At 39.2% G+C, this 57,671-nt stretch carries 53 protein-coding genes (2 of these 53 running past the window's edge); 26 read left to right on the top strand and 27 right to left on the bottom strand.

The genetic code is table 11. From position 1 onward, the window contains the following. Window positions 1-214 carry the end of a glycosyltransferase gene (locus IV514_RS08975; protein WP_206484682.1) on the top strand. Its footprint begins 884 nt before the window's first position, so 214 of the gene's 1,098 nt are visible here — the last part of the coding sequence; the start codon falls outside the window, past its left edge; it ends in the stop codon at window positions 212-214. Between the two features lie 32 nt (window positions 215-246). Beyond that, window positions 247-1,536: an oligosaccharide flippase family protein gene (locus IV514_RS08970; RefSeq protein ID WP_206484681.1), complete on the top strand. Its 1,290-nt coding sequence runs from the start codon at window positions 247-249 to the stop codon at window positions 1,534-1,536. Between the two features lie 251 nt (window positions 1,537-1,787). On the opposite strand, the gene pssE is transcribed toward IV514_RS08970, so the two are convergent. Both pssE and pssD read right to left on the bottom strand, forming a co-directional pair. Continuing rightward, window positions 1,788-2,234: a PssE/Cps14G family polysaccharide biosynthesis glycosyltransferase gene (gene pssE, locus IV514_RS08965; RefSeq protein ID WP_206484680.1), complete on the bottom strand. Its 447-nt coding sequence runs from the start codon at window positions 2,232-2,234 to the stop codon at window positions 1,788-1,790. Then, a complete protein-coding gene (gene pssD, locus IV514_RS08960) occupies window positions 2,231-2,725 on the bottom strand; it encodes a PssD/Cps14F family polysaccharide biosynthesis glycosyltransferase (protein WP_206484679.1) in 495 nt (164 codons plus the stop codon). The genes pssE and pssD overlap by 4 nt, the downstream gene beginning before the upstream one ends. 400 nt (window positions 2,726-3,125) lie before the next feature. Here pssD and IV514_RS08955 point away from each other — a divergent pair, with 400 nt between their 5' ends. The 3 genes from IV514_RS08955 to IV514_RS08945 are packed head-to-tail and all read left to right on the top strand — an operon-like array spanning window position 3,126 to window position 5,823. After that, window positions 3,126-4,058, top strand: a complete 933-nt coding sequence (locus tag IV514_RS08955) for a hypothetical protein (RefSeq protein ID WP_206484678.1) — start codon at window positions 3,126-3,128, stop codon at window positions 4,056-4,058. A 45-nt stretch (window positions 4,059-4,103) separates the two neighbouring features. Continuing rightward, on the top strand, window positions 4,104-4,946 hold the full coding sequence (locus IV514_RS08950; RefSeq protein ID WP_206484677.1) for a glycosyltransferase: 843 nt from the start codon (window positions 4,104-4,106) through the stop codon (window positions 4,944-4,946). After that, on the top strand, window positions 4,930-5,823 hold the full coding sequence (locus IV514_RS08945; protein ID WP_206484676.1) for a glycosyltransferase: 894 nt from the start codon (window positions 4,930-4,932) through the stop codon (window positions 5,821-5,823). Before IV514_RS08950 ends, IV514_RS08945 begins: the two co-directional genes overlap by 17 nt. 22 nt (window positions 5,824-5,845) lie before the next feature. On the opposite strand, the gene IV514_RS08940 is transcribed toward IV514_RS08945, so the two are convergent. Then, window positions 5,846-6,121, bottom strand: a complete 276-nt coding sequence (locus IV514_RS08940; RefSeq protein ID WP_206484675.1) for a DUF6170 family protein — start codon at window positions 6,119-6,121, stop codon at window positions 5,846-5,848. 168 nt (window positions 6,122-6,289) lie between these two features. Between IV514_RS08940 and ribE the strand changes: the two genes are divergently transcribed. The 4 genes from ribE to IV514_RS08920 all read left to right on the top strand — a co-directional run bounded on the left by ribE (window position 6,290) and on the right by IV514_RS08920 (window position 8,747). Continuing rightward, on the top strand, window positions 6,290-6,754 hold the full coding sequence (gene ribE, locus IV514_RS08935; protein ID WP_206484674.1) for a 6,7-dimethyl-8-ribityllumazine synthase: 465 nt from the start codon (window positions 6,290-6,292) through the stop codon (window positions 6,752-6,754). Between the two features lie 32 nt (window positions 6,755-6,786). Next, window positions 6,787-7,203, top strand: coding sequence for a transcription antitermination factor NusB (nusB, locus tag IV514_RS08930; protein ID WP_206484671.1), 417 nt, complete (start codon window positions 6,787-6,789; stop codon window positions 7,201-7,203). Window positions 7,204-7,312: 109 nt separating this feature from the next. Continuing rightward, window positions 7,313-8,281: a thiamine-phosphate kinase gene (thiL, locus tag IV514_RS08925; RefSeq protein ID WP_206484669.1), complete on the top strand. Its 969-nt coding sequence runs from the start codon at window positions 7,313-7,315 to the stop codon at window positions 8,279-8,281. After that, window positions 8,271-8,747 (top strand): phosphatidylglycerophosphatase A, encoded by a 477-nt coding sequence (locus IV514_RS08920; RefSeq protein ID WP_206485298.1) that lies wholly within the window; start codon window positions 8,271-8,273, stop codon window positions 8,745-8,747. Before thiL ends, IV514_RS08920 begins: the two co-directional genes overlap by 11 nt. A gap of 95 nt (window positions 8,748-8,842) precedes the next feature. Here the strand turns inward: IV514_RS08920 and serA are convergent, their stop codons facing one another. The 4 genes from serA to IV514_RS08900 form a co-directional block, all read right to left on the bottom strand. Beyond that, window positions 8,843-10,072 (bottom strand): phosphoglycerate dehydrogenase, encoded by a 1,230-nt coding sequence (serA, locus tag IV514_RS08915; protein WP_206484667.1) that lies wholly within the window; start codon window positions 10,070-10,072, stop codon window positions 8,843-8,845. A 90-nt stretch (window positions 10,073-10,162) separates the two neighbouring features. Continuing rightward, window positions 10,163-10,819, bottom strand: coding sequence for a ribose-5-phosphate isomerase RpiA (rpiA, locus tag IV514_RS08910; RefSeq protein ID WP_206484665.1), 657 nt, complete (start codon window positions 10,817-10,819; stop codon window positions 10,163-10,165). Between the two features lie 78 nt (window positions 10,820-10,897). Continuing rightward, entirely contained in the window at window positions 10,898-11,485 is a 588-nt protein-coding gene (locus IV514_RS08905) for a 5-formyltetrahydrofolate cyclo-ligase (RefSeq protein ID WP_206484663.1), read from the bottom strand. Window positions 11,486-11,521: 36 nt separating this feature from the next. Next, window positions 11,522-13,060: a peptide MFS transporter gene (locus IV514_RS08900; protein ID WP_206484661.1), complete on the bottom strand. Its 1,539-nt coding sequence runs from the start codon at window positions 13,058-13,060 to the stop codon at window positions 11,522-11,524. Window positions 13,061-13,407: 347 nt separating this feature from the next. Here IV514_RS08900 and galU point away from each other — a divergent pair, with 347 nt between their 5' ends. The 8 genes from galU (at window position 13,408) to galE (ending at window position 22,962) form a co-directional block, all read left to right on the top strand. Continuing rightward, a complete protein-coding gene (gene galU, locus IV514_RS08895; protein WP_206484659.1) occupies window positions 13,408-14,313 on the top strand; it encodes a UTP--glucose-1-phosphate uridylyltransferase GalU in 906 nt (301 codons plus the stop codon). Between the two features lie 55 nt (window positions 14,314-14,368). Continuing rightward, window positions 14,369-15,988 (top strand): glucose-6-phosphate isomerase, encoded by a 1,620-nt coding sequence (gene pgi / locus IV514_RS08890; protein ID WP_346776909.1) that lies wholly within the window; start codon window positions 14,369-14,371, stop codon window positions 15,986-15,988. A 122-nt stretch (window positions 15,989-16,110) separates the two neighbouring features. Next, window positions 16,111-17,016, top strand: a complete 906-nt coding sequence (cysD, locus tag IV514_RS08885) for a sulfate adenylyltransferase subunit CysD (RefSeq protein ID WP_206484657.1) — start codon at window positions 16,111-16,113, stop codon at window positions 17,014-17,016. An 81-nt stretch (window positions 17,017-17,097) separates the two neighbouring features. Then, window positions 17,098-18,507: a sulfate adenylyltransferase subunit CysN gene (gene cysN / locus IV514_RS08880; RefSeq protein ID WP_206484655.1), complete on the top strand. Its 1,410-nt coding sequence runs from the start codon at window positions 17,098-17,100 to the stop codon at window positions 18,505-18,507. A gap of 109 nt (window positions 18,508-18,616) precedes the next feature. Further along, the gene (locus IV514_RS08875) at window positions 18,617-20,335 is read left to right on the top strand and encodes an SLC13 family permease (RefSeq protein WP_206485296.1); all 1,719 of its coding nucleotides are present in this window, start codon (window positions 18,617-18,619) and stop codon (window positions 20,333-20,335) included. Between the two features lie 24 nt (window positions 20,336-20,359). Further along, a complete protein-coding gene (gene cysC / locus IV514_RS08870; RefSeq protein ID WP_241242260.1) occupies window positions 20,360-20,959 on the top strand; it encodes an adenylyl-sulfate kinase in 600 nt (199 codons plus the stop codon). Between the two features lie 11 nt (window positions 20,960-20,970). Further along, entirely contained in the window at window positions 20,971-21,921 is a 951-nt protein-coding gene (locus IV514_RS08865) for a DHHA1 domain-containing protein (protein WP_206484652.1), read from the top strand. A 30-nt stretch (window positions 21,922-21,951) separates the two neighbouring features. Then, window positions 21,952-22,962, top strand: coding sequence for a UDP-glucose 4-epimerase GalE (galE, locus tag IV514_RS08860; RefSeq protein WP_206484650.1), 1,011 nt, complete (start codon window positions 21,952-21,954; stop codon window positions 22,960-22,962). A gap of 69 nt (window positions 22,963-23,031) precedes the next feature. Here galE and IV514_RS08855 read toward each other — a convergent pair whose 3' ends face one another. Then, window positions 23,032-24,252 (bottom strand): HDOD domain-containing protein, encoded by a 1,221-nt coding sequence (locus tag IV514_RS08855; protein WP_206484648.1) that lies wholly within the window; start codon window positions 24,250-24,252, stop codon window positions 23,032-23,034. Window positions 24,253-24,498: 246 nt separating this feature from the next. On the opposite strand from IV514_RS08855, the gene putP reads away from it, so the two are divergent. Continuing rightward, window positions 24,499-25,983 (top strand): sodium/proline symporter PutP, encoded by a 1,485-nt coding sequence (gene putP, locus IV514_RS08850; protein ID WP_206484646.1) that lies wholly within the window; start codon window positions 24,499-24,501, stop codon window positions 25,981-25,983. 92 nt (window positions 25,984-26,075) lie between these two features. On the opposite strand, the gene IV514_RS08845 is transcribed toward putP, so the two are convergent. The 8 genes from IV514_RS08845 to IV514_RS08810 all read right to left on the bottom strand — a co-directional run bounded on the left by IV514_RS08845 (window position 26,076) and on the right by IV514_RS08810 (window position 34,497). Continuing rightward, window positions 26,076-26,789 (bottom strand): DUF3379 family protein, encoded by a 714-nt coding sequence (locus IV514_RS08845; protein WP_206484644.1) that lies wholly within the window; start codon window positions 26,787-26,789, stop codon window positions 26,076-26,078. Then, complete coding sequence (locus IV514_RS08840) at window positions 26,782-27,351, bottom strand: sigma-70 family RNA polymerase sigma factor (protein ID WP_206484642.1); 570 nt, start codon at window positions 27,349-27,351, stop codon at window positions 26,782-26,784. The genes IV514_RS08845 and IV514_RS08840 overlap by 8 nt, the downstream gene beginning before the upstream one ends. Window positions 27,352-27,477: 126 nt before the next feature. After that, window positions 27,478-29,073, bottom strand: coding sequence for a BatD family protein (locus IV514_RS08835; RefSeq protein ID WP_206484640.1), 1,596 nt, complete (start codon window positions 29,071-29,073; stop codon window positions 27,478-27,480). 62 nt (window positions 29,074-29,135) lie between these two features. Then, window positions 29,136-31,004, bottom strand: a complete 1,869-nt coding sequence (locus IV514_RS08830; RefSeq protein ID WP_206484638.1) for a VWA domain-containing protein — start codon at window positions 31,002-31,004, stop codon at window positions 29,136-29,138. Continuing rightward, window positions 30,997-32,019 carry a VWA domain-containing protein gene (locus IV514_RS08825; protein ID WP_206484636.1) on the bottom strand — a complete coding sequence of 341 codons (1,023 nt, stop codon included), beginning with the start codon at window positions 32,017-32,019 and terminating at the stop codon, window positions 30,997-30,999. Before IV514_RS08825 ends, IV514_RS08830 begins: the two co-directional genes overlap by 8 nt. Beyond that, window positions 32,016-32,543, bottom strand: a complete 528-nt coding sequence (locus IV514_RS08820; protein WP_206484635.1) for a DUF4381 domain-containing protein — start codon at window positions 32,541-32,543, stop codon at window positions 32,016-32,018. Before IV514_RS08820 ends, IV514_RS08825 begins: the two co-directional genes overlap by 4 nt. After that, window positions 32,531-33,532, bottom strand: coding sequence for a DUF58 domain-containing protein (locus IV514_RS08815; RefSeq protein WP_206484633.1), 1,002 nt, complete (start codon window positions 33,530-33,532; stop codon window positions 32,531-32,533). The genes IV514_RS08820 and IV514_RS08815 overlap by 13 nt, the downstream gene beginning before the upstream one ends. Before the next feature lie 8 nt (window positions 33,533-33,540). Continuing rightward, entirely contained in the window at window positions 33,541-34,497 is a 957-nt protein-coding gene (locus IV514_RS08810; RefSeq protein ID WP_206484631.1) for a MoxR family ATPase, read from the bottom strand. A gap of 265 nt (window positions 34,498-34,762) precedes the next feature. Here IV514_RS08810 and fadI point away from each other — a divergent pair, with 265 nt between their 5' ends. From fadI to IV514_RS08795, 3 genes are all read left to right on the top strand, one after another. After that, a complete protein-coding gene (gene fadI, locus IV514_RS08805) occupies window positions 34,763-36,067 on the top strand; it encodes an acetyl-CoA C-acyltransferase FadI (protein ID WP_206484629.1) in 1,305 nt (434 codons plus the stop codon). Then, window positions 36,067-38,205, top strand: coding sequence for a fatty acid oxidation complex subunit alpha FadJ (fadJ, locus tag IV514_RS08800; RefSeq protein WP_206484627.1), 2,139 nt, complete (start codon window positions 36,067-36,069; stop codon window positions 38,203-38,205). The genes fadI and fadJ overlap by 1 nt, the downstream gene beginning before the upstream one ends. A gap of 211 nt (window positions 38,206-38,416) precedes the next feature. After that, window positions 38,417-38,617, top strand: coding sequence for a hypothetical protein (locus tag IV514_RS08795; protein WP_206484622.1), 201 nt, complete (start codon window positions 38,417-38,419; stop codon window positions 38,615-38,617). 202 nt (window positions 38,618-38,819) lie between these two features. Here the strand turns inward: IV514_RS08795 and IV514_RS08790 are convergent, their stop codons facing one another. From IV514_RS08790 to IV514_RS08780, 3 genes are all read right to left on the bottom strand, one after another. After that, window positions 38,820-39,107 carry a hypothetical protein gene (locus tag IV514_RS08790; protein WP_206484620.1) on the bottom strand — a complete coding sequence of 96 codons (288 nt, stop codon included), beginning with the start codon at window positions 39,105-39,107 and terminating at the stop codon, window positions 38,820-38,822. Between the two features lie 135 nt (window positions 39,108-39,242). Then, window positions 39,243-43,796, bottom strand: coding sequence for an EAL domain-containing protein (locus IV514_RS08785; RefSeq protein ID WP_206484618.1), 4,554 nt, complete (start codon window positions 43,794-43,796; stop codon window positions 39,243-39,245). 143 nt (window positions 43,797-43,939) lie between these two features. Beyond that, window positions 43,940-46,732: an insulinase family protein gene (locus IV514_RS08780; protein ID WP_206484617.1), complete on the bottom strand. Its 2,793-nt coding sequence runs from the start codon at window positions 46,730-46,732 to the stop codon at window positions 43,940-43,942. A 169-nt stretch (window positions 46,733-46,901) separates the two neighbouring features. Here IV514_RS08780 and sixA point away from each other — a divergent pair, with 169 nt between their 5' ends. Then, on the top strand, window positions 46,902-47,369 hold the full coding sequence (sixA, locus tag IV514_RS08775) for a phosphohistidine phosphatase SixA (RefSeq protein WP_206484615.1): 468 nt from the start codon (window positions 46,902-46,904) through the stop codon (window positions 47,367-47,369). Between the two features lie 11 nt (window positions 47,370-47,380). Here the strand turns inward: sixA and smrB are convergent, their stop codons facing one another. Further along, entirely contained in the window at window positions 47,381-47,929 is a 549-nt protein-coding gene (smrB, locus tag IV514_RS08770; RefSeq protein WP_206484613.1) for an endonuclease SmrB, read from the bottom strand. 79 nt (window positions 47,930-48,008) lie between these two features. On the opposite strand from smrB, the gene prmB reads away from it, so the two are divergent. The 4 genes from prmB to IV514_RS08750 are packed head-to-tail and all read left to right on the top strand — an operon-like array spanning window position 48,009 to window position 52,021. Then, window positions 48,009-48,950: a 50S ribosomal protein L3 N(5)-glutamine methyltransferase gene (gene prmB, locus IV514_RS08765; RefSeq protein ID WP_206484611.1), complete on the top strand. Its 942-nt coding sequence runs from the start codon at window positions 48,009-48,011 to the stop codon at window positions 48,948-48,950. A 2-nt stretch (window positions 48,951-48,952) separates the two neighbouring features. Next, window positions 48,953-50,044, top strand: coding sequence for a chorismate synthase (gene aroC / locus IV514_RS08760; protein ID WP_206484609.1), 1,092 nt, complete (start codon window positions 48,953-48,955; stop codon window positions 50,042-50,044). An 18-nt stretch (window positions 50,045-50,062) separates the two neighbouring features. Then, the gene (locus IV514_RS08755) at window positions 50,063-51,235 is read left to right on the top strand and encodes an MFS transporter (RefSeq protein WP_206484605.1); all 1,173 of its coding nucleotides are present in this window, start codon (window positions 50,063-50,065) and stop codon (window positions 51,233-51,235) included. 45 nt (window positions 51,236-51,280) lie between these two features. Continuing rightward, entirely contained in the window at window positions 51,281-52,021 is a 741-nt protein-coding gene (locus IV514_RS08750) for a transporter substrate-binding domain-containing protein (RefSeq protein ID WP_206484604.1), read from the top strand. Window positions 52,022-52,049: 28 nt separating this feature from the next. Here IV514_RS08750 and lipA read toward each other — a convergent pair whose 3' ends face one another. The 7 genes from lipA to mrdA all read right to left on the bottom strand — a co-directional run. After that, window positions 52,050-53,018 carry a lipoyl synthase gene (lipA, locus tag IV514_RS08745; protein ID WP_206484603.1) on the bottom strand — a complete coding sequence of 323 codons (969 nt, stop codon included), beginning with the start codon at window positions 53,016-53,018 and terminating at the stop codon, window positions 52,050-52,052. Next, the gene (gene lipB / locus IV514_RS08740; RefSeq protein ID WP_206484599.1) at window positions 53,008-53,667 is read right to left on the bottom strand and encodes a lipoyl(octanoyl) transferase LipB; all 660 of its coding nucleotides are present in this window, start codon (window positions 53,665-53,667) and stop codon (window positions 53,008-53,010) included. Before lipB ends, lipA begins: the two co-directional genes overlap by 11 nt. A gap of 59 nt (window positions 53,668-53,726) precedes the next feature. Beyond that, window positions 53,727-53,990, bottom strand: coding sequence for a DUF493 family protein YbeD (gene ybeD, locus IV514_RS08735; RefSeq protein WP_206484598.1), 264 nt, complete (start codon window positions 53,988-53,990; stop codon window positions 53,727-53,729). Window positions 53,991-54,162: 172 nt separating this feature from the next. Continuing rightward, window positions 54,163-55,359 (bottom strand): serine hydrolase, encoded by a 1,197-nt coding sequence (locus tag IV514_RS08730; protein WP_206484597.1) that lies wholly within the window; start codon window positions 55,357-55,359, stop codon window positions 54,163-54,165. Between the two features lie 165 nt (window positions 55,360-55,524). Further along, window positions 55,525-56,307, bottom strand: a complete 783-nt coding sequence (locus IV514_RS08725; protein WP_206484596.1) for a septal ring lytic transglycosylase RlpA family protein — start codon at window positions 56,305-56,307, stop codon at window positions 55,525-55,527. 11 nt (window positions 56,308-56,318) lie between these two features. Beyond that, window positions 56,319-57,434, bottom strand: a complete 1,116-nt coding sequence (gene rodA / locus IV514_RS08720; RefSeq protein WP_206484595.1) for a rod shape-determining protein RodA — start codon at window positions 57,432-57,434, stop codon at window positions 56,319-56,321. Then, a protein-coding gene (mrdA, locus tag IV514_RS08715) for a penicillin-binding protein 2 (protein WP_206484593.1) crosses the window boundary here: on the bottom strand, window positions 57,434-57,671 show its end. The gene runs 1,790 nt beyond the window's last position; the window shows 238 of its 2,028 coding nt (coding positions 1,791-2,028); its start codon lies beyond the right edge, outside the window; it ends in the stop codon at window positions 57,434-57,436. Before mrdA ends, rodA begins: the two co-directional genes overlap by 1 nt.

Raw genomic sequence — 57,671 nt, 5'->3', positions numbered from 1 at the left:
AATAGCTTTAGGACGGCCTGTAGTGTCATTTGATTGCCCAACAGGGCCAAGAATGTTACTCGGTGATGATTCACCCGCTCTTGTAGCGTTTCCTGATACGGATGCGCTAGCAAATGCCATGCAATTACAACTAGATTCGCCTTTCTGTCCGCTTGTTGATTTAAGTGAATTTCATACACGCCAGTCTGCAAAAAACTATCTGAGCCTTCTATAGGTGAAAGGTTTAGTCGAATTAAATGAATTACCATGAGTGATAGATTAAGCAACATGCCAGCAAATGACGATAAGCAAGAGCAGAAACGGGTATTTAAAAACGCCGGCGCTTTGTTTGTTATTCAAATCGCTAATATGGTGCTGCCGTTTATCATGTTGCCATACCTCACCCATGTACTTGGTGCTCAATACTATGGACTAGTCGCTTTTGGCTTAGGGATAGCGCAATTAGGCTTTGTTATTACTGATTATGGATTCTCTTTATACGCCCCAGTAGCCTTAAGTAAAATCAGAGGCGATGTAGTAAAGATTAACAAGGTTGTCGGCGCTATCTATTGCTGCAGGATCTTACTGTTCATGCTCGTGTCCGCTGCAATATTCCTATATGCATTGAATACTCAGCAATATGCTGAACATCGGGAACTATTACTACTAAGTATTTTAATTCTAGCTGGCACAACCTTGCAGCCAGTCTGGTTCTTTCATGGTATTGAAAAAATGGGATATATAACTTTATTCTCATTACTTTCACGCTTGAGTTTTTTGTTACTGGTCGTGTTTTTTGTGTCAACTAAAGAAGATTACGTATACGTAGCACTATTTAATGGTGTCACTTATTGTGTTGCAGCATTGTTAGGGTTGACTCTAATTTACAAATTGGGATATCGCCCAACTTGGCCAGGTTGGCAAAGCGTATTGGAAACCTTTAAGACCTCAATGGAGTTTTTTTGGTCTCGCGCCGCGGTTAGTACATATACAGCGGCGGGGACAGTTTTCTTAGGGCTTTGGGGAACGAGTGTTCAAGTTGCCTACTATTCTGCTGCTGAACAACTATACAAAGGAGCGCAAGCTTTTTTCTCTCCCCTGTCTCAGGCTATCTATCCTAACATGCTTAAAAATAGAAATTTTTCCCTTTTATTTAAAGTAATGAAATGGGCGGTTTTATGTTGTCTAATAGGTGTATTGATAGGATCTGTTATTGGTGAGCAGGTTATTGAACTTTTATTCGGTATAGAATTTGTCAATGCTAATTCAGTATTACTCATTTTTTTAGTCACCTTAATGTTTACTACGCCCTCTACTATGCTAGGTTATCCTTTGTTGGGAGCGTTAGGGAAGGTCAACTTGGCGAACAGAAGCGTATTTTTAGGTGCCGCATTGCAATTATCTTTACTGAGTTTTTGCTATTGGTTCGATTATACTGCCGCATATTCTGTCGCGATATGCGTCTTATTGGTAGAGATTCTGGTATTTAGTCTACGGGCTTATTGGGGGAGTAAGTACCTACGTGCCAATGCAAACTCGCTGCTAGATAATAATTGACTTTGACGAAGCTTTTCTGTTCAGTTTCTGGTGTTAGTGTAACATTTAAATGATTTTTAGTATTTTAATGTGATCTACAATAATCAAATAAGACACTTTAGTACTGGAATATAATCCAATGATTGAGGTGTTAAATGACAAAACAAATAAACAGAACTTCTTTTATGGCTGAATTTAAACAAGAAGCCGTAACATATCGTACAAGGTTATAGCGTTCCTAAAGCGGCAATCTCTGTAAGTGTCATGATAAACTATTTTATGATTTCAAGTATTTTCTCATAACCACAAAAGTTATTTTTCTGATATGGAGTGAATTGGTTATTAACTGATTTTAACACGAACTCCTCAAGTCGCTGTAGATCAGTGCAGACACAAGCATAGTTATTTTTGATGACAAAATCAGCTAAATCTTGCTGATGGTTATCTATTCGATCAAAATTAGGCACAATCAGAGTTGGTTTTGCCATTTCTAATAAATTAAATACAGAACCTGCACCGGCATGAGTGATAACTAAGTCAGCCTTATTTACTTCATCTTGTACGTGAGCAGTGTATTTGAAATAACGATGGTTGTCAGGAAGATATGTCCCTTCAGAGATCTGATTGACAATGTGATACTTTTTTGGTGATAACTGCTCATTTACAGCCTTAAATAAAGCATTGTAATGAGTATGACCTACGGTAACAAAAATATTCATAATCTACCGAAGAAGCGGCTCTTAGGATAATGTTTTTTTAATGATTCATGTTGAATAAAAAACAAATTAGCAATGTGATACATAACCTTTCCTGCAAGAGATGGCGTAAAAACACGAGACCATGACTCGAAGTAGACAACTTTAATGTTAAACAACCGACAAATTATTCCTGGTACAACAGCAACCCCAGGACCTGTTGAAATCATAGCAATCACCCGGTAATTAATCATTATGCGAGTTATTTGGGCTAGTGACCAAAAAAAATACAGGATAAAAATGATAATATTTTTAAAATGAGAAAATTTGTCACGTGCTTCTACACAATAAAATTGGCGAATAAAGTTATTATCCTTTGTTTCAACGTCAGTTAAAGCTATAAACGGTATACTTTTTAGTTCTTCAGGTGCGCCATTAATAAAGCGAGTCATCTGTGCTGCATGACCTCCTTTTCCATATACCATAAGTATCACTTCGGGACGATTTTTTAACATTAAAGGATTAATACTCCCATCCATTTTTTATTTATATAATTAAAATTATTAAAGCTAAAGATATCTTAAAATACTTTGAGCTACATTCTAAATAGAATTATCTAATGCTTGAAGGAATTGCATTCTACATTAAAGAAAAATAGCAGGAAACATTTATCGATGAAATAACTCAGATTAATCACGGATAACGAATTTTAATCCTAATGAATGTATAGTCAAAATAAGCACCTACAGTACATGATGTTACCTCAAATACTGCGTTGTCTAAAGTGTTATGGACAAAAGATAAATCAAATGATATTGATACTTTCAAAGAAAAATTAATTCGCATGTCGCGTACTTTGATCGTGAAGGAATGAATTACCAACAAAGTACTCATTAAATAGGTAATGTTTTTAATATGAGAAAAATTTTTGTAGCCAGTATGCTGGTGTTGTTGGCGCTTATGTCCGCTTGTAATAATAAGGATACCAACAATTGTACTGATATTACTCCTGTTACTAATTCTGAAACTTATTTTTGGCAAGGGTTAGATGCACAGTTTGCTGAAAGTCCTACAACAGGTAATAAAGTCGCAATTGCTTGTCACAATTGTTATATCAACGACAGCGCTGATGTTTTAGATACTTATCAGGTAATTGAAGCGGCGATTGAAGAACGGGTAGATATTATTGAGTTGGATATCGTTATTCCTAATGGACGAAGCAAACAAGCTATGGTGAGCCACGAACTAGCTTCGAAACAAGTTTCATTTGAGAAGATAGTTGATAACAGTTTATTAAGACAGTCAGACGTAAATATTTTTCTTGAAGTAAAAGGAAAAATAAAAAATAAACAAAGTATTAGAAATTTTTTAGATGTGCTAATGAAATACAAAAGCGAAGGCGGGGAATATGAATATTTTAATCAAAATAGGATGTTTGTATTACGTAGCTTTGAATATGAAACGACACTTTATAACATCAGAGAAGTGTTAACTGAGCGAAAGTATCAAGAAATCATTTCCTTTATCAAACTCAGTCGTATTCATTATGTGAAAGCACAAGATGCCATGTTAGCTGAGATAGAGCAGGCACATGAATGTGGTATGAGCATGGTTGAATTAGATTATCATTTGGGGGAGGAGCAAATTAATGTATTAAATGATTATGCTGAATCGTTAGGACTAGGGGTTAGTGTGTATACTTTCGATGAGTATAATTATAAAGAAGGTGTATCAGCACTTAAAAATAATATTGAGGTGATGACTGTAGATAGCTCGACTCTCATAGAAGATGCTAACCTATCAAATTCATTAATTGAGAAAGTGCGACAGCTCATTCTTCAAGAGTAATGAAAGTTACTACCTTGTCATTAATCTTGTGCGTATAATAGCGGCATGAAAAGTATAATAATTCCTGCATTTAACGAAGCACAACTGATCACTCAAACACTCTCTTATTTGTTGCACGACAAAGCATTACAATATGCTCATATTATTGTGGTGTGTAATGGTTGTGTTGATAAAACGTTTGCTGTCGTCGAACGTTTTATTGTTGAGCAGTCTGCTCTATTAAAACAACAGCACATTCGCTTAAATGTGTTAGAAACTGTCAAAGCATCAAAAATATCTGCTATTAATTTAGGTTTAACTCAAGTTGTTGAATTTCCTGTTGTGTTATTAGATGCAGATATTTTGGTTTCTGGACAGAATATTACTCAATTGGTTGAGCAACTAAAAACTGAAAACCTTCATTGCGCTGCTCCTAAGTTACATTTTCAATATGAAAAAAGTTCATGGTGGGTTAAAGCATATTATCGAGTGGCAAAGCGTTCTCAATACAATGAAAAACATCGACTATCCAATGTGATTGCTTTATCTCAAGCGGCGGTTCAACAACTTACGCCATTACCAGATGTTATTGCTGATGACGAATATATTCGCCGACAATTTCATCATCATGAATATAAGATATTAAGTAATATTTCGTTTGAATTTATATGTCCTAAAAACCTAAAAAACTTACTTGCGGTGTTAACGCGCGTTGAACGAGGTAATTTTCAGTTGGCAAAATTAGGTTATTTTGATAAGTCAGCTGCGGAACTGAGCGGATTTAATCAGGTGAATGCTTGGTTAATACCAATATTTATTGCTTGTAAGCTATATGCCAAAATTATGGCGAGATTACAATATCAATTAGGTTTTGTTTTCCAATGGGAGCGAGATGAGTCAAATCGATAATACCCAAACGAGCGGTGATTTGCCGCTTATTTCTATTTATATGCCCACGAAAAATAGGCTAGCTTTGCTAAAGCGCGCAATCAATTCTGTTTTCGCTCAGACTTACCCTAATATTGACATTCATATTGTTAATGATGGTTCTACTGACGGCACTAAAGGCTATTTGAATGAATTGGCTCAGCGCCATGATAATGTTTATGTCGTACATAATGAGACCAGTATTGGCGCCTGCGCTGCAAGAAATATTGCCATTAATAATGCTAAAGGTGAGTTTATCACAGGCTTAGATGATGATGATGAATTTTTGCCCGAGCGTCTAATTCGTTTACATGCAGCTTACAATGACAATTATGCCTTTGTTTGCTCTAGTATGTACTGGGATTACGGTAAGAAAAAACGTTTGATTGATGCAAAACAAGGCATTATTACACTCGCACATCAGCTCAGTTATAACGAAGCAACAACTCAAGTATTAGTCAAACGGGAAAGAGTGATCGCCGTTGGCGGTTTTGATGAAAATTTTGTTGCTTGTCAAGACTACGACTTATGGACACGTTTAATAATTACTTATGGCCCTGCATACCGTATTGGTCATGCAAGTTATATTGTAAATGATACGGCAACAACTGAGCGTATGATTGGTGATCCGAAAAGTGTCAAAGGCTACGATCAGTATTTTGATAAACATGCACATTTGATGACGAGCATAAATAAATGCAACCAAGCGTTTATGCGGTTACGACGATTAAGACAGCCGATGCCATTAAAAATGCTAATTAAACAAGTGGGAAGTGGGCATATGCAAGCAAAAATTAGGTATTATTTATCTTCTAATTTTCAATTCATTAAGCGCGTGCATCGTTGGCTTTATAAGTAATAATTATTTACTGCATCTTGCATTACTTTATATATTTTCGACAGATCAAATACTGAAGCGGTTTATTAATAAAATAGTGTACCAATAACATAATAACGGTTGCTGCCGCTAAATTTGTCCACTCTTGCCTCGCTAAGAACAAAAACGGCGGTACTAGCATTATTAATTTCAGTAAGTTAAGTATTAATTTTTCAGGCGCGGTGAACTTTTGTTGTGCTTTTGCGATGACTTCTTGGCGCTCTTTGATTGATAAGTTGGCTAATTCAGGAATATTTTTAGAAGAAAAGTAAATGGTCATAATGTTCAAGATAATCTTTTTTGCTTATTTTAACGCAAGCCATGACTAACATCATCGCTTTTTTGTTTTTCCCTCGCTAGGTACTTTGAATATTTCCTGACAAACCAGTACCTAAATTGAGCTTTTTTTGGTAGAATCGCGACAATTTTTATCGATAGGTCTATTTACATGAACGTAATTGAAGGTTCTTTTGTTGCTCAAGGCAAAAAATTTGCCATTGTAGTGTCTCGTTTTAATCATTTTATTGTTGATAGCTTATTAGAAGGGGCTATTGATACCCTTAAACGCCATGGTGATGTTGCTGATGCTGATATTACAGTGATCAAAGTACCTGGTGCTTATGAGTTGCCATTAGTTGCTAAAAAAGCTGCGAAAAGTGGTAAATTTGATGCCATTATTGCCATCGGTGCAGTTATTCGTGGTGGCACACCGCATTTTGACTTTGTTGCTGGCGAATGTAACAAAGGGCTTGCACAAGTATGTTTAGATTCAGAAATCCCTGTCTCATTTGGTGTGATCACCACAGATTCTATAGAGCAAGCGATAGAACGTGCTGGCACTAAAGCCGGTAATAAAGGCGGTGAAGCAGCACTTGGTGCATTAGAAATGGTTAATGTGCTATCTCAGCTATAATCTAGCTAGCAAATTTTAATTAGGATGTTTTTGTGAAACCATCACCTAGAAGAAAAGCCCGTGAACTTGCTGTTCAAGCAGTTTATTCATGGCAAATGAGCGACAATTCAGTCACAGATGTTGAAACGCATTTCTTAACAGAAAATGCGAAACGTCGTTTTGAAATTGAATATTTTCAAAAATTATTCCGTGGCGTTACGAGTCAAGTGGGTTCAATTGATGCAGCGATTGAACCTCATGTTGATCGTCCATTAGGCGATATTGATCACATTGAAAAAGCAATTATTCGTGTGGCTATTTATGAACTAAGTGATTGCTCAGATGTGCCTTATCGTGTGGTAATTAATGAAGCGATCGAATTAGCGAAACTTTTTGCCGCTGATGACAGTCATAAGTTTGTTAATGGTGTACTTGATAAAGCGGTTAAATTGATTAGACCTAACGAATAGCCCGTTGATTGCTTAGAAATATGAAAGGCGCCTGACAAAGAGCGCCTTTCTAGTTTTTAATGACTAATGAGTTTGATTTTTATTCAGTTAATAAGCGAATAGTTTTACCATGAAAGAGTTTGAACTGATCCGAAGTTATTTCACTGAACAAGTGGTTAAGCGTAAAGATGTTGCCTTAGGTATCGGCGATGATTGCGCGCTATTGATAGCGCCAGAGCGTCAGCATATTGCAGTTACTACTGATACTTTAGTTGCTGGTGTGCACTTTCCCGAATTTACCAATGCGAAAGCAATAGGTCATAAGGCCATTGCCGTTAATCTTTCTGATTTGGCTGCTATGGGTGCTGAACCTGCATGGATTTCATTGGCCTTAACCTTGCCCGAAGCCGATGAAGACTGGGTAGGAGAATTCTGTGAAGGTGTTTTTGAGCTATGCGAATTTTATAATGTGCAATTGATTGGCGGTGATACCACCCAAGGACCATTAAGCATTACCGTAACGGCTCAAGGCACAGTACCATTTGACAAACAAATCACCCGTACCGGTGCAAAACCGGGTGATTGGTTATATGTAACAGGTGAAATTGGCGACGCCGCATTGGCGCTTAAACATTATTACGGTGAATTAGAGCTACCATTTGACACTTATACCTTAGTGAAAAAACGTTTAGACTATCCTTCGCCTCAGGTACTAGCTGGACAAACCTTAAGGGAATATGCAACTGCAGCAATCGATTTGTCTGATGGCTTATTGGCAGATTTACAGCATATTTGTACTAGCTCTAATGTGGGAGTTAACTTAGTGCTTGATCAGTTACCCATTTCAAATGCACTTTATGACACTCTCGGAGCTGAACAAGCGATTGAATTAGCCCTGCAGGGCGGCGATGATTACGAACTCTTGTTTACCGTATCTGAAGATAAGAAAGTTGGCATGGAGACAGCCTTGGCAGATGTCGGACAAACGATAACTTGTATCGGTCAGTTAAATCATTCTGGTAAAATCACCACCACATTAAATAGCCAACCGACACAAATTAATAGTAAAGGTTTTGAGCACTTTGACAATGACCAATGATCATCATACTCAATTACCGTTTAAGCTGAGCAATCCCATACAGTTTCTTGCCTTAGGTTTTGGCAGTGGACTTGCGCCAAAAGCCCCTGGCACCTTTGGTACACTTGCGGCAGTACCTGTTTTTTTTATGGCTAGTCTGTTATCTGCACCATGGTATATTGCATTGGTTATTGTGATGATGGTTACAGGTGTTTATATTTGTCGATACGCAGCTGATGCCGTACAAGTTCATGATCACCCTGCAATTGTCTGGGATGAATTTGTCGGCTTTTTGATCACCATGATCTTAGTGCCTGTCAGTGTCAGTTCAGTGTTGGCTGGCTTTGTACTCTTTCGTTTTTTCGATATTGTTAAACCGTGGCCTATTTCTTGGTTGGATAAACATTGTCATGGTGGATTTGGGATCATGATTGATGATGTGGTCGCGGGCCTATTTGCTTTGGTTTGTATGCACTTGCTTTTTTAACCATTTGTTTAGTTAACAACTAGATCAGGTGAGTCACCACACAAAAAAGCCGAGATAGTAATCTCGGCTTTTCTTTTCCAGCGTTGTTTATTAGGCTAATGTAGAATACGCGCTTTAATCGTACCTTCAATCGCTTTTAATGCTTTTAATGCCGTTTCACTATGATCGGTTTCCACATCAATAACAACGTAACCAATTTGATCATCGGTTTGTAAATATTGTGCGGCAATATTGATATCATTATCAGCAAATGCCAAGTTAATTTTAGTTAAAATACCAGGTTGGTTATGGTGAATGTGCAATAGACGGCTTGTGCCTGAATGTCCTGGCAAGGATACTTCAGGGAAGTTGACCGCTGAAAGTGTAGAGCCATTGTCGGAGTATTTTGCAATTTTGCTGGCAACTTCAAGTCCGATATTTTCTTGCGCCTCTTTTGTACTACCACCAATGTGTGGTGTAAGAATGACATTATCAAATTCACGTAGTGGCGAGATAAATTCTTCATCGTTACTTTTTGGCTCTACAGGGAATACATCGATTGCCGCGCCTGCCACCTTTTTACTGCTAAGCGCCTCAGATAATGCGTCAATATCAACAACAGTACCACGCGAAGCATTAATGAAAATGACGCCATTTTTCATCACATCAAACTCTGCAGCGCCCATCATATTTTTAGTTTGTGGTGTTTCTGGTACATGTAAACTCACCACATCAGATTCTTGCAATAATGAGGTTAAGCTAGGCGCCTGGCTAGCATTGCCAAGCGGCAGTTTAGTTTCGATATCGTAGAAACGTACTTTCATACCGATAGTTTCTGCCAAAATACCCAATTGAGTACCAATGTGTCCGTAGCCGATAATGCCAAGGGTTTTACCTCGAGCTTCTACCGAACCTGCGGCTGATTTATTCCATACGCCGCGGTGAGCTTGGGCGCTTTTTTCTGGGATCCCGCGTAACAATAATAGTAGTTCACCAATCACTAACTCCGCAACAGAACGCGTATTAGAAAACGGCGCATTAAATACTGGTATGCCGCGCTGCTGTGCTGCTTTGGTGTCAACCTGATTCGTGCCAATGCAAAAACAACCAATTGCGACTAATTTTTTCGCGTGACTTAAGACATGACTGGTAAGCATAGTGCGGGAGCGGATGCCAATAAAGTGCACATCAGCAATTTTTTCAATCAGGTCTTCTTCTGATAGTGAGGTTTTTAGGTACTCAATATTTGAGTAACCTTGAGATTTTAACTCTTCTAAGGCGCTTTGATGAACGCCTTCAAGTAACAAGATCCTAATTTTTTCTTTCGCTAATGATTTATTACTCATGTGCTTATTCGCTCTCGCTAATATTGTTTAGATGGCTAGATATCCAAAATAAGTTTCTAAACTACCATATAGTGCATAAACTCTAAAGTGTTATTTTACGACTTTTGCACCGTTTTTAGTGCCTAATACCAGAATATCTGCACCGCGATGGGCAAATAGTCCATTGGTAACAACCCCTACAATGGCATTAATCTTAGCTTCCAGTGCTGTTGGATCAATTATGTCTAAGTTATGCACATCCAGAATGACATTACCATTGTCGGTAACAACCCCTAGACGATACTCAGGATCACCACCCAATTTAACAAGCTCTCTTGCCACATAACTACGTGCCATTGGGATCACTTCTACTGGTAGAGGAAACTTGCCAAGTACAGGAACTTGTTTACTTTCATCACAGATACAGACGAAGGTTTTAGCGACAGCTGCGACGATTTTTTCACGCGTTAGTGCTGCGCCGCCGCCCTTGATCATAGCCATGTGCTCAGTGATTTCATCTGCACCGTCAACGTAAACGTCAATTTCACTGACACTATTTAAATCAAAGACTTCGATACCAAGAGCTCTTAACCGCTTTGTTGACTCTTCCGAGCTAGAAACAGCCCCTTCAATTTTGTGCTTCATCGTCGCTAAAGCATCAATAAAATGATTAACAGTGGAACCTGTACCAACACCGACTATGGTATCTTCTTGTACAAACTCCAATGCCTTAAGTGCTGCTGCTTTTTTCATTTCGTCTTGAGTCATGACCATTCCTAATTAAGAGGTTACGTTAATATGAACAGCGCTATTATAGCAGGCTAATTTTTACCAGTGTGATTATATTTAACTAAATTGATAGCAAGTGGTAGGCGTGATAATTTGCTTTAATGGGATGTCCCAATTCTCTGTAGGGATTGCAGGTAGCTCTTGGCAATCATGAGCTAACCCAATGATTTTAGGCTCTGGTGCTGTGAGCTTGGCAAGTGTTCTATCGTAATATCCCCCGCCCATACCTAATCTGGCGCCTGTGCGGTCAAAAGCCACTAATGGCGTAAAGATGATATCGAATGAGGTTGGTGGACAAACTTGGCGTATATCAAGTTTTGGTTCACTAATGCCATATTTATTGATGACCATCTCAGTGCTTGCCTGATAATGCAGAAACAGTAAATGTCCCTTACTAAATGGATGTAGCACAGGAATATACGTGGCAATATCTTGGGACCAACACCATTGAATAAACTCGGCTGTATTAAGTTCGCCGTCATTGGCTAAGTAAATTGCTACTTTTTTTGCACAAGCAATAGCATTAATACCTTGCAGTTGTTTAACTAACAACTGAGATGCTTGTTGTTGAAACTCTGGTGAGAGTGCGCTACGGGCTTGACGAATTTGTTGTCGCAGTGCTTGTCTGTTGTGATGGTTATGCATAAAAAAAGCGGTGGCACTGCCACCGCTGGGTTCATATTAGATATTTAGCGTTGCCGCTTCTTGTTCATCAGCATGTGCTGGTTTTTTATCTTCGGCTAGGTTTTCCCAGATACGAGATTTAAATGCAAATAGTAAGATAACGATACCAATACCAATGCTGAATAAGCTGATTTGTATGTATAAGTTTGGTAATTGATCAACACGGTTTGGATCAAAATTACCGGCTAATAAGCCCGAAATAATATTACCGATAGAGTAGGTTAATACAAAAACCCCCATCATTTGACCGGCGAATCGACGTGGCGATAACTTACTAACGGCACTTAATGCTACTGGGCTTAAACAAAGTTCACCAACGGTATGTAAGAAATAGGTGGCTACTAACCAATATGGCGCGACTTTCATTCCTGACGCTGCGTACTGTGCGGCAAAAAACATCACAATAAAACCACTGGCCATGATCATCAAACCAACTGCACATTTGATGCCGTAAGATGGGCTAACAAAGCGCTTACCTAAGTTGATCCAAAGCGCAGCAAAAAAAGGCGATAGCAATACGATGAACATTGAATTGAGTGATTGAAACCAGCCTGTGGGGATTTCAAAACTACCGATAAGGCGATCAGTATAATCACGAGCGAAAAGGTTCATTGATGAGCCGGCTTGTTCAAAACCAGACCAAAAACATGCGGAGGCAATACACACTAACAATAAGGCGCCTAAGCGTTTCATCTCGTTAGGTGTTAAATTACCAAACATATAAATTGATGCATAATATAGGATAAACATAATGGTAAAACTAACAGCAACATACTGAGCTACAGAAACAGGGTCGATAATTATTGCCCCATTGATCGCCATTGCGGTTACTGTCACTATCATAATTAACACTGCACCAATGGCTGTCCAACTAACTTGCTTACCTTTTTTCGTTAATGGAGCTGCTGGCTGGTCACCAACACCGTGTAATTTACCGAGTGTTTTACGGTATTGCACTAAACCAATTGCCATACCGACAGCCGCTGCACCAAATGCCCAGTGCCAGCCAAAGTTTTCTTGATCTTCCATTAAGTATCCACAGATTGTGTAACCTAATACCGACCCTAAGTTAATACCCATATAATAGATGGCATATCCGGAATCACGGCGTTTGTCTTCTTCAGAATAGAGTTGTCCAACCATAGCGCCGATATTCGGTTTTAATAAACCTGTGCCTAAAATGACGACAATCAAACCGATGAAAAACGTTTTATCGCTTGGAAATGCTAGGATAATATGTCCACACATAATGATAATGCCACCGTACCAAACGGCGCGTTGACCACCGAGTAAGCGGTCTGAAATCCAACCGCCAGGTAAACCCATAAAGTAGACACTACCGGTATACAAGCCATAAATGGCGGCGGCTGAAGCTACGGTTAAACCTAAACCACCATCTTGTAAAGTTGCTGTCATAAAGAGTACTAATAGCATGCGCATGCCGTAGTAACTCATGCGTTCCCACATTTCTGTTAAGAACAATGTTTGAAGACCTTCGGGTTGACCGAAAAATGTCTTAGCGCTTTGCGTTGTCATATAATTTTCCTTACTGGGGCGCACTGAATATTGAGCATTATTATTCTTTTTATAAATTAGATAAGACTGATAATCAGGTTCAATTGGCGCAATTTAATTTTACCTGCGGCATTTATACCTTTGTAAGGCGTGAAGTGCAAGTTCAGTGTGTTGAAAGCTTGATTGTAGGCGTTAGTTTTCTTGTACATCTGAGAAACGGGATAATATTGAACAGCTGTGTTGCAAACTTGTAATATACTTTGAGAGAAAAAGCACCAAATACTGGTTTTCATAAGGACATTAATAGTATCATTCATGTAAAATTTATACCTCGTAAATATCTATAAAAATACGATTAAGGGAGTAAAATGACGAAAAAAATTACCAAGGCGGTTATTCCTGTTGCCGGCTTAGGAACACGAATGTTGCCAGCAACCAAAGCGATTCCCAAAGAAATGTTACCGATAGTCGATAAACCACTGATTCAATATATTGTTAATGAATGTATTGATGCAGGGATTAAAGAAATTGTCTTGGTAACCCATTCATCGAAAAATGCCATTGAAAATCATTTTGATAAGTCATTCGAGTTAGAAACCACTTTAGAAAAACGCGTTAAACGACAATTATTGGAAGAAGTACAAGCTATCTGCCCAAAAGGGGTGACGATTATGCATGTACGCCAAGGGGAAGCTAAAGGATTAGGGCATGCGGTATTAAAAGCAAGGCCAATAGTCGGTAATGAGCCCTTTGTTGTTGTGTTACCTGATGTGATTTTAGATGAAGCTAGCGCCAATCCAAGAACAGAAAACCTTGCGGCTATGTTACGTCGCTTTGATGAAGTTGCCCACAGCCAAATTATGGTTGAACCGGTGCCGATGGAAAAAGTCAGTAGTTATGGTGTGGTCGATTGCGAAGGCCATGCTTTAGAAGCGGGACAGTCCAAAGTGATGACGGCGGTGGTTGAAAAACCTGCTCAGGATGAAGCACCATCAAATCTTGCTGTGGTTGGTCGTTATGTATTATCTGGTGCTATTTGGGATTTATTGGAGTTTACCCCGCCTGGAGCAGGGGATGAAATTCAATTAACGGATGCCATTGCCAGCTTAATGAAAGTTGAGACGGTGGAAGCATTTCATATGACAGGAAAGTCACATGATTGTGGTTCTAAACTTGGTTATATGAAGGCTAATATTGAGTATGGCTTACGTCATCCTGAACTTGCTACCGAGTTTAAACAGTATTTACGTGAAATTGTTGGTAACAATGCATAAGGGACTATGTTTAAGAGAAAATGTTTAAGGGACTATACTTAAGGGATAATGCATAGTGGAAAACCTAGCAAATATTATTGCACTAGCCAATAAGGCAAAAAACCGCGCTATATCCCCTTTATTTAACGATCCAAGCCGAGTAGAAAAAATGTCAGTCACTTGTGCTGATATTTTTTTAGATTATTCCAAGCAAAATATTATAGAGAGTGAATTAACCGCATTGGTTGATTGGGCTAACCACGCTGGTTTGTCTGAAAAAATTACCCAGATGTTTAACGGCGTGAAGATCAACCGTACCGAGAATCGTGCAGTTTTACATACAATATTAAGAGCGTCTGAGCAGGATAAAAAAACAACTTTAGGCAGAGAAATAGCCTCAGAGGTTATTGCCACCGAGCAAAAAATGGCTGGCATAGTTGATGATGTTTATCAAGGTAAACGCTTGTCTTTATCTGGGCAAAAATTTACTGATGTGTTAGCGATAGGTATTGGTGGTTCTTACTATGGTATTAAGGTGGGGTTATCCGCATTAAAGCCATATCAAAACCCTGAACTAGATGTTCATGTGTTGGCAAATGTTGATGGCGGCGCAGTACAAGAAAAACTGAACCAGCTAAACGCTGAGACTACCCTAGTTGTAGTAATCTCTAAAACCTTTACCACTCAAGAAACCTTACTTAATGCTCAAACAGTAAAAGCGTGGATGTTAGCGAGCCAGGTGACAGAAGATATTATCGCTCAGCAATGGCTGGCAGTGAGTACCAACATTGATGCAGCAACGCAATTTGGTATAGCAAAAGACAATATTCTCCCGATGTGGGATTGGGTAGGTGGCCGATTTTCTCTGTGGTCAGCGGTTGGTTTACCACTAGCTTTGGCTATTGGGAACGATAATTTTTCAGCGATAAAGCGTGGTGCTAATACAATGGATCAGCATTTTCTCAATGCTCCATTGAGCGACAATATGCCAGTGTTGTTAGCCTTGCTAGGGATCTGGAATCGCAATGGTTTAGGGTATAGCAGTTTAGCTATTTTGCCTTATGATCACTCTTTGCGCTCATTACCCGGCTATTTGCAACAAACAGATATGGAAAGCAATGGTAAGTCGGTATCGATTCAGGGAGAAAAACTTGAGTGGAAAACCGCTCCTGTCGTGTTTGGTCAAGAAGGCACCAATGGCCAGCATGCATTTATGCAATTAATGCATCAAAGTGAAGATATTATTCCCTGTGACTTTATTGTTGCCATGCAAAGCCAGACTGATTTAGCTAAGCATCATAACGTACTGGTGGCTAATTGTTTTGCTCAAAGTGAAGCTTTAATGCAAGGAAAAACACTGGAGCAAGCAACAAAAGACTTAGTCTCACAAGGGGTTACGAGAGAAGAAGCTGCAACATTAGCTCCTCATAAAGTGATGAAGGGCAATACCCCCAGTAATACCTTATTGATAAATAAACTGACACCTAAAACATTAGGTGCTCTGCTCGCGTTATATGAACATAAAATATTTGTTCAAGGGGCGTTATGGCAGCTTAATTCGTTTGATCAGTGGGGGGTGGAACTGGGTAAAACCTTAAGTCATCAGGTGTTAGTTGCCATGGCTGGAGAAGCACCAGCTGGGCTTTCTGATTCTACTTTGTCACTCATTAATCACTATAAGAAAGAAAATCAATAAATGCATTATATTTGGGTACTTTGTTATTCCTTAATGCTATAACAGGGTTATTTCTTATATAGAAGTTATGTGTAAGTTATGGCAAAATCTTCATCATTATTAAATATGGACTTAATTATAAGATGTCGATGAACTTAACTCATTTACAAAAATTAGAAGCCGAATCTATTCATATCATGCGGGAAGTGGCTGCTGAGTTTGATAAGCCTGTGATGCTTTACTCTGTCGGTAAAGATTCTGCGGTATTATTGCATTTAGCGCGCAAAGCATTCGCGCCAGGCAAAATTCCATTTCCGCTTTTACATGTTGATACCACTTGGAAGTTCAAGGAGATGATTGCATTTCGCGATCAGATGGCGGATGAATATGGCTTTGAGTTATTAGTCCATCAAAACCCTGAAGGGCTTAAAATGAATATTAGCCCGTTTGAGCATGGCAGTGCTAAACATACCGATATTATGAAAACTCAAGGGTTAAAACAGGCACTGGATCATTATGGTTTTGATGCCGCGTTTGGTGGCGCTAGACGTGATGAAGAAAAATCGCGTGCCAAAGAACGTGTGTATTCATTTCGAGATAAAAACCACCGTTGGGATCCGAAAAGTCAACGTCCAGAATTATGGAATATCTACAACGGCAAAGTCGATAAAGGTGAAAGCATACGTGTATTCCCGTTATCTAACTGGACTGAATTAGATATTTGGCAATATATTTATTTAGAAAATATTAAAATTGTACCACTTTATCTCGCAAAAGAGCGCCCAGTTGTTGAGCGTGATGGCACATTAATTATGGTTGATGATGACCGTATGCCGTTAGAAGAGGGCGAAGAGGTGATGATGAAAAGTGTTCGCTTTAGAACCTTAGGTTGTTATCCGTTAACTGGTGCAGTGGAGTCAGAAGCAGCCACCTTACCCGAAATTATTCAAGAAATGTTATTAACTAAAACCTCGGAGCGTCAAGGGCGAGTGATAGATCATGACTCTGCTGGCTCGATGGAGAAAAAGAAAATGGAAGGGTATTTTTAAATACACTTATTTAAGCCGTCGTAATTTTAGTTAATTGTGTCAGACACTCTGACCAGCAACACAGTATTTCAAGGAAAAACCATGAGCCCTAACTCCGAGTTACTTGCAAGCGATATTGAAGCCTACTTAAAGCAACATGAAAATAAAGAAATGTTGCGCTTTTTCACCTGTGGTAGCGTTGATGATGGTAAAAGCACCCTGATTGGTCGTTTATTACATGATTCGAAAATGATTTTTGAAGATCAATTAGCTGCGATTGAAAGTGACAGTAAAAAATCAGGCACAACGGGGGAAGAGGTTGATCTCGCGTTATTAGTCGATGGATTGCAATCTGAACGAGAGCAAGGCATCACAATTGATGTAGCCTATCGGTATTTCGCCACGGATAAGCGTAAATTCATTATTGCAGATACCCCTGGTCATGAACAATACACTCGCAATATGGCAACGGGTGCATCAACCTGTGATTTAGCCGTTATTTTGATAGATGCTCGTCATGGCGTACAAGTGCAAACCCGCCGCCATTCTTTTATTTGTTCGCTATTAGGTATTAAGCATGTACTGGTTGCGGTGAATAAAATGGATTTAGTGGATTACAGCCAAGATCGTTATCAAGAAATCAAAAAAGAATATCGCGACTTTGCTGATGAGTTAAATTTCACCGATGTGCGTTTTGTGCCTATTTCTGCATTACGTGGTGATAACGTGGTAGAAGAGAGCCCGAACATGCCTTGGTACCCAGGTGCCACTATGATGAAATTGCTTAATACTATTACAGTAGAAGGTAAAGAAGAGTGCACCGAATTTAGATTACAAGTGCAATATGTAAACCGACCGCATCTTAATTTTAGAGGCTTTGCTGGCACCATCGGCTCAGGGCATATTCGTGTTGGCGATGAAGTGGTTGCCTTGCCTTCGGGTAAAGAAAGCACGGTGAAATCAATAGTCACCTTTGATGGCGATTTGGATCGTGCCGATAAAGGCCAAGCGATCACCTTAACCTTGGAAGATGAAATTGATATCAGCCGTGGTGAAATGATCGTTAAAAAAGGCGCTTTACCGCATTCTGCCAACGAATTTAATGCCACGGTTGTGTGGATGCACGAAGATGAATTAGAAACTGGTCGTGAGTATTATATTAAACAGGGCAGTAAAATCACTACGGGTCACGTTTCCTCGATGGAATACCAAGTCAATGTTAATACGATGGTGCAATCAGACACTACACAATTGGCATTAAATGAAATTGGTTCGGTTAATTTTGAAGTGGCAGAGCCATTACATTTTGATGCATATCAGCACAACCCATCAACAGGTGCGTTTATTATCATTGATCGCTTAACTAATATTACTGTTGGGGCTGGGATGATCAACCATGTAGTAAATAATGGCGAACAGCATGAGTTTAGCGCTTTTGAGTTAGAATATAACGCATTGATCCGCAAACATTTCCCACACTGGGGTGCACGAGATATTTCTAAATTAAAATAGACTTTATCTTTCAATGATGATTGCTCAGGCAAATGTTGTATTCTGTCTGAGCAATTGGTAAAACAAAGCAAAAAGATACGCTGCTTTAAGGAAAAATATCGTGCATACAATGCAGTGGCTGCTAATTGCAATATTCTTGATGACCTTTATTGGTTTGATCCGGTTTCAACGTGTGCCAGAGAGGGTGTTTGCAGGTGCAATGTTAGCCTGTTTAGCTGCATCTTATGTTGATACTAACGATGTGTTGGCTAATGCGGTAAATCCGGGCTTAGTAACGTTAATCTTACTGGTTTTAGCATCATTTTCTTTTGAACGAACCTCTATACTTCGGCGTATGTCGGCGGTTATGTTCAGTGGCTCAGCATTCTTCTCCACCTTACGTACACTCTCTTTTACCGCTATTGCTTCTGCATTTATGAATAATACTGCAGTGGTGGCAACATTAATTTCAACGGTACAGAAAAATCGAGTGATTAATCCGGGTAAATTGTTACTACCTTTGTCGTTCGCGGCGATTTTAGGGGGAACATTAACCTTAGTCGGCACCTCTACTAACTTGATTATCAATACTATGTTGATCGATAAGGGCAGTGAAGGGCTGAGTTTTTTTGATTTTACCCCTATCGGCATTGTGGCGCTATTTTGCTGTTTATTGGTGATTATTTTACGTCAACGTGTTTTACCCGATAGTGTGAAAACACAGACTAGCGATCAAGAATACTTGCTCGAAGCTCGGGTGAGTCCCGATTCAAAAATGATCAATTTAACCGTGGAAGAAAATGGTCTACGAAATTTAGATGCTTTGTTCTTAGTCGAAGTCATTCGCCAAGGACGTTTAATTTCACCTGTTGCGCCAGATGAAGTGTTAATGGCAAATGATAAGTTAATTTTTTCGGGCGATGTTTCAAAGGTGCTGGTATTACAGCAATTTGATGGTCTTACCCTGTTTGCAGAGCAAGATGGTTTATTGAGGGATAACTTGACTGAAGTGTTAATTAAACCCGATTCTGCTGTGGTGGGAAAAACTTTGAAACAAGCCGGTTTTCGAGCGCGTTTTGATGCTGCGGTAGTCGCTGTTCGTCGCGAAGGGGTGGCACTTTCAGGTAAACTTGGCTCTTTGATCATTCAGCCGGGAGATTTTTTAGTGTTAGCGGTGGGTAATGATTTTAGTACACGCACTAATTTATCTAAAAACTTTTATATTCTATCAGGGCATCAACCTGACAATATGTTGTTTGGCTGGCGTGATAATTTAACGTTATTTGGTTTTATTAGTGCAATAGCTGTTTCAGTGCTAACTTCAGTAACATTGCTAAAGTGCATGATCTTTTATGTGGCCATTTTAATTTTTACTGGTTGTTTAACCATTAATGAAGTCAAACGACGTTTTCCGTTAGAGATTTGGATGATAGTGCTAGGGGCATTAACGCTAGCAAAAGCCTTAGAAACCAGTGGTGTTGCTGAACTTATTGCCATTAATATTGAATCTGTGTTGTATGGGCAAAGTGCTTATTTCGTGTTAATAGCCATATTTATTTTAACCTTACTAAGTACTGAAATAGTGACAAACAGTGCGGCTGCAGCCTTGATTTTTCCTATTGCTTATAGCATTAGTATTGGCCTTGGGGTAAGTCCATTACCTTTTGTTATGGCGGTGGCTTTTGCTGCAAGTGGCAGCTTTATCAGCCCTTTTGGTTATCAAACCAATGTGATGGTGTTTAACGCGGGAAATTATACCTTAAAAGATGTAGTGAAGTTTGGAGTGCCGGTGTCGCTTGTTTATAGCGTTGTGGTGTTAACATTACTGCCAATCGTTTTTCCTTTTTAATCAATAATAGATGATGAAATGCTCATGAAAACAGAGAATACTGTCTGGCACGCTCAGCATATCGATAAAGCCCAGCGGGCTCAGTTAAAACAACAACAGCCTTGTCTGCTTTGGTATACCGGCTTGAGTGGTTCGGGAAAATCTACCGTTGCAAATGCTGTTGATGCATTATTGTTTGAACGGGGTTGTCATAGTTACTTGCTTGATGGCGATAATGTCCGTCATGGTTTAAATGGTGATTTAGCTTTTAGTGATGAAGATCGTGTGGAAAATATTCGTCGCATCAGCGAAGTGAGTAAGTTGTTTGTTGATGCTGGGTTAATTGTCTCAACTGCGTTTATTTCTCCTTTTGCCGCCGATCGAGCCATGGCAAAAGAAATGTTAGCTGAAGGGGAGTTTATCGAAGTCTTTATTGATACACCAATTGATGTATGCGAGCAACGAGATCCAAAGGGGTTGTACAAAAAAGCGCGCGCAGGTGAAATTAAAGACTTTACCGGTATTGATTCCAGTTACGATATTCCAGAAAGCCCAACGATTCATGTAAAAACAGCAGAGCAAACGGTAGCTCAGTGTGCAGAGCAGGTTGTTCAGTTTTTAGTGAAACATCAGTATATAAAATAACAGGAGTGATAATGCATTTTGATGTCTTTAATGGTGATGCTGATGGAATTATTGCGTTACTACAATTGCGTTTGGCCGAGCCTAGACAATCACAGTTAGTTACTGGGGTAAAACGAGATATTGACTTACTTAAGCAAGTCCCTTTAGATGCGACTTCCGTGACTGTACTTGATGTCTCGATGGAAAAAAATCATCAGGCATTAGCGCAATTATTGGCGAATAATATTGATGTCTTTTATGTCGATCATCACCGCAGTGGTGATATTCCACAAAGCCCTCATTTATCCGCAACTATTGATACCGATGCTAATACTTGTACCAGTTTATTAATTAATCAGCACCTTAATGGTCAATTTGCCCATTGGGCTGTTGCTGCAGCATATGGTGATAATATGATCGCCTCGGCTGAGCAGCTAGCGCAACAATTATCGCTAAGCGAGCTAGAAAAATCTCAGCTGAAAAACTTAGGGATTTATATTAATTATAACGGCTATGGCCGCACGGTAGATGATCTTCATTTTTCACCGACAGATTTATTCAATACCTTATTAGCTTATCCGGATCCTTTAGCCTTGATAGCGGAGCAAGGCTCTGTTTATTTTCAACTGGAGCAGGCGTATCTTGCTGATATGCAACAAGCTGAACAAGCGAAAGTACTTGTTGATAATGACCAATGTAAAATGGTGGAATTACCCGATGAGAAGTGGGCTCGGCGAGTAAGTGGCGTATTTGGTAATGAATTAGCTAACCGTTCACCCTCAAAGGCTCATGCGGTTTTTACCATTAATGAAGATGGCAGCTATACCGTCAGTTTGCGAGCACCACTTATTAATAAGCAAGGTGCTGGTGATATTTGTGCTCAGTTTCCTACCGGTGGTGGACGAGCAGGTGCTGCTGGGATTAATCAATTGCCCACAGAAATGATTGAATCGTTTATTGAAAGCGTGTCACAATATTATTGAACAGGCTGAATAGTAAGGAATTAGGCGCACATGAAACTTTTGATCACAGGCGGCACTGGTTATATTGGTAGTCATACCGTAGTGGAGCTATTAAATTTAGGTCATACCATTGTTATTGTTGATAATCTAGCGAACTCATCAACTGAGGTGTTATCACGCATAGAAACGATAACAGGTAAATCCCCCACGTTTGTTCATGCCGATATTTGTGATCGATCGGCATTGGATTGTCTTTTTACTGAGCATCGCTTTGATGCGGTCATTCACTTTGCTGGTTTGAAAGCTGTTGGCGAATCAAATGACATACCCCTTAGTTATTACCATAATAACGTATCGGGCTCTATCACCTTGTTTGAAGTCATGGCAAGCCATGGGGTGAAAAAGTTAGTCTTTAGCTCATCAGCTACTGTGTATGGTGAAAATAATTGTTCACCTTTAGATGAATCGATGCCAACTTCTGCCACTAATCCTTATGGTCAAACTAAATTAATGATAGAAAATATCTTGTTTGATTTAGCGAAAAGTGATGCTGATTGGTCTATTGCCTGCTTACGTTATTTTAACCCTATCGGTGCACATCAATCGGGCCTGATTGGAGAAAATCCTAATGGTATTCCTAATAATTTACTGCCTTATGTGTCACAAGTGGCGGTAGGAAAATTACCTAAATTGCAGATTTTTGGTGACGATTATGACACTCAAGATGGTACGGGGGTTCGCGATTATATTCATGTGGTGGATTTAGCATTAGGCCATGTGAAAGCATTAGAGCAATTAGATAATATTGATGGTTGCCAACCGATTAATTTAGGCACGGGTAATGGCACCTCGGTGTTAGAAATCGTCAATACTTTTAAAGATATCAGCGGTCAAGATATTCCTTACGATATAGTGCCTCGGCGCGTTGGAGACATTGCTACTGTGTTTGCTGATGCCAGTATCGCGAATAACTTATTAGGCTGGCAGGCTAAGCGTGATTTAGCGATGATGATTGAAGACACTTGGCGTTGGCAGTCGAACAACCCCAATGGCTTTGCATAGTAACCATTAAAAAAGAGCCTGATAGGCTCTTTTTTATTTTAGAGAGTGACTAGTCCTAAATAAGGGCAATTATTGACTTAACTTGGATTGTTCATCCGCCCAAGCAATTGCCTCATTATAATCTTTCACAACCTTATCTTTTGATAATTTAAGCTTATCCATAACAGTGGAAGTTTTCTCCCATTGGGCTTTTTCTATTTGTTCAACCAAAATAATCAGTGCTGCTAGCATACCTTTTCTGGTGGTCAAGGCGTCTTTTATTTCTTGAGCCAGAGGTAATTTCTCCAACACGCTTTCGAGTTTTTCATCTAAAATCGCATCGATAAGTGATAGTAGCCCTGTTAAGAAAGCAATAGAAGTATCAACAGGTGTGCTTAAATCTCTGGCAATTAATTCACAGAATTTTGCACGGGTCATGGCTGCGTTAATTAGCTCAGAAGGTTTATCTGGATTAACATTGACCGCGAACATTAAACCAAGGAATCGTTTGAGCTCACCAGAACCTAAAGTCACTAATGCTTGCTTAATGGTTGATATTTCACTTCGCCTTCTAAAAATAGCGGAGTTAGCATAGCGTAGTAGCTTATAGGAAAGCGAAACATCTCGCTCAAATACTGAGGTGATACTGGTGAGATCCAGTTCTGGTTTTGATGTTTCATACAATAACTCTGCCATAGCCATTTGTGACGGAGACAGTGATTTTGTTTTCATCATTTCTGGTTTAGCAAAAAAGAAGCCTTGGAATAGTTCAAATCCCAACTCGAGCGCTTGGTTATATTCTTCGTAAGTCTCTACTTTTTCTGCAAGTAACTGAATATGAGAATGTTCACTAATCGCTTGTTTAATTTCTATGATTTGTTCAACGGTTGTACTCTTTAAATCAACTTTAATAATTTTGATATAAGGGTAAAAGTGAGCCCAAACCTTCTGATGTATGTAATCGTCAAGCGCTAATGTATAACCATCATCGTAAAGCTCTTTACAAAGCGATAATAACTTTTTCCCTGGTTTGATTGTTTCGAGTATTTCAACAACAACCTCATCGGTTGTTAACATTCTTGGAAAATCTTTACTTAATGTATCTAATGTGAAGTTTATAAATGCGGGTTTATTGCCAGTAAATTCACTAATACCTAAATGAAAACTGCTCGCTTCAACCATTTTACTGGTTGCTTCATCACCATCAATATCGGGAAAAATATTTTCAATACTATCGCGAAACAATAATTCATAAGCAAAGAGGTTTTTGTCTTTGTCGAGAATTGGTTGTCTGGCTGCATAGAAGTACATAGATATTCCTGTGTTAATGCGTTGGTTATAGAGTAAGAAAATTTCGTTAGAATTTCACTCTTTTTTTCTTATATTGGGAATAAATTCTGAAATTGGTTACTTTTTGATTGAATTTTCAAATTCTATCGCAAAATCATAGTAATAATACAGAAATTACCTTAGTGTATTATGTCTGTTTTCTCGTTAATTTAGGTATTCATCATTAAACAGATTATTTTTAAATAAGAACAATCATTGGAGATTATTTTGGCATTTGCAACTTTTATATCGTTGGCAATTTACTTTATTGTCATGTTAGCTATTGGGTTATACGCCTATCGAAAATCAACCAGCGATGTTTCTGGTTACATGTTGGGTGGCAGAAGTTTAAGTCCTTCTGTTACTGCGTTATCGGCTGGGGCTTCAGACATGAGTGGTTGGATGTTAATGGGGTTACCTGGCGCCATGTACGTTTCAGGCTTAAGCAGCATGTGGATTGCGATAGGGTTAACTTTTGGCGCATTTTTAAACTATATTATTGTCGCTCCTAGACTTCGTACTTATACCGAAGTCGCTAATGACTCAATTACCTTACCAGATTTTTTTGAGAACCGCTTTGCTGATAAGTCACACGTTTTACGGTTAGTGTCTTCTGTCGTTATTATTGTGTTTTTCACTTTATATACGTCTTCGGGTGTGGTTGCTGGTGGTAAGCTGTTTGAAAGCTCGTTTGGCTTAGACTATGAGATTGGTTTATACGTCACCGCTGGGGTGGTCGTTGTTTACACTTTATTTGGTGGCTTTCTTGCCGTGAGCTTAACCGACTTCGTGCAAGGCTGTATTATGTTTTTAGCCTTAGCGTTAGTGCCTATTGTGGTGTTAACTGACTTAGGTGGTATTTCATCCATGAATGATACGATCAGGGCCATCGATCCTGAATTGTTAAATATGTTTGGTGGAATATCTACCTTAGGCATTATTTCTGCCTTGGCTTGGGGCTTAGGTTATTTTGGTCAGCCGCATATTATTGTACGTTTTATGGCCATTCGTTCGCTGAAAGATATTCCTGTGGCAAGACGTATTGGTATGACATGGATGATAGTGTCAGTGTTAGGTGCTATGGCAACAGGTTTTGCTGGTATTGCTTATATCGCTAAAACCGGTACCGAGCTTGGTGATCCTGAAACTATCTTTATTGTTTTTTCACAAGTGTTATTTCATCCGTTGATTTCTGGCTTTTTATTAGCCGCGATTTTAGCCGCGATCATGAGTACGATTTCTTCACAATTATTGGTCACGTCTAGCTCTCTAACAGGCGATTTTTACCAAACTTTTTTAAATAAAGAGGCCAGTGAAAAACAATTAGTTTTTGTTGGGCGTTTGTCGGTGCTTGTGGTAGCACTTGTCGCGATTTTCCTCGCTTATGACAGAAACAGCACCATTCTTACTCTAGTCAGTAATGCTTGGGCTGGATTTGGTGCAGCATTTGGTCCTGTTGTGATTTTAAGTTTATTTTGGAAACAGATGAACCGCAATGGCGCTTTGGCGGGCATGTTAGTTGGTGCGAGCACTGTACTTATCTGGATTTATGCACCGATCAGCATTGACGGACAATCGTTGAGTTCACTGGTCTATGAAATTGTTCCAGGCTTTATTTTGTCGACAGTGGCAATCATTGTTGTGAGTAAGCTTACCCATCACGCGCATGATGAAGTTGAGCGAACGTTTGAACAGATGCTTGAACATCATTAAAGTCATTACTTGATAAAGCAAAAGGTCGAACCTAGGTTCGACCTTTTTTGTTTAATCATCAGAGGTATTATGAATAGCGCAGGGGGTGTTAATTAAGTAGACCAACGAATGTTCTGATTAATCTTTTGTTGCCATTGTTTTAACGGCTCATTTTTATCGCCAACCACAATAATGTTACTTTGGTTAAACTGACTGGCGAAGCCACTTAATGCATCATTAGCAAAATCTTTACTAAAAGCTAAATGTTCACTGTCTGGGACAATAAACACATTGACCGGTGATGAGCGCCCTTTAAACACTAAATGTAGACTCTTAGTACCATCAAACCGGCAATAATCAGCCATGATTAATTCGCCTATTTGTTCAGAAAAACTGCCGTTAAATGATGCCATTTTCTTATTTAAAGAAGCTAAACTCACTTTTGCTTCGTCTTGATTACTAAAATATATTGCTTCATGGTTGGTATGAGCAATCGCATAATCGGCGATGGAACTGTAGGCATGAGAAAATTGTAATTGCTGTACCGTTAAGCCAATGACAAAAGTGACACTTGCTGCCAACGCTAATTTTATTCGCTTACGCTTTTTCTGTTGCTGGTGACTGGCAAGAGATTGACGTAGAATTAATTTCTCGCTGAGATCGTCTGGCACATCAATATTGAGTGCTTGAGCGATTTGTTGATCAAGTTGTGCTAGTTCTTCGGCAAACTTACGTTTAGCCGGATCTGAATGTTTAGCTGCTAATGTATCGCTATCCGATGTATTGGGATCTGCATATATATTGCGTCTAAATTGCAAATCATCCATTATGTTGCCCTCTTAACTTTGGCTGTTCATCAAGCGCTTCTTTCAATTGATTTCGTGCTCTAAATAATCGTGTCATTACCGTATTTTTATTTAGTGATAGCATTTGAGATATTTCTTCACCACTAAAACCTCCAATTACTTGTAATACAAGAGGTTCACGATATTCTTCTGGCATTTTCGCTATCTTTTCCCGTAACCAGTCGTTCTCAATTTGTTGCTCGGCTCCGGTGGCTTTGCTATCGCATATCGTTGCTTCTTCGTATTCACTCATTTCAAAGCGTTTTCTTTCAAATCTGCGAGCATTTTCTCTACGTAATATGGTGATCAGCCAAGACTTAGCGGCTTTTTCATCTTTTAATGAGTCCAATGCGCGCCATGCTCGTAAAAATGTCTCTTGCACTAGGTCTTCCGCCACTTGTTTATCATGACATAGCCAATAGGCATAACGGTATAAATCGCTATGCAGGGCTTTGACCAGCGCTTCGTATCTTGTTTGTTTTGTCGCCATATCAGAAGAGACCTGTGTTGGTGATTTTTTCTTTCCAATTATTTTTTTAAGCATAAGTCTCGGTTTAATAGTCGTAACTGAAAACAGCGTAGGGGGTTATGATCTCATCTTAGTGCTGGTTGGAAAATTATTCTATTAATTTTCCAACCAGCGGCGAAATTTACCAACGGGAATTTAGTGTTATGGATTTAAGGTAAAGTGGACAGGCGTATTGCGCTTACTATTTTGCTTTTTATTTAACTCAGTAATAGCCGTTAGTAATTGTTGACCTTGCCACGCTTCATTTTGTTGGCTGTAACAACTTTGCTGTAAGCTAGTGATAGCTTCGCTTAACTCAGCCGATTGAGCAGATTGCATGACTTGACTGAGAGTAGCAACTTGTTGCTGAGAGATGCTGTTATACCAAGGAATGATTAATTGTAGTGCTTGTTGAGCATTATTTTTCTTGCAAGCCGCCATTAACGCCAGATAACTTTTATTGGTTTGATGATGTTCTGATTTTAGTTTATTTGTGGATCTTTTCTTAGCTAATGCTGTGGCTAGCCAAGCTAAACTTGTCAGTAACCATAACGCGAAAAAGAGCCATTGCAACCAAGAGGTTTGAGTGACTATTATTTTCTCAGGTACTGCCTCTGGTCGTGTTTGCTCCTGAGCTGAGCTTGTTGCCGGTTGCACATTCGCGAAGTCTTTATTTGCACTCACGTTGATTGTTTGTGCGGCAATAGTTGCGTATTCAATTTTATTGCTGACAGTATTCCACCATGGAATAGTGATTTCAGGTAACTGATAGGTACCCGGTTTGTTGGCGACGATGGCGAAGTTTCTAACTTTTTGACTGACTAATCGGCCGCTATTCATTCCAGTGTGTAACTCCGCTTGATCGGGATACACTTTAAGGCCATCAGGCATCAGCATGTTAATTTCGGGTAATTGTTCCTCAGACAAGCCTGCGGCAGTTAAAGTAATGATGCGAGTGATAGGTTCACCCACTTTAAATTGCTCGACACTGGGTTGCCACTCTTGGTGTATTGATAATAATTCACTCGGTAACCAAACCCCTTGATAATTGGCGGGGATGGGGCGGATATCAATCGGAATTTCTTCGCCAATCACACTGACGGGCTTTGTTTCACCAAAACTTAAAAAGCTATTTCTTCGGCTTGATGGCAACATTATTTCACCTGAAAACACGGGGGATTTCAGTGTGTATTGACCACTTTGTTGTGGACTGATTGCATAGGTGCGTTCAATGACTCGATATCGGCGGCCATTAATAATGGTGTCACTCTCTTTGTCTTTACCTACTTGAGTAATATTAGCATCTTCAAGTTCGGGCTCAGTTAAACTGCCTCGCTTTAATTCAGCAGCAAAATGTAATTTTACTGTGAGCGTTAATTGCTGTTGAACATACACTTGTTTTGCTGACACTTCGGAAGTGATAAAGATATCCTGTTGCTTACTCGCTTGAGGATCATTTGAGGTTAATACCGTTAGCTCAATGGGTTGAGTTTGCTGATCAGCTACGTGTAATGGCGGTATAATGATCTTGCCAGCTTTTCGAGCGATTAATACCGTACTCCATTTTGTGGATCGCGTTGTTTTAAAGTTGATCATACTGGTTTGAGAGCTCACAGAAGTGCGACCCACAACGAAATTTTGCATCAGTGGCGTGGTATCAAGCGCATTGGTGTCTACATCATCATCAGCAACCACAGTGAGGACAAATGATTCATTGACTACCACTGGATTTTTGTCGATTGAGGCAGTGACCGTCATGTATGCAAAACTTAAGGGTGATGCACATAAGCTAAAGAGGGCGATCACACTATATATAAATCTTACCACTTTTTCTTAACTCCTACGCTACTTCTATTTTGACGACGTTTTTGATATTCTAACTGCATCTTATTTCTTAATAACAAGTACGGATCATCGGTGACTTTATTTAACAATTGCTGATGCTTTTGTTGGGTTTCTTTATTTTGTTGTTCTTGTAATGCTTGAGCTTGGCGTGCTTGTTCAGCTTGCTCTTCATTATCACTTTTTTCTTGTGATGACTCAGCTTCCTGCTCTTTAGCCTGCTGCTGTTTTTGCTCTTCGGATTGTTGCTGATCAGCGTTTTGTTGTTGCTCCGATTGCTCAGATTGTTGTTGTTGATCTGCGTTTTGTTGCTGACTATTTTGCTCTTGCTGCTCTTGCTGCTCTTGCTGCTCTTGCTGCTCTTGCTGCTCTTGCTTAGATTGTTGGTCTGAGCTTTGTTGTTGATTTTGCTGCTGACCGTCTTGCTTTTGATCGTCTTGTTGCTGATCTTGCTGATTTTGATCCGACTGTTGCTGTTGATTCTCTTGTTGTTGTTTAAGTTGCTCAAGTAGCGCTTTGTTGGCTTTGGCATCTTCATGGTCAGGGTTAAGTGTTAATGCTTGTTGATAAGCGGCGATTGCTTGATCTAATTGTTGCATTTTAGCTAGCGCATTACCTTGGTTATAAAACGCGTTGGCATCATTTCCTTGTTTAAAGGCTTGCAAAGCTTGTTCATAATTGCCCGCCTGATAATGTGCGCTCCCTTGCCATTGAGGGTTTTCAAAGGTGTTTGCTGCTTTGGTAAACTCTTGTTGATTAAAATATTCTTGTCCCTGTTGATCTTTTGTTTGCCATAAATCGCTCCAAAAGTCGGCATAAACCGGTTGGCTAGGTGTCAGTAAAAACAGTAAAGGAATAATGGTCAGTAGGTTGCCTCGACGAAAATAAGTTAATACTAAAGGTAACACCGCAAATAATAAATAAGGACCAAATTCTTGCCACTGATCACCTGTTTGCGCACTTTCAGACTGTTTATCATCTTCTTTAGTCAGCGGTTGGCTGATGACATGATTAATGTCAGCAGATGAATTAGTTAATCGGGCATAATGACCGTTACCACGTTCCGCTACACCTTTAAGCGCTTGCTCTGTTAGTTTAGGAATAATAATTGCGCCATTACTATCTTTCATCAGTTCACCATTACTGAGTTTAATTGGCGCGCCTGCTGGTGTACCAATACCAATAACGTTTAAACGGTAGGGGTTATCTCGTGACCATTGTGTAATATCTTGAATTTCTTCGTTATCAATACCATCGGTAAACCAATAGATATCACCTTCTAAATGTCCGGCATTTTTCAACATTTTAGCGGCTAATGTTAACGCTGCAAGTGGGTTACTGCCCAGTTCAGGCATAAGATCTGGACTCAGTGAAGGCAGTAATAATTTGATGTTGTTAATGTCTTCCGTTAATGGGCTAATGGTAAACGCATCACCAGCATAAGCGATTAAACCTATTTCACCTTCATTAAGGCTATCGAGCAAATCAATAGCTTTATATCTTGCCCTTGTCACTCTATTGGGTGACAAATCGGTGGCATACATGGAGTACGACATATCCATCATTAATACCGAGCCTCGGGCTAACTGATAAACCGGTTGGGGTAATTTCTTCCATGTTGGTCCAGCTAGAGCAATAATTGTTAATAAGCCGATGATAAAGGGTAAAAGCAGGGAAGCAGGCTTTGCATGGCTTTGCTCTGAAACTAGCACTTTTGCTAAGTGTGCGGGTAATAGTTGATGCCAGCCAGATTGACTGACACGTAATCGTTTTATGAGATATAAAGCGATCAATAGTGCGAAGATGGCAAGTAGCCACCATGGGCGAATAAAATGAAAATCAGTCATGTTGGCCACCTAATGAGTGATTTTTACTTTGACGAGGTAATAAATAGGGCAAGCTTTTTATTAAAAGGGTTATGAACGCCAGAATAACTGCAAGTGCTAACGGGTAATAAAACAATGCTGTTAAAGGGCGCATTTGTTGCTGCTCTTGCTCTACAGGCTCTAATTGGTCGAGTAGCTGATAAATTTCATTCATGTCTTCACTGCTGCGGGCGCGAAAATATTGGCCACCCGTTTGCTCTGCTAAGCGTTTTAAAGATTTTTCATCTAATTCACTTGATGGGTTAACCCGGCGTTGGCCAAACAGTGATTGCTGGATCATCACATCGGCACCGATACCGACTGAATAGATAGTCACACCTTTGGCAACGGCTAACTCAAGCGCCTGATCAGGTTGTATTTTTCCTGCGGTATTCTGACCATCGGTTAACAGGAGTAATACTCGATTCGACTCTTTTTTCTCATCGAAACGCTTGACCGCTAAGGCGATAGCATCACCAATCGCGGTTTGTTTTCCCACAAGACCTAAAACGGTTTCATCTAACATTTGCTGTACAGTTTTACGGTCAAAAGTCATTGGTGTCTGCATATAAGCATCATCACCGAATAAAATTAAACCGATACGGTCGCCCACGCGTCGCTCAATAAATTCACCAAGTAGCACTTTGAGCATCTCTAGCCGATTCACTGAGTTGCCGTTCAGACTCATATCTTCTACTTGCATACTGCCAGAAAGATCAACCGCCACCATCATTTCACGGCCTTGGGTCGGGATATTTACTGCATCTCCTAACCATTGCGGTTGACTGGTCGCTATGACTAATAACACCCATAAACTGGTTAATAAGGAAAGTGGTGCTTTTTTGCCACTTGTGCCCGCTTCTGTACTCGGTAATCCTTGAACTAATGTTGGCATGCGTAATGGCGCTGCTTCATTTTTATTTTTTGCCGGCAACCAATAAATAACTAAGGGCAAAGGTAATGCAATTAATACCCAAGGAAGCGCAAACTCGATCATGATTGTGCCTCCTTAACAGCTAAGGTGCCTGATACTGCTTGTTGGCGCTCATTCATGGTTTGTATATTTTTTTTCGTTAATGCCGTTTTTATCCATAATGTCACTGCTTTGGTCAGCGCCTCATTGTCAGTATTTTCAGTCGAGCTCAATTGATATTGGGTGATAAGCGCATGATCGATTGTTTGAATAAAAGGAGCTTGTTGAGATTGTTCCGGTAATAACTGTGTTAAAAATTCACCAAACTGTTGTCCATGAAGAGCAGCAATTTCTGCACGAGGAAAATACTGTAAACAGAGCCATTTCAATGTTTCAAGTATTTCTTGTTGTGAGAGTTGGTTATTTGATAAATGAGTTAATGCTTGTTTTTTAGCACGATTGAAGCGACGTGCCATTAACCAGTGACGGATGATTAAAGCTGTTGTCAGTAAAATGAATGCGGCAAGCAGCCACCAACCGTAAGCAAGGGGAAAATTACTTACTGGAGTTGGCATGTGTATCGCTTTCAGTTGATTTAACGGATCCATGGAGCTACTCCGTTTTTAATTTGATCTTCTAATAACTGGCCGGCGCTGAAACTGAGTAATCGTGCGCCTGCTTTTTCGAGTAGTTGCTGCTTTTGTTTAAGAAAACTTTGAGCCTGCTGCTGGTAACGTTGTGCTGTGGCTTTATCACCTAAGGTTAAATGTTGCTTGCGTTCACCATCGGTAACGCTAACAGTTAATTTATGCTCACATGGTGGCAATTCGTTTTCTAAAGGATCTGAAATTAAACACACAACTAATTCACAATGACGGCTGATATTCGATAAATGGCGGATCGCTTCTTGATTAACGTGGTAACCGTCGGTGATCAAATAGACCAAACTACCAGGCCGAGATAATTGGCGTAAACGCAAGCAGTTTTGCTCGAACGCTAATTGATTGGCTTGTTCATTTAATGGTGTATTTAACAGTTGTTCACTTTCATTATGACAACGGGTTAGGGCATGCAAATAGTGTAATACGCCTTCTTTACGGCTACGAGGTTTAAGTTCAGTATGTTGTGTTTGATTAAAGACAATACCCCCGATACGGTCGCCTCGTCCTTTAGCATGCCATGCTACCAACGCAGCAAGGTGTGCACCTTGTACCGATTTGAAAAGTAGTTGACTACCAAAAAGCATGTTGGTACTTAAATCAGTAGCAATAAGCACGGGTCGTTCAACTTCTTCTCTGAAAAGTTTGGTGTGGGTTTTACCTGTTCGAGCCGTGACTCGCCAGTCGATGGCGCGAATATCATCGCCATTTTGGTAATGGCGAACTTCATCAAATTCCATACCTCGTCCTTTAGAACGGGCGAGGTAATTTCCGCTCATTTGACCTTTTAGGTTTTTGGCGGCGGTCAAATTAATCAAGGAAGCTTTATTTTGGTACTGGATTAATTCGTTAATTGATAAGTTGATCCCCGAACTAGCCACTTGTTCAAGTAACTTATCGGGAGTTGCCTGTTGTTTTACCGTTTGATTTAACCACATAGTAGACTTTAAGCGACTGCGACTAAACTTAATAAATGATCAAGCAATTGGTTTGCGTTAATGCCTTCGGCTTCTGCTTGGTACGTTAATAAGATCCGATGGCGTAATACATTGTGAAAAACTGCTTGTACATCTTCTGGACCGACAAAGTCTCTGCCGTGTAACCACGCTCTCGCTCTTGCGCATCGATCAAGGGCGATTGTTGCGCGAGGGCTAGCGCCATAAGCTAACCATTGTTTGAGTTTATCATCATATTGCTCAGGCTGGCGTGTTGCCATGATCAAATCGACGATGTATTTTTCAATCGCAGGTGCCATGTGAATTTTCATCACTTGCTCACGGGCTGCAAAAATATCGGCTTGAGAAATTTCACTGACTTTAGGCTGCTCTTCACCAATGGCTTCACCACGGTTGAGTTTTAGTATTTCTAGCTCACTGGCTGCATCAGGGTAGTCAATTTCAACATGCATTAAGAAACGATCCAATTGCGCTTCAGGTAATGGGTAGGTACCTTCCTGCTCAATTGGGTTTTGTGTGGCCATTACTAAAAATAGCTCAGGTAAAGGATAAGTTTTGCGTCCTACGGTAATTTGTCCTTCAGCCATCGCTTCTAATAAGGCTGATTGTACTTTAGCTGGCGCACGGTTGATTTCATCGGCTAAAACCAAATTACGAAAAAGCGGCCCTGACTGAAAGACAAAACTGCCGTCTTCAGGGCGATATATATCGGTACCCGTTAAATCAGCAGGAAGTAAATCTGGGGTAAATTGAATCCGGTGAAAGTCGGCTTCTATGCCATCAGCCAATGCATTAACCGCTCTCGTTTTCGCTAAACCTGGAGGACCTTCTACAATTAAGTGACCATTTGCTAACAAAGCGATTAATAAATTATCAACTAATGCCGTTTGACCAATAATTTGATTTGATAAATGTGCTTTTAACGAAGAAAAGTATTCAATTGCCATATAGATTCGTTCTTTATTGTTAATGAATTGTTAGTTAATCGATTCGACCTAAGCTTTTATATATGGTTCAAGATTTTAAATACAAGTGCTAGAGATAAAATGTAAAACATATTGTCGAATAAAACTCGAGAACCCGAAGTAATAGCATATTATTACTCAAGGGGAACAGTGATTCAGTTGAAATATCAAAATTACAAGGTAGAATGAAATTACAACAAGAGGTCAGACCTCTTTAGCTAAGTTCAATGACCAATGAGGATAAGTCATGACGATAAAATTACAAACAGCGGGTGGGGAGCGAATAGCCATTGTTGCCGGGCTTCGAACACCATTTGCTAAACAAGCAACAGCATTTCATGGTGTACCCGCAGTTGATTTAGGCAAATTGGTTGTTAACGAATTAATCAAAAAGCATGATGTCGATCCTGCGATTATTGAACAGCTAGTGTTTGGGCAGGTGGTACAAATGCCAGAAGCGCCTAACATAGCCAGAGAAATTGTGCTTGGTACTGGCATGGATGTTAGTACCGATGCTTATAGTGTTTCTCGCGCTTGTGCGACAAGCTTTCAGTCTACTGTTAATGTTGCTGAATCAATTATGGCTGGCATTATTGATGTTGGTATTGCTGGCGGTGCTGACTCATCTTCTGTTGCACCGATTGGCCTTTCGAAAAAATTCGCCCGTACTTTATTAGATCTGAGTAAAACTAAGACCTTAGGTCAAAAACTGTCATTACTTAAAACCTTGCGCTTTAAAGATATTTTACCAGTTCCTCCAGCTGTTGCTGAGTATTCAACTGGGTTATCAATGGGACAAACCGCTGAACAAATGGCGAAAACCCATGGTATTACGCGTCAAGCACAAGATGAGCTAGCACATCGTTCTCATACTTTAGCGACAAAATCATGGCAAGAAGGCAAACTAGCCGACGAAGTGATGACCGCACATGTTGAACCGTATAAAGCATTTATTGATAAAGATAACTGTATACGAGAAAACTCAGAGTTAGCCGGGTATGAAAAATTACGTCCGGTTTTTGATCGTAAACATGGCACGGTAACAGCGGCCAACAGTACCGCTTTAACCGATGGTGCTTCAGCGGTGCTTATTATGCGAGAAGGGCGGGCAAAAGAGTTAGGTTATCAACCATTAGGTTATATTCGAAGTTATGGTTTTGCTGCCATTAATGTGTGGCAGGATATGTTAATGGGGCCAAGCTATGCGACACCATTAGCATTAAAACGAGCGGGCATGGAATTAAAAGACTTAGATTTGATTGAAATGCATGAAGCATTCGGGGCGCAAGCGCTAGCGAACATGAAAATGTTTGCCAGTGACAAGTTTGCCCAAGAACATTTAGGCCGAGACAAAGCCATTGGTGAAATTGATATGGATAAATTTAATGTTATGGGAGGCTCGCTTGCTTATGGTCATCCATTTGCTGCTACTGGCACTAGGTTAATCGTTCAAACACTCAATGAATTAAAACGTCGAGGAGGGGGCACTGGTTTAACAACCGCATGTGCCGCTGGTGGTCTTGGTGCAGCTATGATTGTGGAGACAGATTAATGGATAACAATAAGCAAACTTTTACATTAGTAAGACAAGATAATGGCATTGCTCATTTGGTGATGGATGTTGCTGGTGAGTCAATGAATACTCTTAAGGCTGCTTTTGCTGAAGAAGTCTCAAAAGTCTTAAGTGAAATCAAGCAAGACAACACACTTCGTGGCGTGGTTCTGGTTAGCGGTAAAAAAGACTCTTTTGTTGCTGGGGCAGACATTAACATGTTGGCGAGTTGCCAAAGTGCACAAGAAGCGATTGCCTTGTCTCGACAAGGGCAAATGATTTTTGACCAGCTAGAGCAAATTGACATTCCAGTAGTTGCTGCCATTAATGGCGCTTGTTTAGGTGGTGGTTTAGAGCTGGCAATGGCTTGTCATGCCAGAATTTGTAGTGACAACCCTAAAACTGCATTAGGTCTGCCGGAAGTACAGTTAGGTTTATTACCAGGTAGTGGTGGCACGCAGCGTTTACCTAAACTGGTAGGTATTCAAAAAGCCTTGGATATGATGCTAACAGGCAAGCAGCTCCGGGCCAAGCAAGCGTTGAAAGCGGGGCTTGTTAATGATGTGGTGCCTGAAAGTGTGCTAACGGATGTCGCTGAAAAATTAATTCTATCAGGCAAAGTTAGCGGCGGTAAGCCTAAATACTCTAAGGTTAAACTTAATATGCTTGGTAAGTTCCTTGAAAGAACGGCACCGGGAAGAAAAGTACTTTTTAATCAAGCAACTAAAACCGTATTAGGCAAAACGAAAGGTAACTACCCTGCACCGTTGAAAATTATTGATTGTGTTAAAACCGGTGTTGAGCAATCTCCAGCGAAAGGCTATCAACTCGAAGCGGATCATTTTGGTCATTTAGTGATGACGCCAGTATCAAAAGAATTGCGCCAAATTTTCTTTGCGACAACTGATATGAAAAAAGAACAGGGTATTGAAGGCGTAGAAGCTTTACCTATCAGTAATGTCGCAGTACTCGGTGGTGGATTGATGGGGGGAGGCATTGCGTTTGTTACCGCAACAAAAGCTAAATTGCCTGTACGGATAAAAGACATTAATCATCAAGGCATTCATCATGCGCTGAAATACAGTTTTGATATCTTAAATAAGAAAGTGAAACGTCGCTTTATGAAAAAAAGCGAACAGCAAAAACAAATGTCGATGATCACAGGGACAACAGACTATACAGGTTTCAAAGCAACAGATGTTGTTATTGAGGCTGTATTTGAAGACTTAGCTTTGAAACAAAATATGGTGGCTGATATTGAAAGCCATTGTAAAGAAAGCACTATATTTGCCAGTAACACATCGAGCCTACCGATAGGGCAAATTGCAGAAAAAGCTAAACGCCCAGAGAATGTGATAGGTTTACACTATTTTTCTCCCGTAGATAAAATGCCTTTAGCTGAAATCATTGCTCATGATAAAACCTCTGATCAAACCATTTCTACGACAGTTGCATTGGCGAAAAAACAAGGGAAAACACCGATTGTGGTAAAAGACAAAGCTGGATTTTATGTCAATCGTATTTTAGCGCCTTATATGAATGAAGCAGCTATATTGTTACTTTCGGGTGAGCCAGTGGAGAAGATTGATAAAGCCTTGGTTAAGTTTGGCTTCCCTGTGGGTCCAATGCAATTATTGGATGAAGTGGGTATTGATATTGGAGCGAAAATAGGTCCGATCTTAGAAGCTGAATTAGGAGAACGATTTGCGCCGCCATCAGCATTCAATAAGCTGATTGAGGATGGCCGTTTAGGAAGAAAAACCAAGAAGGGCTTTTATCAATACAATACTAAGAAAAAGCAAGTAGACGAGAGTGTATATCAATTACTCGGCATTACTAAGTCAGAATCGCTGTCGACGGAAGATATCAGTTTGCGCTGTACTTATATGATGCTTAATGAAGCAGTACGGTGTTTCGATGAAGGTATTATACGAAATGCTCGTGACGGTGACATTGGTGCTATTTTTGGTATTGGCTTTCCACCATTTTTAGGAGGGCCATTTAGGTATATCGATCAAGTAGGTGCTAATAACATTGTGGTGAAATTAAACCAATGGAAGCAGGAAGTGGATGCTAGATTCACGCCTTGTCAGTTATTGGTCGATATGGCTGAAAAGGGAGAGTTATTTTATCCTTAATCGTCACCCTATACTCCGGTAGGTTTTTGCCATTACAGAGGCAAAATATTGTTCAGAAAGAGGCATAGATTTGCCTCTTTTTTTATTCATTGAAGGCATTATTTATCAACTAGGAAATGTTGAATATTTACTCTAAAAATGTTGAAAAAAAAGCCTTGATCAATTATATTGCGCGCCATTAGTTTTCATTCAGCATTTGGGCTAAACGAGTATGTTTTTGGTTGCTAGCGTTGTCGCGTTACTATTTTCAATTTTCTTCTATTGTCAGGCGTTAACCAGTGGCTTAGGTCGTAAGCGTTGGGCTGTTGCTGGTTTAGTATTTGGCCCGTTGATTTGGCCGATGTTTTGTATGAAAAAACGCATGAAAGTCAATCAAATGTTTGGCTTTAATTGCCTTGTCTTTCGCGCTTAATTTAGGTGTGAGTCCTTTAAGTAAAATATAACCGCTAACATCCTTGTCGCGAATATCTATTAAAAGCTTTGCTCTTTATGGCTCATAGATAAGCTTATAAAGACTTAGCTGTTACTTCAATGATTTTAATTTTAGCAGCTATAGCGTTTTCTTTAGGTGCCGCTATGAAAATTGATTTAAATAATTTGATCATAAATTGCTCCTAGATTTTAATTCTTTTTCCAGCTTGCTTAATTGAGAATTCATCAGAAATTTTAATTCTTTTTCCTGCTTGCTTGATTGAGAATTCATCAGAAATTTTAATTCTTTTTCCAGCTTGCTTGATTGAGAATTCATCAGAAATTTTGATTCTTTTTCCAGATTGCTTTATTGAGAATTCATCAGAAATTTTGATTCTTTTTCCGCTTTGTTCTACTTCTAATGTGACAGCGTCAACGCTTGGTGCTGGTGCTGCATTCATTGCAAGAGATAATATTAGTGAGCTAATCATTGTTGTTATTCCTTTTCATGTTAATTGAATAATTCAAGCAATGTATAGCGATATCCATGCCAATGTTTCAGCCCTTGATTTATAAGGGCTGGCAACACGAAATTAGACGATGTCAAAAATTTGTCAAAAGGTGTATTAGCTGAGTTTATTAAATGACGTAGATTTGTCGGTGATCTGGTGAGAAAGTAAATAACTTTTAAAATCCTTCTCAGGAAGAGGCTTGCTGTACAAATAACCTTGTAGCTGCTCACAGCGTAAGCCTGATAGAAAACTCAGTTGTTGGTTGCTTTCTACCCCTTCAGCAACCACTTGTAAACCTAAGTTATGCGCAATGGTGACGATTGTAGCAACCATATTGCGTCCTTGCTCGGAGGTTTCAATATCATCAACAAAAGCTTTATCAATTTTTAAGGTATTGAGCGGGAATTTTTTCAAATATGCCAAAGAGGAGTAGCCAGTGCCAAAATCATCCAGAGATAAGTGGATACCTAAGGCACGAATTTGTTTCATGGTGTCTATGGCTTTTTGCGGCGAGTCCATGACGGTACCTTCGGTAATTTCTAATTCAAGGTGTTTTGCAGGCAGTTTTGTTTCAATTAATATCGCTTGGATCATGCCAACTAAGTTAGGCTGAGTAAATTGTACCGCAGACAAGTTAACGGCAATACGTCCATCAAAAAGCCCTGCATCAATCCAAGCTTTTGTCGCGTAACAGGCTTTTCTTAATACGATCTCACCAATATCAATAATTTGACCAGTTTCTTCTGATACGGGAATAAACAGTACTGGGCTGATAATGCCTTTTGATGGCGTTTCGAAACGAACGAGTGCTTCCATGCCCGCAACCTTGCCAGTAGTAATTTCAATTTTAGGTTGATAGAACACCGAAAAATAATCTTCTTTTAGGCCGTGGCGAATTAAACTTTCAATCTGTAAGCGTTTAACTGCTTGCTTGTTCATTGAGCCATTAAAGAATTGATACTGATTACCGCCAGAGTTTTTCGCATGATACATGGCAGTATCGGCATTTTTTAATAAATCGTGTGGAGACACACCATCTTCAGGGTAAAGGACAATACCAATACTTGAATACAACACTATTTCTTGGCTTTTGAGTTTTAATGGCTGGGCAATCGTCCTTAGAATGGTTTTTGCTATCGAGGTGATGGTATGAATATCATTAGTATCTTCAATAATTAAACTAAACTCATCTCCACCCAAACGGTAAATTGTATCGTGTTTTCGTCCTACCGAACGAAGTCTTTCTGCAACTTTACACAGTAAAATATCGCCTACTTCGTGCCCCATGGAGTCATTGACTTTTTTAAAGTTATCGAGGTCAAAGACTAATAGAGCATGGGGAATTTTTTTATTCACTAAACGTGTTTGGTGAGCTTGAAAATATGAACGGTTTGGTAAGCCAGTTAAGGTGTCGGTATTAGCGAGTTTTCTTAACTCTGCTTCGGTTTCTTTACGTTTGGTGATATCTGAAAATACACCAACAAAATGCGAAATGGCTTTGTTTTCATCACGGATCACATCAATATTTAAATCCGTCAGGTAGATTTGTCCATTATCACGTTTACTTTCAATTTCACCATGCCAACTTCCTTTAGTAATTAAATGCTTTTTAACATCCATGGTAAAAGAGTCTGGATATCGACTGAAATTTAGGGTTTCTCCCAGCATTTGTCGCTTACTTTTTCCAGTAATACGTTGGAAGGATTTATTAACATCAACGGTATTAAATTTACGGTCATAAATCACTACGGCATCAGAGATGTTTTCAATGCATTTGGCAAATAGTTTTAACCGTTCATCGGCTTTTTTGATTTGACTAATATCTTTGAGTGTCCCTGTCATCCGTAGCGGTCTGTTCTTATCATCACGCTCAACTATTTTGCCGCGATCAAGTACCCAAATCCATTGACCATTTTTGTCTTTGACTCGGTAAGTGGCTTCAAAATGTTCAGTTTTTTCATCAAAATGATCTTTTAATGCTTGGGTTATTCGATTGATGTCGTCTTTGTTAATATTTGTTTCATTATTATCATTATTGCCAACATTGCGTTTACCATCTTGGGGAAATTCAAGGATGCCCCAGATATTTGAACGGTAAATTTTACTGTGTTTAATATTCCAATCCCACATCTCATCGCCACTGCCCCAAAGGGATAACTTTAAGCGTTCTTCACTGGCTTTGATTTGTAAATGGTATAATCGTTTATGACGAAATTGTTGTAATAAATAGGCGACTATAAGTAATACCGTTAAGGTATAGATAAGCATGGCACCGTTTGATAGCCACCACGGAGGTAATATCTTTACCTTAATAGATTTTTCTTTAACGATGGACGGATCATATTTATCAAAAGCTTGTACGATAAATTGATAATCACCAGCACTAATATTAGTGTATGTTGCTCGCAAATTTTGCAGATCTGTTTCTATCCAATTATCTTCTAGACCAGATAATTTGTAGCGATAACCGACTTGGCTAGCCAATTTTGCATTCGGAGAGATAAAATCAAAACTAAAAGGAGAGTGGAAATAACTTAAAGTTATTTCCTTTATGCTATTGAGATTTTCATTGAGCATTAATTGTTTTGCATCTTTTGTTTTTTCTTCTTTTGATGAGTTAATTTTAACTTTTTTGTTAGCGACAAGTAGTGCTGTTAAAATGGGGTTATGTAGTTTTTGGTTTGATTTGATAAGATTTTCTGGTTCAAAATAATATAAACCTGATGTTCCTCCTAAATATATTTTACCATTATAAGTAGCTGAGCTTTGGTATAAAAATTCGTTTTTAGTAAGGAAGTAATCCTGATAGAAATTTTGAACTTTATCACCACCCTCTGAAATTAAACTAATACCTTTATTGGTACTAATCCAAAATTCGTTATTTTTTCTTGGGATTATGTCTGCAATAAAGTTATTTGACAGTAATGAAGTTTCATTTATCAATTTTGTTGACTTATTAGCTTTGTTTATTAGTAAGATACCTTGGGAGGTGGAGCCTAAAGCGATAAAATTTTTAGAAACCTTGATACTTATTGCTGGAGTATTAGCAAATAGGCTCTCGTTGTTTATGTAAAAGTCTGTAAAACTATCATTATCAATATTAAAAATTTGTATTGAATTGCTGTTAGAAGTTAACCAGATTTTATTTTGATCTAGGTATAAACTAGAAAAAGGAGCTTTTTTACTTTTATAACTTTTAAGCTCTTGTGAATTCAAATTGAACGAAGATAAATTTTTATTTTTATTAATAAACCATATATTATTCTTGTGTATAGCCGTTCCTGTGAATAACTCTATTTTTACCTGCTCTTGCCAACTTTCTATTTCTTGAAGCTTTGAATTCTCTGGAATATATGAAAATAACTTGTTGTCGTCTGAGAGTAATAATAACTTATTATTTAATGACCTAATCTGATAAATGGTATTTTCTATAAATACATGACTCTTCACTTTTTTGTTTCTAAGGTTAAAACTCATTAATCGGTGAGAGTCTGTAAACCAGATCTCATCTTTTAACCTCGTCATTGAAACTAAGTTTTTTAAATTTAGCTCTTCAGAAGAGAAAACTTTTCTAATTAAGTTTGACTCAAAATCATAAGATTTCAAACCGTTATTGGTTCCTACCCATAATCTGTCATATGAATCTTCTAATAATGAATATGTTACATTTGCTACTTCGTTTTTGGCTAAGTTTTTATATAAGTAGTTTTCAGTTTTATCTTCAAGAGGGTTTATTGATTTTAAGCCTTCATCAGTTGCTACCCAGACATGTGCATTATCTGTCAAAGAAATAGCTCTAGATTCGACTGCTAGATTAGTTTCGCCAGAAACAAAGTACTGATTGATCAATTCATAACTTTCATTAAGTACATAAACGCCATTGTTGGTAGCTAACCAGTATTGTTTGTTTTTATATTTGATCTGGTTGATTTTATTTGTATTCTGTCCTATTTGCTTTTGTACTTTTTCTTGAATACTCAAGTCTAATAGGAAGTCATCATTAACGATAATAAAACCATTTTCAAAGCTAGCTAACCAATAGTTACCATTATTATCCTGAAAAATAGTTTTAATTTCTTTTAGGTTAACTGTCGTGCTATCGCTGAGCCTGCGTACTCTAACTCTGATAAATTGCTGATTTTCTGGATTATATTTATGCAGAGCCGTTTCAGTACTGACCCATAGTTGTTGTGAATTATCTTGGTAAATATCCCAAATAACATTATCTTTTAGTGAGTTGGCTTGAGAAGCATCAAATTGAAAATTAGTGAAATTATCAAATTGCTTATTATACCTACTTAAACCATTCTGAGTTCCTACCCAAATATTGCCTTCATCATCAATAAATAATTTTCGAACAATATTATCGGCTAAACTATTTTTATCATTTATAATATTACGCTTATGTCTAAATTTTTTACCGTCGTAAATGTTCAAACCGTCTTGTGTTGCAATCCATATCAGACCGTCACTATCTTCAATAATATCGTAGACATCACTCTGGGATAATCCTTCATTATTTGTTAAATGTTTTATATTTATACTTTGTTTGATATTAGTTTGAGCGGCTATTGCTATATTTTGGAAAATAAGGGGGAAGGCTAGTATGAGTACGCATAGCACTTTAATTAAAGGAGAAAATAAATACTTAACTGATGAAAACAGCACAAAATGACCTTGGATAAAAAGTTGTTATTTTTATAGTTACTCCATTACAAAGCAAGCTTAGTGCTAAGTCAACTCTTAGCTGCTTATCTACCTACAAAGATTAAGCATTTCTGCTCAATTTTGTCTATTTTTATGTAAAATTACTACTTAGTTGGGCATTTTGATAATAAATCGGGTAGTTTTTCGAAAATTGTACTGGTACTTTCTTTCTGTTTATTATCTTTGTGTTGCTTAATAGAAGATAGTGCAAAGCGATCTGGATTTTTTTTATCACTAGCTAAAATATGCTCAATAAATTGGATAATATCTTGCTGACTAAGTGACAAAATATTATCGATTAGATGTTGTTTTTGTTTAAAGTCGCTTTCTTTATTACAAATACTTGACCAAAAACGCTGACTTCTCATGCGTAAACTAGTGTCTTTTTCTTGTAATTGGCTAGCTAAGCCATGTTGTAAGTGCTGCCAGTCTTGCTCTGGCATTTGCTTGACTGCGTCGCTACAGTTTTTGATAAATTCGTCCATGGCTTGGTTAAGCTGGGTGGCATCATAATTAGGTGATTGGATATAAAAGGCAATGCCGGGATAGCGATTGATGGGAACAAAGCCGACCCCGACTAAATAACCATATTGCTTCTGTGTACGCATTTGATGAAAAAACAATGGAGACAGTAGTTGACTGGTGATCATAGTTTTAGCAATGGTTATCAAGTTTCTTTCTTTTATTGGATAATACAAGACACTGGCGTGATCATGTTCCGGTAAATATAGCGGAATATTGATTTCTCCTTTATCGGCAATGTCTAGCACTTTAATCTCTACTTGATGTTTGTCGCTATAGTGATGATTAAAGGAGTGTTTAACGATTGAACCAAGATGTAATGCATCTTTTTCACGCCAGTTGCCATGAACTAACATCTCTATTGATACATGATTGAAAAGCGTACGACAAAACTGGTTAAAAGTCTGGTAATCAACCGATAATAATGCATGTGCTAAATGTTCAGTGCTTGGACTTTTCGGTTGCATGATGGCACTTAATGCAGAGAATAACTGTGAAATAGATTTACTTTTTTCTGAGTTTTTCCAGTGGTTGATCAATTGGTATTTTATCAAGGTAAATTTTTCTTGATCGAACTTAAAGCTTTGCAACTGTGCTAATAGTTTTGTTAGTAATAAATCCTGTTTAGTGTTCACCCCTGATAATTGTAGTGTTAATCCACCTTGGTGAGCATAGAGGTGATAATGAATGCCCGCTAACTCAGCATCATAATGTTGTTCGATTACCGCATCTGAATATAAATCAACAAACAATCGTGTCATGGCTATATGTGCATTTGAACTGACAGTGTAAGGACTATCAATACCGATATAGATATAACCTTTAGGAACATTAAAAGTATGATCTTGTTTAAACCAAAGGGTATAACCATCCTCTTGGTCGATGCAGCTAGGAACAATGGGTTTTGTTTTGCCTTTTCCCTCAAGATCATGCGAATGCACCTTTGGTTGTTGTACTATATATTGGTTGGCTGGTGGTAACTCAAGTTCAGGAATAGTGGTTGAATTACGCCATTCGCTAAGTTGTTGTTCGCTAATTGGCACAATGCGATAAGGCACTTGATACCAATGGCTCTCTGTTTCTGTTTCTACGTTCTGACTAATTAACACATAACGCATGTTTTCAGGTGTAAATAGTGTGAGTAATTGGGTTAGCGTGCCCTCACTTAAACCATCCATTGCATAATCCCCGAAGATATAATCAGCTTCGGGGTAATGATGCATATTAATAACTAATTGGCTGACGGAGTCGAGCGGCTTCATTTTTTCATGGTATTGAAAAGAAAGTTCTGCAATTGCTTTTTTCTCTTGATAGAAGTGCTCAGGCAATGGTTGCTGTTTTAATAGGGCCAAGTAACTAAAAACAATGTCAATGATTTCATTGATATGTTGTTCACCTATTTCAGTTAAGCGTATGCTGATGTTGAAATCTTTAAAATTATAGCCATTTACCCCAGAACCTGCGGTTAAGCCAAGTGCCCATTGTTTTTGTTTCAATAACGATAAAATACTCTTTGGGCCTTCGTGCCCAAGAAGGTAAGACAATAACGACTCAGGCTTTTCACGATAGTATTGGTCAATGCTGGGTAATGCAAAGCTAATAATTAATTGGTGGTCGTTTTTAACTGGCTTGACATGTAGCCCAATTTTTTGATGTTGTGTGAGGTACAGAGGTACATCTGGTAAGTGCTGTTTTTGCTTATTTGCGCTTATTTCAGAGAAATATTGTTTGGCATACTTTTGTAATTCGTCGAGTGATTGAGGCCCTTCAAGCACTAATGTCATTGCTTTTGCGACATAATAAGTTTTAAAAAACTCGGTAACTTCCTGGCGCAGGTCAGAGCCTGTTTTATCGCCAAGCGTTGTGGTATTACCGACGGAGAACTTGGCAAAAGGATGAGCGGGGTTAATGGTTGCTTTATGAACATCATATAAGCGACGAATATCATCTTTTAGTTTAAGCTTAAATTCCGCATCGATATTTTTACGTTCTTTATTAATAAATTCTTTGGATAATAATGGCGCAACAAAAAATTGACTAAATCTATCTAAAGCTTGTGCAAAGTGAGTGTGATGAATGTCAAAGAAAAAGCATGTGTGTTCGGTTGCGGTCCACGCATTATTGCTACCACCATATTGACTAATAAATTGTTGATACTCACTACCGTCAGGGTACTTTTCTGTCCCTAGAAATAACATATGCTCTAAAAAGTGCGCTAACCCTTGCCTATCTTTAGGATCGCTAAAGTGCCCGACATTAACTGCAAGTGCCGCGGCAGACTTGTTTGATTCACTATTGCTCACAAGTAATACCCGTAAACCATTATTTAATAATAATGGCTGATATTGCTTATGATCATTAGGACTTTGCTTCAAAGTTAGCTCCATTTTATGGTGTGTGATTTATATCATAGCTTAGCTAAATTACCCTATGGAATAAGATGAGTCTATTTTATTCTTAACAGATGTTATAACTATGGTCATGTTTCCTTTACTATAGCGGCAAATAATGAATTCTTATTAATTTTGGCATTGCGGAAACTATATGCAAATTTTTGTTATGCGCCACGGGAATGCGGTGCCAAGCGGTCCGAGTGATGCGCAACGCGAATTAACTGAGCTAGGCTTTCAAGAAGCAAAAACCATGGCGAAATGGTTGAATGCTCAAAATATTCACATTGATCATGTATTAGTTAGCCCTTATCAACGAGCCCAGCAAACGGCGCAAACGGTGATTAAAGATTTAGAGCAGGCACCTATGTGTCAGACGCTTGATTTTATCACACCTTCGGGATGCGTGAAAACAACTCATGACTACATTGATGGTATGGAGTGTTGTCAGTATTTATTGATTGTGTCGCATATGCCATTTGTCAGTTATTTAGTGTCAGAGTTAACGAGTGGTATGGCGTCACCGCTTTTTCAAACAGGTGCTATTGCACAGCTTGAATATGATGAACAGCAAATGCGTGGTGATTTACTCACCTTAATCTCCCCTAATGAAGTGGGCTGATATCAGTTTCTCTATTCGTTAAGGGTAAATTTATCGTGTAAGTCTATTAATACGAGTAATGCGCCTTTGCCTCCCCATTCTAATGGGGCTTGATGAAAGGCGATAACATCGGGGTGCTGAACCAGCCAATGTGGGACTTTGTTTTTTAAAATACGACTTCCCAAACCATGTACAATACAGACACATTGAGCATGTTCTTTTTGACATGCATAGAGCAGGGCGGCTATTTCATGCTTGGCTTGTTGTTGGTCAAGCCCATGAAGATCTAAAATGAGATCCGGGGCATAGACGCCTCGCCTAAGGTTTTTCGCTTCGTAGCTATTGCTGCCATCGCGAACGTACTTGGTTGGCCCTTGCTCAGAAAGCATTGGCTCATATTCATCAGAGAAATGAAAGCTGGCGAGTTGTTGATTTTTTTCTTTTTGCGCTAGCTGGTTTGATTTAGGCTTGATGCTTTTTTTGACTGGGTGTATGGTGTCGAGCACCATAGGTTTTACCTTTCCTATGGCATCTTTAAATAGTTGTTTTTCTTGGGGTGATAAAGCATCTTTAAATTTCATAGGTGAAGTCTAAAAATATCACGCAAGAATAACAAGTAAAACTCATAGTAAATGCTATTAATATGTTGGAGAACTTTGGGTGCAGACGCATTTTAACCAAGAAATTGAACAACAATTGTTAACCGTTGGCGACTTTGTGCGTTTTGCCGCCAGTGAATTTAATCGTGCAGATTTATTTTATGGTCATGGGCATGATAATGCGTGGGATGAAGCAATCACTTTGATCTTATATACCCTTTCCTTGCCTTCGCAGTTATCTGAGCAAATTTTTCATTGCCGATTAACCCATGATGAAAAACAAGCGGTGTTGGCGATTATTGAACGCCGCATCATAGAGCAAAAACCAGCCGCTTATTTAACTAATCAGGCCTATTTTGCGGGTTTGCCTTTCTATGTAGACGAACGCACCTTAGTGCCTCGCTCGCCACTTGCTGAGTGGATTGAAAAGCGTTTTTTCCCATTGATTGCTGAAGGGGAATCGGTGGCGCGTATTTTAGACTTATGTACTGGGAGTGGTTGTATCGCTATCGCATGCGCGCATTATTTTCCTGAAGCAGAAGTCGATGCGGTTGATTTATCGGAAGATGCATTGAATGTTGCCCAAATCAATATTGAGCTGCATGGATTAACAGAACAAGTTATTCCAATTCAATCTGATGTGTTTTCTGGGGTTTCGCAGCAAAAATATGATTTAATTGTCACTAATCCGCCTTATGTTGATCAAGAAGATGTCGATAATCTACCGACAGAATATACCCATGAACCTAGTATCGGGTTAGGAAGTGGGGAAGATGGTTTGGATATCACTAGAAAAATTTTGGCGCAAAGTAGTGAACATTTAACCGATAATGGTCTTTTAGTTTGTGAAGTGGGTAATTCACAGGTACATGTTGAGGCGACATATCCGGAAGTAAATTTTACTTGGTTAACGTTTGAGCGAGGAGGCCATGGGGTCTTTATGTTAACTAAACAGCAATTAGATCAGTATCAAGCAATTTTTAATCAGCGAGTGAAAAAGTAGCAATGTCAGGTAATACATTTGGTAAATTATTTACAGTCACCTCTTTTGGTGAAAGTCATGGTTTAGGTCTAGGGGCCATTATTGATGGCTGTCCTCCTGGCATGGCATTGTCCGAAGAGGATTTACAGGTGGATTTAGATAGACGTCGACCTGGCACATCGCGTTACACAACGGCACGCCGAGAAGCCGATCAAGTGAAAATCCTCTCAGGAGTTTTTGAAGGTAAAACGACCGGAACACCTATTGGCTTAATGATCGAGAACACCGATCAACGCTCGAAAGACTATGGCAATATTGCGCAGAGCTTTCGTCCAGGTCATGCCGATTATACTTATTGGCAGAAATACGGCATTCGCGATTATCGTGGCGGTGGCCGCTCTTCTGCTCGAGAAACGGCAATGCGGGTTGCTGCTGGGGCGGTGGCTAAAAAGTATTTGAAAGAAAAATTTGGTGTCGTGATCAAAGGCTGCGTGACACAAATAGGGCAAGTAAAAGCGGATCAATACGACTGGGATATTGTTGAAAGCAATCCTTTTTTCTTTCCTGACGAGACTAAGCTTGAACAGCTAGACGAGCTATTACGAGGCATTATTAAACAAAAAGATTCGATAGGCGCACGAGTAACCGTTGTTGCTGAAAATGTCCCTGTTGGTCTGGGTGAGCCTATCTTTGATCGATTAGATGCCGATATTGCGCATGGTTTAATGAGTATTAATGCAGTAAAAGGCGTAGAAGTAGGAGATGGCTTTGATGTTGTTGATCAAAAAGGCTCTGAGCACAGAGATGAATTAACACCACAAGGGTTTAAAACTAACCATGCTGGCGGCGTATTGGGTGGTATTTCATCGGGACAGCCGATTGTTGCCCATTTAGCATTAAAGCCGACATCGAGCATTGGTGTTAGTGGTGAGACAGTAGACATTGAAGGTAAGTCAACCGATCTTATTACTAAAGGGCGTCATGATCCTTGTGTTGGCATCCGAGCTGTACCTATTGCTGAGGCGATGCTGGCTTTAACCTTAGTCGATCATTTTCTTCGTCATCGTGGACAGAATGCTGATGTTAAGTGCATTACGCCAGATATATGTCAGTGATCTTATAATGGAGAGTGTATGAGCTCTCCAATTTTTCGTCAGTTATCGTTTAGCTACTTTTGTTATTTCAGCCTATTTGGGCTGGTTATTCCATTTTTACCTGTGTTTCTTGATGGTCGAGGTTTTGACTCTCGAGCGATCGGAGAAATTTTAGCGATTTTCACTGCAACAAAAATTGTTGGTCCTACCTTGTGGGCGATGGTTGCGGATAAGTCTGGTACTCAGTTAAATATTATCCGCTTAGGTGCCAGTTTAGCTTTTGTCTGTTTTACCTTATTGTTTTGGGTACAAGGATTTTGGCCAATTACGTTTGTATTAGCGGTATTTAGTTTGTTTTGGACCGCGATCTTACCGCAACTTGAAGTAATGACGATGCTCTCTATCCGTCGGAGTGCTAAAATTTATTCGCGCATTAGACTATGGGGCAGTGTGGGTTTTATTGTGTTAGCCGTAGCTGCCGGAGAAATTATTGGTCGTTTTAATAGCGAGGCATTTACGATTATCGGCTGGTTGATGTTGCTGCTACTTGCCGTTTCTAGTTGTCTATTAAAACAGCCAAGAGCAAGAGAACAAGGGAGTCATGAGTCTGCGTCCATTATTGGTAAACTGCTTGCGACTAATTTTATCTTGTTTTTTATTGCTGGATTACTTTTGCAAATGAGTTTTGGCCCTTACTATAGTTTTTTCGCGCTATATTTAAGAGATCTGGCATACCCTGATGTCGCCGTGGGCTTTTTGATCAGTTTAGGTGTTGTTGCTGAAATTGGTATTTTCTTTATTGCCGGTACGCTTTACACTTATTTTGGCGCTCGCATACTGATCACATTCAGCTTGTTTATTACCGGAGTGCGTTGGTATTTAACGGGGCATTTTGCAGACAGTTTACTGGTGTTACTCATTGCTCAGCTGTGTCATGCGGCAAGCTTTGGCCTTTACCATAGTGCGTCTATTCAATTTTTGCAGCAACATTTCCAATCCAATCAACAAAACCGTGGTCAAGCTATCTATATTGCTGGGGTTTACGGTGTTGGCGGTGCTTTGGGTGCATATATCTCTGGTATAGTTTGGCAAGATGGCTTGGGGGCTCTACCAGCTTTTGAATACGCTGCGATAGCTTGTGTTATTGCAGGTTTATTAGCCTGTTTTATTTACCCGAAAAATGTGAAATTAAATAAACTTGTGAATGAATAGTTGCTTGCCTATAGTAAGCAATGTGAGTCCAGTTTTAGGTGTTCAATGCGATTTTTTGTTTGTTTACTATTTTTCGGTATAGCCAGTTGTTACGCTGAAAAGTTAGTGATCGCTTTTGAGCCTTTTCCACCATTTATCACTGAACAACGCCAAGGCTTAACCGTCGATATGTTGCGTGAAATAGAAAAAATCTCAGATCTGAGCTTTGATATAAAAATCATGACCTATGCGCGTGCAAAGCATGAATTAAAACATGGGCGGATCGATATTGCAGGTCATACACCTAAAAATATTGAAACAGATGACTTTTACCAATATGCACTCGAATTGGAGTGGCAGATCCAAACAACTTCCGATCTTTTCTCATTTGATGCAGATTTATTTAATAGCGAACAGCTAAAATTAAACAAAATTGGTACAACTACTGGGAATGCATCATTTTTTGCTGAGCAACTTGGCGTGGATAAATCTGTATTTACAGAAGTAAGAACGCTAAATCAATTAGTCGAAATGTTTATTAAAAAACGTATTGATCTAATATTGTTTGAGCGTGCATCGGTAATGACGCTTTTGGCGCAAAAAAATGTTTATGGGGTTCACTATCAATCGATTGGTATTATCCCTGCGAGCATGGCTGTAAGCAATAATGCAAAAGGACGAGCTCTCAAGAAGCGGCTTGATACAGCAATTAAGCAGCTTGATTTAGATGCTTTATTTTCGGGGTATTTAAAATACATTTATTTACCCTCACCTGGCGTGACGTCAATAATGACTGAGAAAAATTGATAATCAGGCATTATTGACGCCAACAATATTATTTTACTTCTTCGCCTGCTGCTTGCTTATCTGCATGATATGACGATCGTACTAATGGGCCGCAAGCTGCATGCTCAAACCCCATTTTCATCGCTTCTTCCTGGAACATGTTAAATTCATCCGGATGGACATAACGTTTTACTGGTAAATGATCTTTACTTGGCTGCAAATATTGACCTATGGTGAGCATGGTTACTCCATGTGCACGTAAGTCTCGCATTACTTCTAATATTTCTTCGTTTGTTTCGCCTAAACCTACCATTAAGCCTGATTTGGTTTTTACTTCAGGGTTTGCTTCACCAAATTTTTTCAGTAAATCAAGTGACCATTGGTAGTTAGCACCAGGACGTGCTTGAGTGTATAAACGCGGTGCTGTTTCTAAATTGTGATTGAACACATGCGGCGGATGTTGGTTTAAGATCTCTAAGGCTTTATCCATTCGACCGCGAAAATCGGGTACGAGTATTTCAATTTTGGTTTGAGGTGCTAATTCACTAATTTCTTTAATACACTCAGCAAATTGTTGGGCTCCGCCATCACGTAAATCATCACGATCAACTGAGGTGATCACCACATATTTAAGTGCCATATCCTTGAGCGTAAGCGCTAATTTTCTTGGCTCTTCGGCATCTGGTGCAAGTGGACGCCCATGACCCACATCGCAGAATGGGCAACGTCTGGTACAAATATCACCAAGGATCATAAATGTTGCCGTACCATGGTTAAAGCACTCAGATAGGTTAGGACAAGAGGCTTCTTCACACACTGAGTGTAAGTCGTGTTTACGTAAGGCTGATTTTATATTGTCAATGCGCTCAGAGGTGCGTGGTAATTTTATTCGAAGCCACTCTGGTTTTCTTAACATTTCTGATTTTTCAGAAGGAACCACTTTAATTGGAATATGGGCTAACTTTTCAGCATCACGTAATTTGGTACCTGGCGCAATGCGAGATGATTTAATGGTCATTGAATGACTCCAATCCTGTTTGATAACGAATATCGTCAACTGCTAACAGTGAGGACATATGTTTCACTAAAGTAATACCTGCTTGCTCAATCGTGTTGAGATCACTTATAGCAGATGTTTGTATCATTTCTAATCCTGCGTAACCGCAAGGATTGATGCGTAAAAAAGGTTCGAGATCCATGTTAATATTCAATGCTAAACCATGAAATGAACACCCTTTTCTAACACGTAAGCCTAACGAGGCAATTTTTTTCTCATCAACATATACACCCGGAGCATCCGCTTTAGCGTATGCAGTGATTTGATGTTCAGCCAATGCGGCAATAATACCATTTTCAATTAAGGTCACTAAGTCGCGTACACCCATCTTGCGACGACGTAAATTGATCATAAAATACATCACTTGTTGACCGGGACCGTGATAAGTGACTTGACCACCACGATCAACTTTTACTACGGGAATATCACCAGGTAGCAGAAGATGTTCTTCTTTACCTGCTTGCCCTTGAGTAAATACCGCGGGGTGTTCTACCAACCATAGTTCGTCCAGAGTGTTATCGTCACGATTGTCTGTAAAATGCTGCATCGCCTGCCATACAGAGACATAATCAAGCTGATCAAGCTGTCGGACAATAAGTGTGTTGTTCAAGGTGCTGCCTTAACTATTTCGGTTAATGAGGTCGATTGTTTAATGAATGACGATTTTCTTTATAATACGTATCTAACTTGTTCTATTGTTGTTAACGATTGATAAATAAGCTCAATATGCTCCTTGCTGGTCACAGTAACCGCAATCGATACAGAGTGATAATTTCCTTTAGAACTTGGCTTAATTTTAGGGGAATAATCGCCAGGGGTGTGCTTTTGCAACTCAGCAATAATTAGATCGGGTAACTCGTCACACGCGACACCCATTACTTTAAAATTTAAAACAGTTGGAAAATCAAGTAGTTCGTCAAATTTCGTTTTCATTTAGGCTCTCATACTTACCAATTTAATGCTTGGTAATAAAATTACTACGGGTATTTTATCATTAAATGCTGGTAAGCAAAATGGTGACGTTTTATCTTAAATCAAGTTTAGGGTAAAAATAAAAAAGCCCAGTATTCACTGGGCTTAGTTATTGAGATTTTGCAATCAATGATTAATTAACAAATTGTAATTTTACATAATCGAGTAGGCGGTCGAAAATGCCTCCTTCATTGATTTCTTGTAAGGTCACTAGTGGATATTCACCAATATCTTCACCACCAAGTTGTAAGAATACTTTACCAACAACTTCACCTTTGGCTAAAGGGGCGATGAGCTGTTTGTTTAGTTCAAAATTTGCTTGTAAATTTTTACGTTGACCACGAGGAATAGTAATTGGCGTATCTTCTAAAATACCTAAGTCAACTTCTTTAGTATTGCCCATCCAAACGCGATTAGAGACAAATTTTTCTCCTGCGCTATATGGGGTATATGTTTCAAAGAAACGGAAACCGTAGTTTAATAATTTCTTACTTTCTACTTTTCTGGCGCGTTCACTTTCCGTGCCCATGACCACGCTGATCAAGCGCATATCACCCTTGGTAGCCGAGGTCACTAAGCTATATCCTGCTTGCGAAGTGTGTCCGGTTTTAAGGCCGTCAACATTCATGCTTTTATCCCACAATAAGCCATTGCGATTGTATTGTTTGATATTGTTAAAAGTAAATGATTTTTGCTTGTATATCTCGTACTCGCTGGGTACGTCTCTGATCAAAGCCGTTGCTAACGTTGCCATATCTCTTGGCGTTGTTTTATGTTCGGTACTGTCAAGGCCATGACTGTTTTCAAAGTAGCTACTGCTCATTCCTAATTGTTCAGCATGTGCATTCATTAAATCAGCAAATGCATCTTCACTGCCGGCAATATGCTCTGCCATCGCAATACACGCATCATTACCAGAAGCAACAATAATCCCTTGGTTTAACAACTCAACGGAGACTTCTTTGCCTACTTCTAAAAACATTAAAGATGAACCCTTTAATACCGGGTTGCCTGTTGCCCATGCATTTTTACTAATTTTTACCTGATCTTGGTTAGTGATATTACCCGTTTGAAGTTCTTTCCCGATGATGTAGCTGGTCATCATTTTGGTTAAACTTGCTGGTGCTAGTAACGCATCGGCATTGCCTTCTGCGATCACTTTACCTGTGGTGTAATCAATTAAGATATGTCCTTTCGCATTAATTTGCGGCGCGGACGGGATAATGGTTGATGCATGGCTTACTGAAGCGACAGACAAGGTGAAAGCAGCAAATATACTTAACAGTTTTTGAGATTTTTTTATTGTATTTTTGGCCAATTGAGAGGGCATAGCTATCCTGTGAATATCTAATTGTTGAACAAGCCCTTTTAAGCTTGAACATGAAGAATTAAAACGAATTTCAGCAGTATACCAGTTTTATTTGCGAATTCTACGCTAGTGATAAGCAAATTGTATCTTTTAGTGAATTTACCAACTATGCATTAAATACAGTATCTAGGGAGCGGTTTTAAATGCGTTAGGATAACCATTGCTTTTTAGCTGACTGAGGACAGAATTGATGTTGTCATTCCCTTTGATTGGGCCTACTTGTACTTTATACAAGCCGGCTTTTTTGATGGTTTTAGTCGGTAATTGGTAAAGAGAAGTAATGGCGTTGGCTGTTTTATCTGCTAAAGCGGTATTTTGCGTGGCAAATACTTGAATATAGGCAATTTGTTCAGCTGCAGGCTTGCTAACAATATGAGGAGGATTGTGATTAAAGTCAGTGATAGCTTCAATTACGACATTGGCGGTGCCTGTTGTTAACATATCCAGTTTATAAGCGGCACTGTAGGATAAATCAATAATCCGATTTTGATGAAAAGGGCCTCGATCATTTACTCTGACAATAACGCTTTTATTATTCGCTTTATTGGTAACTTTAACATACGTAGGTAAGGGGAGGTTTTTATGGGCAGCACTCATCCCGTACATATTATAAATTTCGCCATTAGAGGTTAAATGTCCGTGAAATTTATTGCCGTACCAAGACGCAACACCATGTTCTTTAAAGTTCTTCGCTGAACTTAATACCTGGTAATGTTTACCACGCACTTGATAGTTGCTGTTACCTCCTCGACTTTTAGCCTCAGCTCGGGGTATCGCATCTCGTAATTCAGTAGACGTTGGTTGTCGGGTAGGCGTGCTGTCATGGCGTTGCTGATAGCGACCATATTGGCTACTACAGCCATGGAGAAAGAGAATAATACTGATAATAATGAGTGGTTTATTAAACATGATATTATTCCTTACATGATAAAGCGGCGATGAGTACTGATCGCCATAATGATACCAAAACCTGCCATCAAGGTGACCATGGAAGTACCTCCGTAGCTTACCAGCGGTAAAGGAACACCTACAACGGGAAGTAAGCCCGATACCATACCAATATTGACAAAGACATAAACAAAAAAGGTTAAGGTGAGGCTACCGGCTAATAGTTTGGTAAAAGCATGTTGTGCATTGCTGGCAATCCATAAACCACGCATCACAATAGCAAGGTAAACCAGTAGCAACAAAGTTACTCCCATTAAGCCAAATTCTTCACTAAACACTGCGAAAATAAAATCAGTATGACGTTCAGGTAAAAACTCCAGCTGAGATTGTGTGCCCTGAAGCCAGCCCTTGCCATGCAAACCGCCCGAGCCTATCGCAATTTTTGATTGAATGATGTGATACCCTGAACCTAGTGGATCTTGCTCTGGGTTTAAGAAGGTTAATACACGTTGTTTTTGATAATCTTTCATTAAAAACAGCCAGAGTATTGGCGCGAATGCTGACGCCAAAATAGCGCAGCCTCCAATGAGCTTCCAACTGGCACCTGCGAGAAAAATAACAAAAATACCTGAACTGGCAATTAACAGTGAGGTGCCTAAATCGGGTTGTTTAGCAATGAGTAAGGTTGGAATTAAAAGTAAAATAAATGCCGCAATTATGTGTACAAGTTTTGTCGGTAAATCAAACTGACTGACATACCAAGCAACCGCGATTGGCACAATAAGTTTCATCACTTCTGATGGTTGAAACATGGCAACGCCTAAATTGAGCCAACGTCGACTACCATTGATCACCTGTCCAAAAAACATGACACTAACTAATAGCAAAATACCGATAATAAACACGGGAACGGCCCATTTTCGATAAACAAGCGGAGGTATTTGTGCAATGGCAAACATCACAAATAATGCAATCCCCATGTTTCTTGCCTGCTTTATCGCCATATCAACGCTTTGTCCTCCAGCACTATAAACAATGCAAAGACCTAAGGTCATTAGGATCAAAATGCCCGCGAGTAACGGCAGATCAATATGGAGCTTTTGCCATAAAGTGCGTGTTTTTTGTTGATCATGACCCGTTGAACGCATTAGTTATTACCCGTTGTGTTATTTTCAAGGTATTGTTCTCCATAAGTATTATCATGAAGAGGGTGCTTGGTTTTACTGACAATGACGCGATCGCCAAAATATTGATCCATCATTTGACGAGCCACAGGAGCAGCATTACTACCACCACCACCTTTAGCAACGTTTTCAATAGCCACAGCAACAACGATTTCAGGGTGTTCGAACGGTGCAAATGCAACGAACATTGCATTATCTCGC

The organism is Thalassotalea sp. G2M2-11 (assembly GCF_017168195.1).
In the GTDB taxonomy this organism is placed as follows: Bacteria; Pseudomonadota; Gammaproteobacteria; order Enterobacterales; family Alteromonadaceae; genus Thalassotalea_E.
This window is presented reverse-complemented; position numbering and strand designations above follow the sequence as displayed.

Coding starts and splice junctions, on each gene's coding strand:
- IV514_RS08970 (WP_206484681.1), top strand. CDS start 247: ATGAGTGATAGATTAAGCAACATGCCAGCAAATGACGATAAGCAAGAG.
- pssE (WP_206484680.1), bottom strand. CDS start 2,234: ATGAATATTTTTGTTACCGTAGGTCATACTCATTACAATGCTTTATTT.
- pssD (WP_206484679.1), bottom strand. CDS start 2,725: ATGTTAAAAAATCGTCCCGAAGTGATACTTATGGTATATGGAAAAGGA.
- IV514_RS08955 (WP_206484678.1), top strand. CDS start 3,126: ATGAGAAAAATTTTTGTAGCCAGTATGCTGGTGTTGTTGGCGCTTATG.
- IV514_RS08950 (WP_206484677.1), top strand. CDS start 4,104: ATGAAAAGTATAATAATTCCTGCATTTAACGAAGCACAACTGATCACT.
- IV514_RS08945 (WP_206484676.1), top strand. CDS start 4,930: ATGAGTCAAATCGATAATACCCAAACGAGCGGTGATTTGCCGCTTATT.
- IV514_RS08940 (WP_206484675.1), bottom strand. CDS start 6,121: ATGACCATTTACTTTTCTTCTAAAAATATTCCTGAATTAGCCAACTTA.
- ribE (WP_206484674.1), top strand. CDS start 6,290: ATGAACGTAATTGAAGGTTCTTTTGTTGCTCAAGGCAAAAAATTTGCC.
- thiL (WP_206484669.1), top strand. CDS start 7,313: ATGAAAGAGTTTGAACTGATCCGAAGTTATTTCACTGAACAAGTGGTT.
- IV514_RS08920 (WP_206485298.1), top strand. CDS start 8,271: ATGACCAATGATCATCATACTCAATTACCGTTTAAGCTGAGCAATCCC.
- serA (WP_206484667.1), bottom strand. CDS start 10,072: ATGAGTAATAAATCATTAGCGAAAGAAAAAATTAGGATCTTGTTACTT.
- rpiA (WP_206484665.1), bottom strand. CDS start 10,819: ATGACTCAAGACGAAATGAAAAAAGCAGCAGCACTTAAGGCATTGGAG.
- IV514_RS08905 (WP_206484663.1), bottom strand. CDS start 11,485: ATGCATAACCATCACAACAGACAAGCACTGCGACAACAAATTCGTCAA.
- IV514_RS08900 (WP_206484661.1), bottom strand. CDS start 13,060: ATGACAACGCAAAGCGCTAAGACATTTTTCGGTCAACCCGAAGGTCTT.
- galU (WP_206484659.1), top strand. CDS start 13,408: ATGACGAAAAAAATTACCAAGGCGGTTATTCCTGTTGCCGGCTTAGGA.
- cysD (WP_206484657.1), top strand. CDS start 16,111: ATGTCGATGAACTTAACTCATTTACAAAAATTAGAAGCCGAATCTATT.
- cysN (WP_206484655.1), top strand. CDS start 17,098: ATGAGCCCTAACTCCGAGTTACTTGCAAGCGATATTGAAGCCTACTTA.
- IV514_RS08875 (WP_206485296.1), top strand. CDS start 18,617: ATGCAGTGGCTGCTAATTGCAATATTCTTGATGACCTTTATTGGTTTG.
- cysC (WP_241242260.1), top strand. CDS start 20,360: ATGAAAACAGAGAATACTGTCTGGCACGCTCAGCATATCGATAAAGCC.
- IV514_RS08865 (WP_206484652.1), top strand. CDS start 20,971: ATGCATTTTGATGTCTTTAATGGTGATGCTGATGGAATTATTGCGTTA.
- galE (WP_206484650.1), top strand. CDS start 21,952: ATGAAACTTTTGATCACAGGCGGCACTGGTTATATTGGTAGTCATACC.
- IV514_RS08855 (WP_206484648.1), bottom strand. CDS start 24,252: ATGTACTTCTATGCAGCCAGACAACCAATTCTCGACAAAGACAAAAAC.
- IV514_RS08845 (WP_206484644.1), bottom strand. CDS start 26,789: ATGGATGATTTGCAATTTAGACGCAATATATATGCAGATCCCAATACA.
- IV514_RS08840 (WP_206484642.1), bottom strand. CDS start 27,351: ATGCTTAAAAAAATAATTGGAAAGAAAAAATCACCAACACAGGTCTCT.
- IV514_RS08835 (WP_206484640.1), bottom strand. CDS start 29,073: ATGACGGTCACTGCCTCAATCGACAAAAATCCAGTGGTAGTCAATGAA.
- IV514_RS08830 (WP_206484638.1), bottom strand. CDS start 31,004: ATGACTGATTTTCATTTTATTCGCCCATGGTGGCTACTTGCCATCTTC.
- IV514_RS08825 (WP_206484636.1), bottom strand. CDS start 32,019: ATGATCGAGTTTGCGCTTCCTTGGGTATTAATTGCATTACCTTTGCCC.
- IV514_RS08820 (WP_206484635.1), bottom strand. CDS start 32,543: ATGGATCCGTTAAATCAACTGAAAGCGATACACATGCCAACTCCAGTA.
- IV514_RS08815 (WP_206484633.1), bottom strand. CDS start 33,532: ATGTGGTTAAATCAAACGGTAAAACAACAGGCAACTCCCGATAAGTTA.
- IV514_RS08810 (WP_206484631.1), bottom strand. CDS start 34,497: ATGGCAATTGAATACTTTTCTTCGTTAAAAGCACATTTATCAAATCAA.
- fadI (WP_206484629.1), top strand. CDS start 34,763: ATGACGATAAAATTACAAACAGCGGGTGGGGAGCGAATAGCCATTGTT.
- fadJ (WP_206484627.1), top strand. CDS start 36,067: ATGGATAACAATAAGCAAACTTTTACATTAGTAAGACAAGATAATGGC.
- IV514_RS08795 (WP_206484622.1), top strand. CDS start 38,417: ATGTTTTTGGTTGCTAGCGTTGTCGCGTTACTATTTTCAATTTTCTTC.
- IV514_RS08790 (WP_206484620.1), bottom strand. CDS start 39,107: ATGATTAGCTCACTAATATTATCTCTTGCAATGAATGCAGCACCAGCA.
- sixA (WP_206484615.1), top strand. CDS start 46,902: ATGCAAATTTTTGTTATGCGCCACGGGAATGCGGTGCCAAGCGGTCCG.
- smrB (WP_206484613.1), bottom strand. CDS start 47,929: ATGAAATTTAAAGATGCTTTATCACCCCAAGAAAAACAACTATTTAAA.
- aroC (WP_206484609.1), top strand. CDS start 48,953: ATGTCAGGTAATACATTTGGTAAATTATTTACAGTCACCTCTTTTGGT.
- IV514_RS08755 (WP_206484605.1), top strand. CDS start 50,063: ATGAGCTCTCCAATTTTTCGTCAGTTATCGTTTAGCTACTTTTGTTAT.
- IV514_RS08750 (WP_206484604.1), top strand. CDS start 51,281: ATGCGATTTTTTGTTTGTTTACTATTTTTCGGTATAGCCAGTTGTTAC.
- lipA (WP_206484603.1), bottom strand. CDS start 53,018: ATGACCATTAAATCATCTCGCATTGCGCCAGGTACCAAATTACGTGAT.
- ybeD (WP_206484598.1), bottom strand. CDS start 53,990: ATGAAAACGAAATTTGACGAACTACTTGATTTTCCAACTGTTTTAAAT.
- IV514_RS08730 (WP_206484597.1), bottom strand. CDS start 55,359: ATGCCCTCTCAATTGGCCAAAAATACAATAAAAAAATCTCAAAAACTG.
- IV514_RS08725 (WP_206484596.1), bottom strand. CDS start 56,307: ATGTTTAATAAACCACTCATTATTATCAGTATTATTCTCTTTCTCCAT.
- rodA (WP_206484595.1), bottom strand. CDS start 57,434: ATGCGTTCAACGGGTCATGATCAACAAAAAACACGCACTTTATGGCAA.